We start from the raw sequence: 55,955 nt of genomic DNA, 5'->3' as shown, positions 1-55,955 counted from the left end.
TATGGTGTGGCCGGGGGCATTCAGCGCACCAACAAGGACGAGCAGAGCAGCAGTGGCGGTTCGTCCGGCGGCGGCGGTGCTGGCTATGGCGCCTCAGGCCGCACGGCGTCGCGCTCGGCCGTCTCTGCGTCCATCTCGCGGGGTGGCTTTGGCAGCCAGGCCACGGCCCGCAGTGGCTGGGGCGGCAAGTCTGGCAGCTTCTTCGGGGGGTAGGCATGCGCAAGGTCGAGCTCGCAGAGCGCCCAGGCTGGCGCGCCACTGCCCAACAAGAGGGCTTTGCCTTCCACACCCTCGATGGCGAGCGCTACTGGGACGAGCGGGGCTACTACCAATTCAGCCAGGCCCAGGTCGAGCGCGACTTGCAGGCCCCGACCGAAGCACTGCACGCGATGTGCCTGGACGCCGTTGATCGTATCGTCGACAGCGAGGCGCTGATGACGCGCCTGGCCATTCCTGCGGCATTCTTCGACCTGGTGCGGCACTCGTGGCTAGCGCGGCAGCCGCATCTGTATGGGCGCTTTGACTTCAGCTATGACGGCCATGGCCCGGCGAAACTGATCGAGGCCAACTACGACACGCCTACCTCGCTGTACGAGGCGGCGGCGTTCCAGTTGATCTGGCTTGAAGAGCAGATCCAGCGGGGCGTTCTGCCCGCGCATGCCAGCCAGTTCAATACCCTGGCCGAAGACCTCATTCAGGCGTTTGCCGCCCAGCAGGGGCAGGGCACGTTCTACTTCTCGACCATCTCGGGCTCGGTAGAGGACCGTGGCACAACGGACTTTTTGCGCAAGATGGCCGCGCACGCCGGTATTCCCACACGGCATATCGACCTGGAGGACATCGGCCTGAATGGCGAGGGGCGTTTCGTTGACCTGGAGGGGCAGCCGATTCAGCGCTTGTTCAAGCTGCACGCCTGGGAGCACATCTTCCACGAAGCCTTCGGCAAGGCCATCCCAGGTTGTGACACGCAGTTCATCGAGCCGCCGTGGAAGGCGCTGATCTCCAACAAGGGCATCTTGCCGTTGCTGTGGGAATGGCACCCAGGGCACCCCAACCTGTTGCCGGCCTTCATCGACGATAACCCTTCGCGGCCTGTGCCCAAGGGCTGGGTACGCAAGCCGTATTTCTCGCGGGAAGGGGCCAATGTGGACATCCGCACCGGCGAGGGGCAGCGGGTGTTCGAAGACGGGCCCTACAACGATGCGCCGTACATCCTGCAAGGGTTTGCGCCGTTGCCCAGGTTTGCTGACAGCTACACGCTGATCGGTTCGTGGGTAGTCGGTGACACAGCGGCGGGTATCGGCATCCGTGAGGATGACTCACTGATTACCAAGGACAGCTCGCGGTTTTTGCCGCATGTCGTGCTGGACTGACGGGCCGCGAAGCGGGGCAGCTGAAACCCCTGAACCTCACGTCGGTTTCAGGATGCGCCTGGTCGTTCGCATGCAACCCTGCGCCGCCACAAGTGCCATGCTTGCAGGATGCCCTCGGGCCAGTGCGCGCAGACGCACGGCCATGGGCAAGGAGGCTGCCGACACCACGCAACCGTGACGTGGCCGGTACGCCGCAGCAGAACACGCCGGCCCCTGCCTCTACAACGCCAAGGCAGGGTCCGTGATGCCGAGGTCCGCTGTATGCCTGATGAACTGCTCCACCTGCCTTTGATCCACAGCATCCTGGCCCGTGAAAAGGAGACCCCCGGCGCCCTGTTGCCGATCCTTCACGCCATTCAGCAAGGCATCGGCTTCGTCCCCGATGCCGCTGTCGCCGAAATTGCCCATGCCCTGAACCTCAGCCTGGCCGAGGTGCGCGGGGTGATCAGCTTCTACCACGACTTCCGTACCACGCCGCCTGCACGCCATACCTTGCGCCTGTGCCGGGCCGAGTCATGCCAGAGCCGTGGCGCCGAGGCCTTGGCCGCGCAACTGCGCGACCAATTGGCGCTGGACGACCATGGCACCAGCGCCGACGGCGCCATCAGCCTGCGCCCGGTGTACTGCCTGGGCGCCTGCGCCTGCTCGCCAGCACTGGAGCTGGACGGCCAATTGCACGCACGCCTCACGCCTGAGCGCCTGCGTGCCCTGGTAAACGGTTGCCTGGAGGGAGAAACATGTTGAAGGTGTTCATCCCCTGTGATTCGGTAGCCCGCGCCGTGGGTGCCGATCAGGTTGCCGAGGCCGTGCAGCGCGAGGCCGAACGCCGGCAGTTGGCGGTCGATATCCAGCGCACCAGTTCGCGTGGCCTGTACTGGCTGGAGCCGCTGCTTGAATGCGAAACCGCACAAGGGCGCCAGGGTTTCGGCCCGGTCACGGTGCACGATGTGCCGGCGCTACTCGATGGCTTGGCAGGCGAGGCCCACGAGCATGCCCTGGCCTTGGGGCCGGTTGAGCAAATCCCTTATCTGAAAAGCCAGCAACGCCTGCTGTTCGCCCGGGCCGGGGTAACCCGGCCGCTGTCGCTGGACGACTACCGTGCCCACGGCGGCTTTGCCGGCCTGGAACACGCGGTGGCGCTGGACGGCGCCGAGGTGGTTGCCGCAGTGCTTGATTCCGGCCTGCGTGGCCGTGGCGGTGCGGCGTTCCCGGCTGGCATCAAATGGCGCACCGTGCGCGATGCCGGGGCTGGGCAGAAGTACGTGGTCTGCAACGCCGACGAAGGCGACTCCGGTACCTTCGCCGACCGTATGCTGATGGAAGGCGACCCGTTTCTGCTGATCGAAGGCATGATCATCGCCGGCCTGGCCGTGGGGGCCGACAAAGGCTACATCTACGTGCGCTCGGAATACCCCGACGCCATTCGCGTGCTCGACCAGGCCTTTGCCATCGCCCGTGACGCCGGCTACCTCGGTGTGAACGTGGCCGGCAGCGGCAAGGCCTTCGACCTGGAAGTCCGGGTTGGCGCTGGCGCTTATATCTGCGGCGAAGAAACCGCGCTGCTGGAGTCCCTTGAAGGCAAGCGCGGCATCGTCCGCGCCAAGCCGCCCTTGCCGGCCCTGCAGGGCCTGTTCGGCTTGCCGACCCTGGTGCACAACGTACTTACCCTGGCCTCGGTGCCGATCATCCTGGCCAAGGGCGCGGCGTTCTACCGCGACTTCGGCATGGGCCGTTCGCTGGGCACCATGCCGTTTCAGCTGGCCGGCAATATCCGCCACGGCGGCCTGGTGGAGCGGGCGTTCGGCCTGACCCTGCGCGAGCTGGTGGAAGGCTATGGCGGCGGTACCGCCAGCGGCCGGCCACTGAAGGCCGCGCAGGTCGGTGGGCCGCTCGGTGCCTGGGTGCCGCCCAGCCACTTCGACACGCCGCTGGACTATGAAGCCTTCGCCGCCATGGGCGCGATGCTGGGCCACGGCGGTGTGGTGGTGGCCGATGACACCCTCAACATGGCCAGCATGGCGCGCTTCGCCCTGCAGTTCTGCGCCGAGGAATCCTGCGGCAAGTGCACGCCCTGCCGCATCGGCTCGACCCGTGGCATGGAGGTGGTGGATCGGCTGATCGCCAGCACCGATTTCACCGAGCGCCACGACCACGCCCTGCTGCTGCGCGACCTCTGCGACACGATGCAGTACGGCTCGCTGTGCGCCATGGGCGGGATGACGGCCTACCCCGTGGCCAGCGCGCTCAAGTACTTCCCCGCCGATTTCGGTCTGACTCAGACGGAGGCCGCACAGTGATCAATTTTTTCGACCCCGAGACCGATCTTGGCACCCCGGCCCGCGACAGCCAGGTGCAGGTCAGCCTGAACATTGACGGCCGCGCGATCAGCGTGCCTGCCGGTACCTCGGTGATGCGCGCCGCCGCCATGCTCGGCACTAGCATCCCCAAACTGTGCGCCACCGACAGCCTTGAAGCGTTCGGCTCGTGCCGCATGTGCATGGTGGAAATCGACGGCATGCGCGGGTATCCCGCCTCCTGCACCACCCCTGTCAGCGAAGGCATGGTGGTGCGCACCGAAACCCCGCGCCTGGCCGGGCTACGGCGCAATGTGATGGAGCTGTACATCTCCGATCACCCGCTGGACTGCCTGACCTGCTCGGCCAACGGTAACTGCGAACTGCAGACCGTCGCCGGCCAGGTGGGGCTGCGTGAGGTCCGCTACGGCTACGACGGCGCCAATCACCTGGCTGAGAAGAAGGACGTCTCCAACCCGTACTTCGACTACGAACCCAGCAAATGCATCGTCTGCAGCCGCTGCGTGCGCGCCTGCGAAGACATCCAGGGCACCTTTGCCCTGACCATCACCGGGCGTGGTTTCGACTCGCGGGTGGCGGCGGCTGGGGGCGATAACTTCCTGGCCTCCGAGTGTGTGTCGTGCGGTGCTTGCGTGCAGGCGTGCCCGACCGCCACCTTGACCGAAAAGAGCCTGGTGCAGCTCGGCCAGCCCGAACGTGCGGTGATCACCACCTGCGCCTACTGCGGTGTCGGCTGCTCGTTCCGTGCCGAGATGAAGGGCGACCAGTTGGTGCGCATGGTCCCGGACAAGAACGGCGGCGCCAACCACGGCCACGCCTGCGTCAAGGGCCGCTTCGCCTGGGGCTATGCCACCCACCCGGACCGCATCACCAAGCCGATGATCCGCAAGCGCCTCGAAGACCCGTGGCAGGAAGTCAGCTGGGAAGAGGCGGTAAACTATGCGGCCAGCGAGTTCCGGCGCATTCAGCTCAAGTACGGGCGTGATTCGATTGGCGGCATCACCTCCAGCCGCTGCACCAACGAAGAGGCTTACCTGGTGCAGAAACTGGTGCGCGTGGCGTTTGGCAACAACAACGTCGACACCTGCGCCCGGGTGTGCCATTCGCCCACCGGCTACGGCCTCAAGCAGACCCTCGGTGAGTCGGCCGGTACCCAGAGCTTCGATTCGGTGATGCAGGCCGACGTGGTGCTGGTGATTGGCGCCAACCCCACCGACGCCCACCCGGTGTTCGGCTCGCAGCTCAAGCGCCGCCTGCGCCAGGGCGCGCGGCTGATCGTCATCGACCCACGGCGCATCGACCTGGTCGACTCGCCCCACGCCCGCGCCGAGCTGCACCTGCAACTGCGCCCTGGCACCAACGTGGCCATGCTCAACGCCCTTGCCCATGTGATCGTCAGTGAAGGCTTGCTGGCCCAGCGCTTTATCGACGCGCGCTGCGAGACCGAGGACTTCGCCCGCTGGCGCGACTTCGTCAGCCTGCCAGAGAACGCGCCGGAAGTACTCGGCCCGGTCTGCGGCGTGCCTGCCGAGCAGATCCGCGCCGCAGCCCGGCTGTACGCCACCGGCGGCAATGCGGCCATCTACTACGGCCTGGGTGTCACCGAGCACAGCCAGGGCAGCACTGCGGTGATGGGCATCGCCAACCTGGCCATGGCCACCGGCAACATTGGCCGCGAAGGGGTAGGGGTGAACCCACTGCGTGGGCAGAACAACGTGCAGGGTTCGTGCGACATGGGCTCGTTCCCGCATGAACTGCCCGGCTACCGGCATATCTCCAACGAAGGGGTACGTGCCGAATTCGAGCGGGCCTGGGGCGTGACCTTGCAACCCGACCCGGGCCTGCGCATTCCCAACATGTTCGAAGCGGCCCTGGATGGCAGCTTCAAGGCGCTGTACTGCCAGGGTGAGGACATCGCCCAGAGCGACCCCAACACCCAGCACGTCACTGCGGCCCTGCATGCCATGGAGTGTGTGGTAGTGCAGGACATCTTCCTCAACGAAACGGCCAAGTTCGCCCACGTGTTCCTGCCGGGCAGTTCGTTCCTTGAAAAGGACGGCACCTTCACCAACGCCGAGCGGCGAATCTCGCGGGTGCGCAAGGTTATGGAGCCGCTGGCCGGCAAGGCCGACTGGGAGGCCACGGTGGCCTTGGCCAACGCCTTGGGCTACCCGATGCAGTACCGCCACCCGTCCCAGATCATGGACGAGATCGCCCGCCTGACGCCGACCTTCCACCGCGTTAGCTACGCCGAGCTCGACCGCCATGGCAGCCTGCAGTGGCCGTGCAACGATGCCGCGCCCGATGGCACGCCGACCATGCACATCGACCAGTTCGTGCGCGGCAAGGGGCGCTTCATGCTCACGGGTTACGTGCCCACCGACGAGAAGGTCAACAGCCGCTACCCGCTGTTGCTGACCACCGGGCGTATCCTCAGCCAGTACAACGTTGGCGCCCAGACCCGGCGCACCGGCAACGTTGCCTGGCATGATGCCGACCGCCTGGAGCTGCACCCGACCGATGCCGAGAGCCGTGGCATTCGCGACGGTGACTGGGTGGGTATCGGCAGCCGTGCCGGGCAGACGGTGCTGCGCGCCAAGGTCAGTGCGCGGGTGGCGCCGGGGGTGGTGTACACCACGTTCCACTTCCCTGAGTCTGGCGCCAACGTGATCACCACCGACAACTCCGACTGGGCCACCAATTGCCCTGAATACAAGGTGACGGCGGTGGAGGTGGTGAAGGTGTTCCACCCGTCTGAATGGCAGAAGCGCTACCAGGACTTCAGCGACGAACAGCGCCGCCTGCTCAAGGAGCGCCGCACCGCCGAGCAACCGGAGAACGCCGAGGTGCGCCGATGAGCAGCGACAACCTGGTCAAGATGGCCAACCAGATTGCCCATTATTTTGACAGCGAACCGAACCGGGTGCTGGCGGTGCAGGGGGTGAGGCAGCACTTGCAGAGCTTCTGGACGCCGGCGATGCGCCGGCAGTTGCTGGCGTGGAGCGAGGCCAATGGCGGGGAAGGCCTGGACCCAAAAGTGCGCGAGGCGCTGACCTAGCCCTTCGCGCGAGGCAACGCCTTGCCTGTGTAGGAGCGGCCTTGCCGGGGCGCCGGACCGGTCGGAAAGGGCCGCATAGCGGCCCCAGGTTCTGTGGCGCAGCAAAAATCGCCGGGGCCGCTTCGCGCCCCTTTCCGACCGGTCCGGCGCCCCGGCAAGGCCGCTCCTACAAAAGCATGTTGATGCTGTGCTGGGCCTACTCGCGGGCCAGTTCCGTCAGGTGGGCAATCGCTTCTTCGCTCTTGAGCACCAGCACATCCCCTTCGAGCGAGTCGAGCACCACCTCCGACGTATTGCCGATCAAGGCACCGGAAATCCCCGTGCGGGCCACCGTGCCGATCACCGTGACCACGGCGCCGAACCTCTTCTCGGTATGGGGTATCAGCACATCGGCCGGGCCTTCGGCGACATGCAGGCGTTCATCGCTGATGTCGAACTCGGCTTGAAACGCGCGGCAGGCTTCGCGGTAGCGCTCTGCAATGGTCTCGCTGAGCTGGTAGACCGGGTCCGCAGCCGACAGCATGGGGGAGGGGTGCGCACTGATGACGTGCAACTGACCTTTAGCCAGGCCGGCAATGGCATAGCCATGGTCGATGATGCTTGCGTGCAACCGGCGGTGATCCTCATCCTGGTTGCCGACATCCACGGCCGCCAGAATTACCCCGCCCGTCCATGGGCGCTCGGTTTTCACCATCAGCACCGGGCTGGGGCACAGGCGCAGCAGCTTCCAGTCGCTGGGCGTCAGCAGTGCTTTTTTCAGGGGGTTGTCCGGCCGGTGCTCCTTGATGACCAGCTCGCAGCCTTCAGCTTGCTGCACCGCGATGATCGACTCGTGAAGGGTGTCGTGCCAGGCCTGCTCAAAGGTCACGTTGTCATACCCGTCATCGTGCAACTGGCTGCACAGCAGGCTGAGCAGCGCGCTGTGGTCCTGCTTCTTGTCACACATCAACAGGTGCAGGCGCGCGCCGGTAACCCCTGCGATTAGCTTGGCGCGGGTCAAGGCCCGGCTATGGGCATGCGCGGGGTCGAGGACGACGAGGATGCTGCGGACGGCTTGCATGGGCTTGAGCTCCGTTCAAAGATGGCGGCCAATGCCTGACTATAGTCGGCGCCCCACCCGCCGCCGCTTGATGTACATCAAGCATAGTCACTGGCGCTGCCGCTTGCCGCCGGTATAATCGCCGGCCCTGCCTGTTCTGTCTGGTTGCACGTTTATGTCCTTGATCCCCGAAATCGACGCCTTTCTTGGCTGCCCGACCCCAGATGCCTGGATCGAAGCGGCGCTTGCCGACCAGGAAACCCTGCTGATCGACCACAAGAACTGCGAGTTCAAGGCCGCCAGCACCGCCTTGAGCCTGATCGCCAAGTACAACACGCACCTGGACCTGATCAACATGATGTCGCGTCTGGCCCGTGAAGAACTGGTGCACCATGAGCAGGTGTTGCGCCTGATGAAGCGTCGGGGGGTGCCTTTGCGCCCGGTGTCGGCCGGGCGTTATGCCTCGGGCCTGCGCCGCCTGGTGCGTGCCCATGAACCGGTCAAACTGGTGGATACCCTGGTGGTGGGGGCTTTCATCGAAGCACGCAGTTGCGAGCGCTTTGCCGCACTGGTGCCGCACCTGGATGAAGAGCTGGGTACCTTCTACCACGGCTTGCTGAAAAGTGAAGCGCGCCATTACCAGGGCTACCTGAAGCTGGCCCATCAGTATGGTGAGGCAGCGGACATCGCCGGCCGGGTGGAGCTGGTACGTGAGGCCGAGGCCGAACTGATCCAGTCACCGGACCAGGAGCTGCGCTTCCATAGCGGTATCCCGCTGGCGCAGGCCGCCTGAAACCGGTCAGGCGGCGCTGCGGCCGTTAGCGCTGCTTAGTAACGGCGGCCCAGCAACAGGCCGACCACCAGGCCGAAGCCTGCGGACACGGCAACGGTCTGCCAGGGGTGGCCGCCGATGTAGTCCTGGGTGGCATCCACCACCGGCTGGGCCTTGTCACGCACATTGCTCGCCGCCTGGCGGGCCTGGCGCAGTTTCAGGCTGACTTGGGCGCGCAGGGTTTCTGCCTCCTCGCCAACCAGGGCTGCGCTGTCGTTGAGCAGCTTTTCGGATTCTTCGATCAATGCCTGCAGTTCGCTGAAGACCTGATCCTTGATCTGATCGCTGGCGGCTTGTGCGGCGTTTTTTCGGGCCATGAACTCATCCTCGTCAATGGGGGGGTGAACAATGGATGCCGGCGCGTCGGGAAAGTTGCGCCGGCTTTCCGGTGACGCATCGCTACGGTGTAAGATAGCGGCCATTTTCAACAGGCAGGTACCTTCATGAGTTTCAATCTGGCCAACAAGAGCTTCGAGGAACGGGCGCAGATCGAGGCAGAGAAGGCGCGGTTGTTCGAAATGTGGCAGAGCAACCTGGGCAAGGCCAAGGGCGAAGCGGCCCGGCTGATTTCCGAAAAGCCACGGCGCAAGGGCAAATGGGCCGAGTGGGTGCGTGCCGAGCTTGAAAGCATGTCGCCGCCTGAATACGCCAGCATGGTGCGCAGTGAGGTCAACAAGATGATGGCCGCCGCCAACAACAGCCGCTGAGGCTGGTTACCCGCCAGCGCCTGCAGCCTTCGGCAAATCCAGCGTGCCTTCGTCGGTGAAGCGGACGGTGCGCAGCCACCCGCCTGCCAGTTTGCCGCGCAGTACATAGGGTAGCCCTTGCAGCGAATTGCGCTGGCCCAGGCCATACGCCTGGCGCAGGAAGGAAAACGCGGTGACGCTGACCGGCACCACGATCACCGCTTCGTCGAACCGGCCTATATGCCCCTGCTGGTCACTCACCCCGGCGGCCAGCGGCTGGCCGTTGACCTGCAGGTCGAGCGCGATGCCGTTGTAGTCGATCGGGGTTTCGTTAGGGTTCTGTACGCGTATTTTCACCGCCATGCGCAGTTCCAGCTCCTGGCCGGGCAGCGGCTCGATGCCGATCACGCTGATGTTGAGCGGGTCGCGCGCTTGGAACAACGCACAGGCGCTGAGGCCGAACGCCAACAGCAGTACCAGGCAGCCGCGGGCACAGCGGTGCAAATGGGCAGTCATGGGTTGCAACCTTGCCAGAAGAATTCAAGCGTCAGTGTGGCAAATGCTCTCTGACGTTGAAAGTGGCGTGCACAATGAAAGATACTGTTTCTCATTAACGCCCGACAATTCCTCTTACTGGCCTTTCTCCTACCTCATGCTGACGTCTCCCGTGTCTGGTCTGCTGGCGAGTTTCCAGGAGCACTACGACGACCTCCTGCAGTTCCTGACCCGGCGCATGAGCGATCGACAGCGCGCCGCCGACGTCGCGCAGGAGACGTACCTGAAGCTGGTGAAGATCGACCAGCAAGCGGTCACGGTGCTGCATGCGCGCAGCTTCATCTTTCGGGTCGCGGGCAACCTGGCGATCGATGCCTTGCGCCGTGAGCAACGCAACGCTGCCCGTCACGATGACAGCGATGGCACAGGGGAGGTGGCCTGCCCGGCGCCGGCGCCCGAGGCGGCGTTACTTGCCCGCGAGCGCCTGCAGATACTCGACGAGGCGCTGTTGCAGCTGCCCAGCAATGCCCGCCAGGCGCTGTTGCTCAACCGCATCGAAGGCCTGACCCAGGCACAGATTGCACAACGGCTGGGCGTTTCCGAAAGCATGGTGGCAAAATACATCGGCCAGGCGCTGCGCCATTGCCGTGACTGGCTCAAACACAACCATGACTGAGCCTTACGCCATGCCTGCAGCCCAACCGCTCAGCGACCTCAGCGACGATGCCATCGATTGGCAGGTGCTGTTGCACGCGGGCAATGCCACGGCGGCGGACCACGCCCGCTACCAGCGCTGGTGCGCATTGAGCCCGGCGCATGCCGAGGCGGCGCGCGAGGCGCAAGCGCTGTGGCAAGACATTGGCCACACCCCGACCGCCCAGGTTGTCGCGCCACCACCCGTGCGGCGCCGACGGCACTGGGCGGCCGGCTTGGCGGCCTCGGTGGTGGTGCTGGCCGCAGGCTTTACCGGCTGGCAGCAGGCCCCAATCTGGCTGGCGGACTACCACACCGGGCTGGGGCAGCGGCAGGCTATTACCCTGGCCGATGGCTCGCGGGTACTGCTGAACAGCGGCAGTGCCTTGACGGTGGCATTTACCGACCGCGAGCGCCGAGTGGTGCTCAATGCTGGCGAGGCCTTGTTCGAAACGGCCAACGACGCACGGCCCTTTGTGGTCGATACCGAAGGCGAGGCGGTGCGGGGCACGGCGGCGACGTTCAGCGTGCGCCGCGATGGCCGCGTGGTGCTGGCCCAGGGCGAGGCCACGGTGGGTGAGCGCAGGGTGCCGGTGTCGCCCGATGCCAGTGCACAGACCGCCTGGCAGCGCGGCAAGCTGATTTTCAACGGCAAGCCGCTGGGGCAGGTGCTGGCGGAGCTTGAGCGTTACCAGCAGGGGCGCATTTTGCTGTCCGATACCACGCTGGCCGCCCTGGAAGTGAGCGGGGTGTTCGACCTCGATGAGCCCCAGGCACTGCTGCGTACCTTGGAGCAGCGTTATGGCCTGAAGGTCACCTACCTGCCCTGGTTGGCCGTGGTGCACTGACCCTGCAAAAAATAATCGAAATATTTTTCATCTGCCGCTGCAAGTTCATGCAGGCCAGATCGTCGTAGTGGGACTGATCAGCAACTCATTCTCATTTACGACTTGTCTGGAAGCTCATTCGTGGCCCTTACGCTCAAGCCCTTGCACCGCACCAGCGGTTCTCTCCATCACGCCTTGCTGTCTTGCAGTGCCCTGGCCATGTTGGCCGGCCCACTGCAGGCGTTGGCCTCGACCGCTGCGCAAGCGGCCCAGGTTGAAGCCCGCCAGGTGCAGTTGGACGTGCCGGCCCAGCCACTGGACCAGGCCCTGACGGCGTTCGCCGACCAGGCCGGTTTGCACTTGCTGTACACCACCGGTGATGTGTCGGGCCTGAATAGCCAGGCCTTGCAGGGCAGCTACAGCATCGAGCAGGCGTTGCAGCAGTTGCTGGCCGGCAGTGGCATGGGCTGGCAGTTCAGCGATGCCCGCACCGTCACCCTGCGCAAGGCGGACACTGCGCCGCAGGCTGTCAACTTGAAGCCCATCGAAGTCAGCGTCGCCTCGCGCACGAGCACCGCCATCAGTGAAATCCCCGGCACCGTCTGGGTGGTCGACCAGCAGCAACTGCGCGAGCAGATCGACAGCGGTGTGAGCCTGAAGGAAGCCATCGGCAAGCTGGTGCCGGGCCTGGACCTGGCCCCAGAGGGGCGCACCAACTACGGCCAGAACATGCGTGGGCGCAATGTGCTGGTGATGATCGACGGGGTCAGCCAGAACAGCTCGCGCGGCCTGTCGCGCCAGTTTGACAGTATTTCGCCGTTCAACGTCGAGCGTGTCGAAGTGCTGTCGGGTGCCAGTGCCCTCTACGGGGGTGGCGCCACCGGCGGCATCATCAACATCGTGACCAAGAAGGGCGAGCCCGGCCCGGCACGCTTCGAGACCCAATTAGGAGCCAGCAGCGGTTTCAACAACAGTGACGACCTGGCCACCCGCATCGCCCAGTCGATCAGCGGCGGCAACGAGCGGGTCAGCGCCCGCCTGGGCATCTCCGGCGAGCAGAATGAAGCCTTTTACGACGGCGCTGGCGACCAGATCTTCATCGACAATACCCAGACCGACCTGCAGTACAACCGCACAATCGACGTGCTCGGCACCTTGGGCCTGACCCTGACCGACGAGCAGAGCCTGGACCTGCTGGCCCAGTACTACGACTCGGGCAACCACGGCAGCACGGGTATCTACTTCCCCAACCTCAACCACAACGCCCCCTCGGACCTGGAAGACGCCGAACTGCGCAGCGGCTATTCCTCCGACCTCGAGCCACGCACCCGGCGCCTGTTGCTCAACGCCAACTACCATCACACCGATGTGCTGGGCCAGGACTTCTACCTGCAGGCCTCGTACCGCAAGGAAGACGACAACTTCTACCCGTTTCCGTACTACAACCGCGCCACCCCCACCGGGTCGCGCGGGGTGTACTTCGCCGCATCACAACAGAACTTCGAAGTCACCAGCCTCAAAGGCCTGTTCGCCAAACAATGGGATGCGCTCAAGCTGACCTACGGCGTCGACCTGGACCGCGAGCGCTTCAACGCCGAACAGACCACCTTCGATGCCCTGACGTCATCCGAAAGCGGTGGCCTGGAAATGGACAAGGCCAGCAAGGCCGCGCGCTACCCCAGTTACCGGGTTGACGGTGTGTCGGTGTACGCCCAACTCGACTGGCATGCCACCGACAACCTGACCTTGTCCGGTGGCGCGCGGCGCCAGCAGATGGACGTGGATGTCAGCGATTTCAAAGGCGTACCCGGCGGCAGCAACGATTATCAGGTCAGCCTGTACAACGTCGGCGCCATTTACGATTTCAAGAATGGCCATCAGCTGTGGACCAACTACGGTGAAGGTTTCGACCTGCCAGACCCGGCCAAGTACTACGGCAAGCCAGGCCTGAGCGTCGCCGACAACCCGCTGGCCGGTATCAAGAGCCGCCAGGTCGAACTCGGCTGGCGCTTTGCCGACTTGGACTGGGACGCCCAGGCGGCGCTGTACTACATCTGGTCGGACAAGATCATCAACGTCGACTCGCAAACGCTGACCATCAACGTCGAAGAGCAGAAGAGCCGCGACTTTGGTTTCGAAGGTGCGTTGACCCGTCACTTCCAGAGCGGTTGGGAGGCCGGTGGTACCTTGCACCTGACCCGTTCCGAAGAAGAGGCCGCTAACGGTGGCTGGAACAAGCGCGATGCCCGCTATGCGTCGCTGTCCAAGTCCACCGCGTTCGTCGGCTGGAAGGGCGATGGCCGCAGTGCGCGGCTGCAGGCCAACCACGCATTCAGCCTCAAGGACGATGCCGATCACGAAATCGACGGCTACACCACTTTCGACCTGCTGGGCAGCCAGGACACTGGCTTCGGCACCTTCAGTGCAGGCATCCAGAACTTGCTGGACAAGCAGTACAGCACGGTCTGGGGGCAGCGTGCGACGTTGTTCTATGCACCGACCTATGGGCCAGCGTACCTGTATGACTACCAAGGGCGTGGGCGCACCTACACCCTGACCTGGAGCATGGCCTACTGATTGGCGCAGCCTGAAAACCCTTGGGCTACAGTGACGGGCAGCCCCCTTTGCCGAGGTGTCCGTCATGCGTCGATCGCTGTGCCTGTTGTCCGTGTGCCTGGCCCTGCCGCTGCAGGCCCAGGAAAAGGTCGTCAACCTCTACAGCTGGGCCGACTATGTCGCCCCGCAAACCCTTCAGCGCTTTGAGCGCGAAACCGGCTACAAGGTGCGCTACGACACCTTCGACACCACCGAGGTGCTGGAGACCAAGCTGCTGACCGGGGGCAGCGGCTACGATGTGGTGGTGCCGTCATCCACCGTGCTGGCCCGTGCCCTCAGGGCCAATGCCCTGCAGCCGCTCGAAGCCCAGGCCATGCCGGGTTATGCCAACCTCGACCAGGACCTGCTGGCCAAGCTGGCCGAGGCCGACCCCGGCAACCGCTATGCGGTGCCCTATACCTGGGGCACTTTGGGCCTGGGGGTGAATGTCGAGGCCGTACGCCAGCGCCTGGGCGATGTGCCGCTGGACAGCCTCGACCTGTTGTTCAAGCCCGAGTACGCCAGCCGCCTGAAGGACTGCGGTATCGCCATGCCCGACTCGCCGCAGGAAGTGATCGGCCTGACCTTGAACTACCTGGGCAAGGACCCCTACAGCCAGGACAAAACCGACCTTGCAGCGGCGCAGAAACTGCTGAACCAGCTGCAGCCTTCGATCCGCTATGTCGCCAACGGCCGGCAGATCAGCGACCTGGCCAACGGCAGTGTGTGCCTGGCACTGACCTACAACGGCGATGCGGCGATGGCCGCCGACCAGGCCCGCCGTGCGGGCAAGCCGTTCGAGCTGATCTATCGCATCCCCCAGGAAGGCACCGTGGTCTGGCAAGACAACCTGGTCATCCCCAAGGATGCGCCGCACCCTGAAGCGGCCCGGGCGTTCATCGCCTTCATGCTCAAGCCGGAGTCGGTTGCGGCACTGACCAACACGCTGTTCTTCGCCAATGCCAATCGCGCAGCCACGCCCTTGGTGGACGAAGCCGTGCGCAACGACCCGGACATCTACCCGCCTACCCAGGTACGTAAGCGGCTGTATGCCGACCGCAGCATGGCGCTTTCCGACCTGCGCCAACGCAACCGCCTGTGGATGGCCTTTCGCACCGGCCAGTAAACCCGCCCGTGCGGGTCCATACTGAAACATCAGGAATTATCTCCAGCTGCATTCACACTTTTGCCGCGAACCCCTCGCGCCTTAGGCTATCAAACGCACAAGGCGCGGCATTTTCGTACAGGAGGTGAAGCATGAACCTGACCCTGCCAATCCTGGCCATCGGCCTGGCGTTGTGTATGCCCGCGCGCGCCGCGCCGGTTGCGCCCTTGCAGCTCGCTGCCAGCAACAACAACCCGTACAACAGCCCGATCCAGCGTGCCAACCCTAACAGTCGGCAAGGCAGCATGCCTGCCACACCGCCGGTGCGCGGCCCTTCGACCGACCCCTACCAGCGCACGCCGTCACTGGACAACCGCGGCATTGGCAACGGCGACAACCTGCGTCGCCAACAGCAGACCCCTAATCTGGAACCCACCCGGCCACCGCGCGATAACCCACGCGCGCCGTGAGCCCCGTTGCAAGGAACCCTGAATGACCAGAGCTACCTGGCTGACCACCGTGACCGCTGCCGCGCTGCTGCCTTTGCTGGCACAAGCGGCCTCCGAACAGCAGTTCCCCAGCGAGCAAGGGCAGTTGACTGTCAATACCGTGGCCGACGGCCTGCGCAACCCTTGGGCACTGGCCTTCCTGCCCGGTGGCAAAGACATGCTGGTCACCGAACGCCCCGGCAACCTGCGGCTGGTGAACGCCGAAGGCAAGGTCGGCCCGCCCATCAGCGGTGTGCCCAAGGTCTGGGCCGAGGGCCAGGGCGGCTTGCTGGATGTGGTGTTGTCGCCGGCATTCGGCAAGGACCGTACCGTTTACCTGTCCTATGCCGAAGCGGGCGATGACGGCAAGGCCGGTACGGCGGTTGGCCGGGGCCAGTTGTCTGAAGACCGCGCGCGGTTGGAGAACTTCACCGTGATCTTCCGCCAGCAGCCCAAACTGTCGGTGGGCAACCACTTCGGCTCGCGGCTGGTGTTCGACCGTGAGGGTTATCTGTTCATCGCCTTGGGCGAGAACAACCAACGGCCAACCGCCCAGGACCTCGACAAGCTGCAAGGCAAGATCGTGCGCATTCTGCCCGACGGCGAAGTGCCCAAGGACAACCCCTTCGTCGGCCAGGCCAACGTGCGGCCCGAGATCTGGTCGTTCGGCCACCGTAACCAGCAGGGTGCGGCGCTCAACCCCTGGACAGACACGCTCTGGACCCACGAACACGGCCCGCGTGGCGGTGACGAAATCAATATTCCGCAGCCCGGCAAAAACTACGGCTGGCCGATTGCTACCCACGGCATCAACTACTCGCTGCTGCCGATTCCGGAGGCCAAGGGCAAGCATGTGCAGGGCATGGTCGACCCGCACCATGTCTGGGAGAAGTCCCCTGGCATCAGCGGCATGGCGTTCTACGACAGCCCGACATTCAAGGGCTGGGACCATAATCTGTTCATTGGTGCACTGGCCAGCCAGGAGCTGATTCGTCTGCAGCTCAAGGGCGACAAGGTCGTGCACGAGGAGCGCTTGCTGGGGGACCTCAAGGCACGAATCCGTGATGTGCGGGTAGGGCCGGATGGCTACTTGTATGTACTGACCGACGACAAGGACGGCCAGTTGTTGAAAGTGGGGCTCAACGAAGGCTGAGGGGCAGGGCCGGCTTGCCGGCGAGGGGGCCGGTACTGATAATGCCGCATGACCCCAGACCCGCAGACCCTCTACCAACAAGCCCTGGCCGACCACGGCTATGTCCACGACCCTGCACAGGCCGATGCGATCAACGCGCTGCAGGCCTGTTTCGAGGCAGTGGCACATGGCCGCCCGACCCAGGGCATCTACCTCTGGGGCCCGGTCGGCCGTGGCAAGACCTGGCTGATGGACCAGTTCCACCGCTGCCTGCAACTGCCCAGCCGACGCCAGCACTTTCACCATTTCATGGCCTGGGTGCACCAGCGCCTGTTCCAGCTCAACGGCACCGCTGACCCGCTGCTGGCCCTGGCCCGTGAACTGGCCAGGCAGATTCGTGTGCTGTGTTTCGACGAGTTGTTCGTCAACGACATCGGCGACGCGATCATCCTCGGGCGGCTGTTCCAGGTACTGTTCGATCAGGGCGTGGTGATCGTCGCTACCTCCAACCAGCCACCAGACCAGCTCTACCGCGACGGCTTCAACCGTGAGCGTTTCGTGCCGGCAATTGCGGCCATCGAGCGGCACATGCGGGTGCTGTCGGTGGCCGGTGATCAGGACCATCGCCTGCACCCGGGCGCGCAGCACCAGCGTTACTGGGTGGTCGAACCCGGTGAGCGAGGGGTGCTCGCCGAGGTGTTTCGCCAACTCAGCCCGGCAGACCCGGGGAGCGACCAGCCGTTGGCCATAGGCTCCAGGCAGATCACGGTCATCCGGCGCAGCGAGCAGGCCATCTGGTGCCGCTTTAGCGACCTCTGCGAGCAACCCTTGGCGGCCACCGAGTTCATGGCGTTGTGTGACCGCTTCCCCTCGATTCTGCTGGAAGGGGTACCGGCGTTGGGCGGCGAACAACGGGCCGGCCGCATCGCCCGGGGTACAGAAGATGGCGCGGCGCGGGTCGCGGCAGGGGACCGTGAACTGCCGGCGCTGTCGCCCAAGGACGATGCGGTGCGCCGGTTCATTGCGCTGGTCGACGAATGCTACGACCGCCGGGTGGCGTTGTATGTGGAGGCGCAGGTACCGCTCGATGCGCTGTACACGCAAGGGTACCTGGCGTTCCCGTACCAACGCACCCTGAGCCGCTTGCGCGAGATGCAACTGCAGCGCTTCGGCTCGTAGGCTTAGCGCTCCAGCCACTCGATCAGGGTCCGGTTGAACCGCACCGGCTCTTCGATCTGCGGCGCGTGGCCCATGCCTTCGAATGTCACCAGTTCACCCTGGGGGATCAGCTTGGCCACCTGCGGCCCCAGCACCTGGTACTTGCCCAGCTGTGCCTTGACTTCTGGCGGTGCGATATCGCTGCCAATGGCCGTGGTGTCCTGATCGCCGATCAGCAGCAGGGTCGGCATCTTCAGGTCCTTGAACTCGTGGTACACCGGCTGGGTGAAGATCATGTCGTAGATCAGCGCCGAGTTCCACGCCACTGCTTCGTGGCCCGGGCCTTGGTTCAGGCCTACCAGCATCTGCACCCAGCGCTCGTACTCCGGCTTCCAGCGCCCGGCGTAGTACGTCTTGCGCTCATACTCACGTACCCCTGCGGCATCGAGCTTGAGCTCCCGTGCATACCACTGGTCCACCGTACGATACGGCACGCCCAGGGCTTTCCAGTCCTCAAGGCCGATCGGGTTGACCATCGCCAGGCGCTCGACCTGCTGCGGGTACATCAGTGCATAGCGGGTGGCGAGCATGCCGCCTGTGGAGTGGCCCAGCACAATGGCCTGCTTCACGCCCAATTTGTCGAGCAGGGCATGGGTGTTGTCTGCCAGTTGCTGGAAGCTGTACTGGTAATACGCGGGTTTGCTGGAGGTGCAGAAGCCGACCTGGTCCGGGGCGATGACCCGGTAGCCGGCCTTGCTCAGGGCATTGATGGTGGTTTCCCAGGTGGCGGCGCAGAAGTTCTTGCCATGCATCAGCAGCACGCTGCGGCCGTTGGCCTGACCTTGGGCAGGCACGTCCATGTAGCCCATCTGCAGGGGTTGGCCCTGGGATTTGAAATCGAAATGCTTGAGCGGGTGAGGGTAGCTGAACCCTTCGAGCTGTTTACCGTAGGTGGGCGACTCGGCGGCGATGGCCGGGCCGCCGACAAGGCAGGCCAGAGCCAGGGCGGTTGCGCGCAGCATGGGGGCACTCCGTGTAGGGCCATGTAGGAATTGGCGACTGTAACAGTGAGTTGACCCCCGCAAGCGGCAAAGGTGTTACCAGGCGTGAAACCAGCCCAGAGTGATCATTGCCACCACCGCGTAACGGCCGGCCTTGGCCAGGGTTACCAGCAGCATGAAGCGCCAGAACGGCTCGCGCATGATCCCGGCGATCAGGGTGAGCGGGTCGCCGATCACTGGCATCCAGCTCAGCAGCAGCGACCACTGCCCCCACCGCTGGTAGCGCTGCTGGGCACGCTCCAGCTGGACGGCGCTGAACGGGAACCAACGCTTGTCACGCCAGTGTTCGATGGCCCGCCCCAGTAGCCAGTTGACCACCGAGCCGAGCACATTGCCCAGGGTAGCCACCAGCAGCAAGGTTACCCAGGCATCGGGCTGGCGCAGCAGCAAGCCGACCAGCACCGCCTCCGATTGCAGCGGCAGCAGGGTGGCGGCGCCGAAGGCGCTGAAAAACAGCGCCCATAAGCTGAGCATCAGTAGTTGGCGACCACGGTGTCCTTGCCATCCTGGGTCACGCCGATGACCTGGTAGGCGTCTTTGTGGTCACCCATTTCCATGCCCGGCGAGCCCATGGGCATGCCCGGCACGGCCAGGCCCTTGAGGTCGTCGCGCTTGGCCAGCAGGCGAACCTGTTCGGCCGGTACATGGCCTTCGACGAACTTGCCGTCGATCACCCCGGTATGGCACGAGGCCAGGCGCGGCGCCACGCCCAGGCGTTGCTTGACCGCGCTCATGTTGGGTTCGACGTGGTCATTGACGGTGAAGCCGTTGTCGCGCAGGTGGCTGATCCAGGCCTTGCAGCAGCCGCAGTTGGGGTCGCGGTACACATCGAGGGTTTCGGCGGCCTGGGCCAGGCCGGTGATGGCCAGCAGGCCGACGGTGAGCAGGTGTTTGCGCAGCATGGTGAAGCACTCCTTTAGAAACGCAGGCGGATACCGGCCACCAGGCGGGTCTGGCCTGTGTCTTCGCCGTCTTCGCGGGCCTGATCGGCGCGGTTGCCGTGCAGGCGATTGAAACTGACCCCGAGGTAGGGCGCAAAGCCACGGCTGATTTCGTAGCGCAGGCGCAGGCCGACCTCGCTGTCAGCCAGCCCTGTGCCTTGCTCGCGGCCGCCATCGTTGCGGCCGAAGAAGTTGGCTTCCAGGGTGGGTTCGAGTATCCAGCGGTTGGTCAGCAGCATAGCGTAAGCGGCTTCCAGGCGCAGCGCGGACTGTTGCCGCTCGCCGGCATAGGCGGTGGCCTCCAGCTCTACGCCATACAGCGGTGTGCCCTGGATGCCGAAGGCTGCCCAGGCCTGGCCGCTGGCGGGCTTGAAGTCTTGGCGCAGGCCGCCGACCAGTTCCCACCAGGGGCTGATGGCGTGGCCCCACAGCGCCTGCAGTTCGGCCTTGTGGGTCTGGCCTTGCTCGCGCTCGCCTTCGCTGCGCAGCCACAGCCGGTCGATATCGCCGCCGACCCAGGCGCTGGCGTTCCAGTTCAAGGCACTGCCGTTGTCCACATGCTGGTATTCGAGCTGGTCGACGATCACTGCCCAGTTGAGCGCGCGGTCATGCACCTGGTGCCCTGGCAGCGGCGCGAAGGCGGCGTGGCGGTCGGCGTCGCTGAGCATCGGCAATGGTGTGCGCGGTTGCTGCGCAGGCGGCGTTGCATGGTTCATCTGGCGGTGGTCCATGGGCATGGCGCCGTGGTCCATGTGCTGCATGCCGGCGGCCAGGACGCGCTCACTGGCGAGCAATGCCAGCAGGGCTACGCCGGTGATGATGCGGCGGTTGTTGGGCTCATTCATCGACCCGTACCTCGCGGAACATGCCGGTCTCCATGTGGTAGAGCAGGTGGCAGTGGTAGGCCCAGCGGCCCAGGGCGTCGGCAGTGACCCGGTACGAGCGGCGGCTGCCGGGCGGGATGTCGACGGTATGCTTGCGCACCTGAAAGCGCCCGTGCTCGTCCTCCAGGTCGCTCCACATGCCGTGCAGGTGGATGGGGTGGGTCATCATGGTGTCGTTGACCAGGGTGATGCGCACGCGCTCGCCGTAGGTCAGGCGCAACGGTGCGGCATCGCTGAACTTGACCCCGTCGAACGACCAGGCGAAGCGTTCCATGTGGCCGGTCAGGTGCAGCTCGATGTCGCGTGACGGTTCGCGGCCGTCGGGGTCGGGGTAGGGGCTGCGCAGGTCGGCGTAGGTCAGCACCCGCCTGCCATTGCCGCGCAGGCCGATGCCTGGGTCGGCGAGGTTGGGCTGTGGGGCCATGGTCTGCATGTCCACCAGTGGGTTGTCGGTTTCGCTGGCCGGGTGCTGCTGCATGGCGGGCATGGCCGAATGGTCCATGCCGGCCATATTGCTGTGGTCCATGCCGGCCATGGCGCCGTGGCCCATGTCGGCCATGCTCAGCACCGGCCGAGGGTCGGGCTGCGGCACCGGTGCCTGCAAGCCGCTGGCGCGGGCCAGGGTGCCGCGGGCGTAGCCGCTGCGGTCCATGCTCTGGGCGTACAGGGTGTAGGCGGGCAGGTTGCCGACGGTTACCAGCACGTCGTAGGTTTCGGCCACGGCGATGCGCAGTTCGTCCACGCTGACCGGCGTCACCGGCAGGCCGTCGGCGGCGATCACCGTCAGTTTCAGGCCGGGGATGCGAAAGTCGAAATAGGTCATGGCCGAGGCATTGATCAGCCGCAGGCGCACGGTTTCGCCCGGTTGGAACAGGCAGGTGAAGTTGCCGTCCGGCGGCTGGCCATTGAGCAGGTAGGTGTAGGTGGCTGCGCTGATATCGGCAAGGTCGGTGGGGCTCATGCGCATGCTTGCCCAGCCCATGCGTTCGGCGACCGTAGCGCGCCAGCCATTGTCAGCCACGTCATCGATGAAGTCACCGAGCGTGCGCTTGTGGTAGTTGAAGGCGTCGGACTGCTTCTTCAGTGTCGCCAGCAGCTGCTCGGGAGGTTGGTCCGACCAGTCGCTGAACAGCAGCACATGGTCACGCTGGTAGCGGTGCGCCTCGGCTTCGCGGGGTTCGATGACGATCGCCCCATACACCCCCGCCTGCTCCTGCAGCCCGGAATGGCTGTGGTACCAGTAGGTGCCGCTTTGGCGCAGGGTGAACTGGTAGAGGTAGCTGCCCCCAGGCTCGATACCGGCAAAGCTCAGGCCAGGGACGCCGTCCATGTTGGCCGGCAGAAGGATGCCATGCCAGTGGATCGAGGTGGCCTGATCGAGGTGGTTGCGCACGCGCAGGCTGACCGTATCACCTTCGCGCCAGCGCAGCACCGGGCCGGGCAGGCTGTTGTTGACGCTGAGGGCTGTGCGCGGGCGGCCGGTGATATTGACGGCGCTCTGGCCGACCGACAGCTCGAAGTGCTGCCCGGCCAGGTCGCGGCCATCGGCTGCCTGGGCCAACGGCCGCCACAGGCCCAGGCCTGCCAGTGTGGTGGCGGCGCCCAGGCCTTTGACGAAGGTACGACGGGAGGGGGTGCGCAACATGGCGAGGCCTCATGCGAGAGAGCCCCGATGTTCGCTTGTGCCGGCTGTCAGCCAGCTGAGCTGCACATTACAGCGTTGTCAGGCGGCGGCTTCTTCGTGGCGCAGGTCGCGCATCAGCAGGCCGTACTCCAGGGAGACCTGTTCAGGGATCGGCAGGTACACCACATGGCCGTCCCCTGGGGCCACTTCGAGGGCTTGCTGCTGGCGGCCGCACAGGCGGTGCAGGTCGAAATGGTAGTTGCCACGCGGTGTCATCAGCTCCAGGTGGTCGCCCACGGCGAAGCGGTTCTTGACCTTGACCTCGGCCAGGCCGTCCACGCGCGCGCCGGTCAGCTCGCCGACGAACTGCTGGCGTTCGGACAGTGAGTTGCCACGCTGGTAGTTCTGGTACTCGTCGTGCACATGCCGGCGCAGAAAACCTTCGGTGTAACCGCGCTGGGCCAGGGATTCAAGGTTGTCCATCAGGGCGCGATCGAAAGGCCGGCCGGCCACGGCGTCATCGATCGCCTGGCGGTACGACTGCACCGCGCGGGCGCAGTAAAAGTGCGACTTGGTCCGGCCCTCGATCTTCAGCGAGTGCACGCCCATGCCGGCCAGGCGCCCGACGTGCTGGATGGCGCGCAGGTCCTTGGCGTTCATGATGTAGGTGCCGTGCTCGTCCTCGAACGCCGGCATCGCGTCGTCTGGGCGGTTGCTTTCGTGCAGCAGGAAGACGTGCTCGGTGGGCGCACCGAGGCCCAGGGTCGGCTCGACCTGGCGCACGATGTCGCCCGTGGCGTCTTCGCCGGCGGGCGTGGCCTGGTACTTCCAGCGGCAGGCATTGGTGCAGCTGCCCTGGTTCGCGTCGCGCTTGTTGAGGTAGCCCGACAGCAGGCAGCGGCCGGAATAGGCCATGCACAGCGCGCCGTGGACGAAAACCTCCAGCTCCATGCCCGGCACCTGCTGGCGGATTTCTTCGATCTCCTCCAGCGACAGCTCCCGCGACAAAATCACTCGGCTTATCCCCTGCTGTTGCCAGAACTGCACGCTGGCCCAGTTGACCGTGTTGGCCTGCACCGACAGGTGTACTGGCATCTCTGGGTAGTGCTGGCGCACCAGCATGATCAGGCCGGGGTCGGACATGATCAGCGCATCCGGTGCCATCGCGATCACCGGTGCGAGGTCCTTGAGGAAAGTCTTGAGCTTGGCATTGTGCGGGGCGATGTTGACCACCACGTAGAAGTGCTTGCCCAGGGCATGCGCTTCCTGGATGCCCAGCGCCAGGTTGGCGTGGTCGAATTCGTTGTTGCGCACCCGCAAGCTGTAGCGCGGCTGGCCGGCATAGACCGCGTCGGCGCCATAGGCGAAGGCATAACGCATGCTCTTGAGGGAGCCGGCGGGGGCCAGCAGTTCGGGCTTGGCGGGAGGGTTCATGGACGCACCGGGGCAAAAGGTGCGGATGCTAAGCACCTGCCGGCCACAGCGTATTGACCTGAATCAACGGAGCAGCGGCACTTTTGCGGCAGCGGCGGGCACTAATGTCCAAGAACCCGCGAGGAAGTGCCATGAACCCAACCGCTCTACAGAACAAAGCCCTGGCAGTCCTCCTGACGCTGGTGACCATTGCCTTCGTCTGGATCCTGCTGCCGTACTACGGTGCGATCTTCTGGGCGGTGATACTGGGCATCCTGTTTGCCCCCTTGCAGCGGAACCTGCTGATCCGCTTTGGGCGGCGGCGCAACCTGGCAGCGTTCACCACCTTGATGGTGTGCCTGCTGGTGGCGGTACTGCCGGTCATCATCACCAGTGCCCTGCTAGTACAGGAGGGCGCCACGCTGTACCAGCGCATCGAGAGCGGGCAACTGGATATCGCCGGCTACGTCGAGCGCGGCAAGGTCATGCTGCCGGCCTTCGCGCAGCACAGCCTGGACAGCATGGGCATGGGTAACCTGGATGGGCTGCGCGACAAGATCACCAAGTGGGCCACGCAGGGTAGCCAGGTGCTGGCCAGCCAGGCATTCAACTTTGGCCAGGGCACGTTCGAGTTCCTGATTAGCTTCGGCATCATGATGTACCTGCTGTTCTTCTTTCTGCGTGAGGGGCCGGAAGTCGCCAGGCGAGTGCGGTTGGCGGTGCCACTGCCCGAGCACCAGAAGCGCCGGTTGCAGTTGAAGTTCAACCGTGTGGTGCGGGCGACGGTCAAAGGCAACGTGCTGGTTGCCATTACCCAGGGCGCGCTGGGCGGTCTGATCTTCTGGGTGCTGGATATTCCGAGTGCGCTGGTGTGGGCGGTGCTGATGGCGTTTCTGTCGCTGTTGCCAGCGGTGGGGGCCGGCATCGTGTGGGCGCCGGTGGCGGCGTACTTCCTGCTGACCGGGGCGATTTTGCCGGGGGTGATCCTGAGCGCTTTCGGCGTGCTGGTGATCGGCCTGGTGGACAACGTGCTGCGGCCGATTCTGGTGGGCAAGGATACGCGCATGCCAGACTACCTGATCCTGGTTTCCACCTTGGGCGGGCTGGCGGTGTTCGGGCTCAACGGGTTCGTGATCGGGCCGTTGATCGCGGCGTTGTTCGTGTCGAGCTGGGCGATTTTTGCCGCGACCAAGCCGCAGGTGCAGTTGCCGGAATAAAGGTTGCGCCGCTGATGCTGGACGCTGGGCAGGGGCTTTCGTTTACCCTGTAGCCGTTATCTGCCTACGATGCCCGAGTATGGATACCCGCCACAGCGACAAACCCGGCTTCACCTACCAGGCGGTCTACCGCTACCTGCTCGACTGGATCGAGGCGGCGCCTTGCGACGTGGAGCAGCGCATGCCGTCGTTGCGTGATCTGGCCCAGCGGCTGAGTGTTTCGGTCTCCAGCACCAAGTACGCCTATGCGCTGCTCGAGGACCAGGGGCGGGTGATTGCGCGGCCCAAGCGGGGCTACTTCACCGTCACCCGCAGCGCGCCGTTGCGCAGGGAGCCCTCCGCGAGCTTGCTCGACACCGTGTTTGCCAGCGCTCGCCAGCCTGGCATGCTGGCCCTTGGCAGTGATGCGCCGGCCATGCTGCTGTCGCTGGATAAACCGCTGCTGATGATCGAACGGGAGCTGGCGCGCCAATACCCGCGTGCCCAAGTGCCGCTGTATCAACCGTTCGGTGAACCTGAATTGCGCAGCGTGCTGGCGGGCATTTATACCCGCTCGGCGCAGCTTTGCTGGCAAGCCGAGCACGTGTTCATCGGTGCCGACCTGCGCAGCATGCTGGAGCTGGCGGTGCGTGCCCTGAACCTCGAAGGCGAGGTGGCGCTGGTCGAGTCGCCCTGCAGCTGGGCGGTACTGAGGCAGTTGCAGGCCGCGCGCATGACCATCATCGAAGTGCCCTTGGGCGACGACGGTCGGTTCGACCTGCAGCACTTGCAGCAACTGCTGAGCAACGCGCCGGTACGCCTGGCAGTGCTGTCCTCAACCACCAATGCGCCTCAGGGTGGCCTGATGCCGGCCGAGGACAAACAGCAGATCTGCCGCTGGCTGGCCGAGCGCGAGGTGTGGCTGTTCGAGAACGACGGTTATGGCGAACTGTGTTTCCACGAGGCGGCGCCGCGCTATCGTGATTTCGCCGACCCCGACCGGCTGTTGGTGTTCGCTGCCTTCGACAAGGTGATCGGTGCCGAGGCGCCTTATGGCTATCTGCTTTGCAAGCGCCATGCCGAGCGCTTGCAGCACGTGTTTCTGGAGCGCGGTTTTCGGTTGTCACCGATTCGCCAGAAGGCGATCGCCAAGTTGTTCACCTCGCGTCGGGTAGAGCAGCATCTGCAACGCCTGCGGCCTTTGCTGCGCGCTCGCATGCTGTACATGAAGGCGTTGCTGGAGGCCCACGGCCAAGGCTGCCTGCGTATCGTCGAGCCGCAGGGCGGGGCGAGCCTGTGGCTGGCGGCGACCCGGCCAGTGGACATGCGCCGGGTCTTCGAGCGGCTGTTGGCCCAGCGCATCGTCATCGCGCCGGGGGAAATCTTCAGCCAACGTGGCCTTTGGCAGGGCCACCTGCGGCTGTGCTACACGCTGGACTGGGACAAGGACATTGGCCAGGCGCTGCAACGCCTGGTCAAGGCGATTCAGGACGAGGCTCAGACCCCGTAGCAGTGATGCATTTCGGGGAAGGCGCCGTTGCGCACTTCGTCAGCGTAGCGGGCGCAGGCCTCGCGGATCACCTGGCCTACGTCGGCATACTGCTTGACGAAGCGTGGCACGTGCTCGCCGCCCAGCCCCAGCAGGTCTTCGGTGACCAGCACCTGGCCATCGCAAGCGGGTGAGGCGCCAATGCCGATGGTCGGTTTGTCGGTGGCCTCGGTGATGGCGCGGGCAATGGGTTCGGCCACGCCTTCGAGCACCAGGCTGAAGGCTCCGGCCTCAAGGTTGGCCTGCGCATCGGCACGCAGTGCAGCGCCACTGTCGGGGCTCAGGCCTTGGGCCTTGTAGCCGCCCATCACATTGATGAACTGCGGCATCAGGCCGATGTGCGCCATGACCGGTATGCCGCGCGCGACCAGAAACGCCACGGTGCTTGCCAAGGCCTGGTTGGCCTCCAGCTTTACCGCGTCGCAACCGGTGCTGGCGAGTACCTGGGCGCAGTTGCGAAACGCCTGCTCATGGGATTCCTGGTAGCTGCCGAATGGCATGTCGGCGATCACGCAGGCCAGGCGCGTGCTGTCTACGACCGCCCGGGTATGGCCAATGATTTCGTCCAGGCGCATGCCCAGCGTGGACGGGCGGCCGTAGCCGACCATCGCGGTGGAGTCACCCACCAGAATGAAATCGACCAGGGGGTCGATGACCTTGGCAATAGCGCTGGAGTAGGCCGTCAGCGAAACGATTTTCTGCCGGCCTTTCATGGCCACCAGCTGCGGTACCGTCAGCCGTCTGTTGCGGGTATGCGTGCTCATCGGTGTTCCCTTTGCGGTGTAATCGTCAGGAAAGAGGTGGCCCGATTATTGAGTTTCGCAGTCACGGCGCAATGTACAGAATGGCCCTGGAAAACAACCCAGATGCGCGCCTGGGGCTGCAAGGCAACCCCAGGCGCCAAGCGCGACGGTCAGCAGGCCTGCGGCATCTCGCCCTTGGCCAGGCGCTGGTTGATATCGGCAATCACCTCGGGCAGCTCGTTGATGGTGTCGATCAGGTAGTGCGGGCGGGAACTGGCGAACAGCGCATGAATGCGCTTGCGCTCGCTCTCCAGCGCCTCGGCACTCAGCGCCTGGTAGCCTTCCCAGGTCAGCCCCAAGGCATTGCCGGAGCACACCAGGGCCACGGTCCACATGCCCGCACGACGGCCTTCGAGGATGCCCGGTACGGTGTCATCGACCTTCACACAGGCCGCCACGTCATCGATGCCCAGGGCAATCACGTTGGCCAGGGCCTGGGCCGGCCATGGGCGGCCATTCGGGGTTTCGTCGGTGGCCACTACATGGTCGGCCACGTAGCCGTTCTGCGCGGCCAGCGCCACCACCTTGTCCATGACCACCTTCGGGTAACCCGAGCACGAGCCGATCTTCAGGCCGCCCTGGCGCAGGCCGGTGAGGGTGTCCAGCGCGCCTGGGATCAGCGCCGAGTGCACGGCGATTTTTTCGATCTGCAGCGGCATGAAGCGGTTGTAGAGGGCGGTGACGTCATCGTCGGTCGGGGTGCGGCCGAACACCTTGCGGTAGCGCTCGGCGATGTCTGGCACGTTGCACAGGGTGCGGATGTGGTCCCACTTGCCCATGCCCATCGGGCCACGGGCTTCTTCGATGGAGACCTGGACATCGAACTCGGCGAAGGCTTCGACGAAGATCTGCGTCGGGGCGAACGAGCCGAAATCGACCACGGTGCCGGCCCAGTCGAGGATGGCGGCTTGCAGCTGTGTTGGGTTGCTGTAGTTCATGTGCGCTAATTCCTGAAGTCGGGTGGGCAAAGGGTCAGATGGTCAGTACTTCCATTTCCCGCAGTACGTCGGCCACGGCATTTACGGCGGCCTGCATGCCGTCTGGCCCGACCACGCCGATGCAGCCGACGCGGAAGGTTTCGACCTGGGTCAGCTTGCCGGGGTAGAGGATGAAGCCCTTGGCCTTGACCCGCTCGTAGAAGTCCTTGAACTGGTAGCGGGCGTCGTTCGGGGCATGGAAGGTGACGATGATCGGCGCCTGGATGTCGGCGGGCAGGAAACTGCGCAGGCCGATGGCGGCCATGCCGTCCAGCAGCGTCTTGCAGTTGTCGGCGTAGCGCTGGTGGCGGGCGGGCAGGCCGCCTTCCTCGTTGTACTGTTGCAGTGCTTCGTGCAGCGCCGCGACCACGTGGGTGGGTGGGGTGAAGCGCCACTGGCCGGTCTTGGCCATGTAGGTGTGCTGGTCGTACAGGTCCATGGCCAGGGAGTGGGCGTTGCCTTCGGCTGCGGCCAGTGCGGTTTTTTCGGCGAAGACGAAGCCCATGCCAGGTACGCCTTCCAGGCATTTGCCGGAGGCGGCGATCAATGCCTCGAAGGGGACTGCACGGGCATCGATCGGCAGGGCGCCGAACGAGCTCATGGCATCGATGATCAGGCGCTTGCCGTGGCGTTTGATCACCTGGGCGATCTCTGGCAGCGGGTTGAGGATGCCGGTGCTGGTTTCGCAGTGGATCAGCGCCACGTGGGTGACACCCGGGTCGGCAGCCAGCAGGCGTTCGACGTCGGCGGCGGTGGTCGGCTGGTCTTCGGCGGTTTCGAAGGTGCTGCAGGTGCGCCCCAGCACCTTGCAGATCTTCGCCAGGCGTTGGCCGTAGGCCCCGTTGATCAACACCAGCACCTTGCCGTCACGCGGAACCAGAGTGCCGATGGCAGCTTCCACGGCGAAGGTGCCGCTGCCTTGCAGGGGCACGCAGTGGTGGCTGGCGCTGCCGTCGATGATCGCCAGCAATTGCTCGCAGACGCTGGCCGTGAGTTGGTTGAAGTCGCGGTCCCAGGAGCCCCAGTCCACCAGCATGGCTTGGCGGGTACGGGCTGAAGTGGTCAGGGGGCCGGGGGTCAGCAGGATCGGGGCGTTGCTCATTCCGTGGTTCCTCACAAGCGGCGGGTGGTGAGCCGAAAAATCTGGCGCTGAAACTACGGAGCCAAGGTTGCAATTCACTGTGCTATCAATCAAATTGTTTGTTGTTATGCCAGCCATAAGTCGGGCCGATAGATATGAACCTGTTCCAGCTGCGTGCCTTCGATGCGGTGGCGCGTGAAGGTAGCTTCACCCGCGCTGCGGCGCGGTTGTTCATCAGCCAGCCGGCCGTCACCGGCCACGTCAAGGCGCTGGAAGAGCACTACCAGATCACCTTGTTGCGGCGTACCGCCCGGCGCGTGGAGCTGACCGAGGAGGGCACGCGGTTGGCAGCCATCACCCGCGCCATGTTCGGCCTGGCGGAGGAGGCCCAGGCCATGCTCGAGGCCAACCGGCAATTGCTGACCGGGCGCCTGGAAGTGGCCGCCGACGGCCCGCACCGGGTCATGCCGATGCTTGCGCTGCTGCGCGAGCGCTACCCGGGCATTACTGTCAACCTGCGCCTGGGCAATGCCCAGGAAACCCTGGCTGCGTTGCTCAGCGAGCATGCCGACGTGGCCGTGCTGACCGAGATCGAACCGCGCAAGGGCCTGCATTTGCAGAGCCTGTGTGAATCGCGCCTGTGCGCCTTGCTGCCGGCGGGGCATGCCTGGGCCAGTGGCGAGGGGGACTTGCCGCTGGCCGAGCTGCACCAGCAGATCATGGTGCTGCGTGAGCCGAGCTCCACCACCCGGCGTACCTTTGACAAGGCCTGCGCCAAGGCGGGCGTGCAGCCGCGGGTGCTGTTGGAGCTGGACAGCCGCGAGGCAGTGACCGAAGCGGTGGCCTCGGAGCTGGGCATTGGCGTTGTGTCGTCCACTGAAGTGGCCCATGACCCCAGGGTGGTGGCTCGGCCGCTGGCCGGCGACGGCCTGCTCAACCAGCACATGATTGGCTGCCTGGAGCGCCGCCGCGAACTGCGCCTGATCCAGGCCTTCCTGAGCCTGGCGGCGGGGCTGTGATGGCTGTTTTCAACTGGGCGCCCTAACATGGCCGGCACGGAACCGACAGGACTGTCGATGAGCGATAAAGACACTATCTCCATGCAACTGGTGCGCGAAGCGCTGTTGCAGACTTGCCCGAAGGGTGAACCCGACAGCGTCTTGCTGGCGCGGGCTGGCATTGCCGTCGAGCACTTGCACCTGCCCGCTGCACGGGTCAGTGCCGACGCCTATGCCCGCCTCTGGCGTTTGCTGGCGCGGCGCTGCAATGACGAGTTCTTCGCCATGGACCCGCGTGGCCTGCGCAGCGGCAGCCTGGCGTTCATGTGCCGGGCGAGCATGGGTCAGCCGAGCTTGGGCGCGGCGCTGGAAACCGCGTTGGCGTTCCTGTCGCTGATGCTCGAAGACCTGCAGCCAAGTTTGGTTCGCCAGGAAGGCCTGGCCGAGATCGTCATCAACGAGCCGCGTGACGAACCCCGTCGCGCCTTCACGTATTTCACCTTCTGGATGATCGTGCATGGCGTGGCCTGCTGGCTGGCCGGGCGGCGCATCCCGATTCTGGCTATCGACCTGCGCTGCGCCGAGCCACCGTTCTGTGACGACTATCGGGTGATGTTTTCGGAGAACCTGCAGTTCGAACGCCCGCGCACGCGCATGATCATCGCCGCCGAATGCCTCGAACTGCCACTGCGGCGCAGCGAGGAGGAATTGCAGCGCTTTCTTGCCGAAGCGCCGGGCAACATTCTGGTCAAATACCGTGACCCTGCAAGCCTTGGGCGGCGTATCCGCACCGACCTGCTGCGCCTGGCCCCGGAGCATTGGCCCGACGGTGACAGCCTGGCGCGCCAGTTGTGCCTGTCGCCCTCGACCCTGCGCCGGCGCCTGGCCGAGGAGGGGCAGAACTACCAGGGCTTGAAAGACAGCGTGCGCCGTGAGCTGGCGATCGCCTGGTTGAGCCAGGAAGAGGCGGCCATGGGCGAGATCGCCGAGCGTCTTGGGTTTGCCGACAGCAGTTCGTTCTACAAGGCGTTTCGCAAGTGGTTTGGCTGTAACCCGGGGCACTACCGGGCATTGATTCAGGCACGCGATTCGGGGCGCTGAGGGCGCTGCCGTGGCAAGGCCTCGCGGGCCGCTTCCCTCTGCGTAAAGCGGCCTGCGGGAACAGCAGAGCATGGATACCGAGCGCCTGATCAGCGGGCTCACCCAGTCCTACCTGCGTGCAGCCAAGCGCGCAGCGGGGTGAACGAGGGCGGCCAAACCGGTCATCCAGATTGACAGCTTTGGCCATTGCCGCCGCGATTGAGCGGCGCGAACATCGTCGGACTGATGGTTAAACTCCAAAAACAAGAACCAGGAGTCAGACGATGCGTGATTACGCCGAGGCCGTTCGAGCGTTCGACCTTGCCCAGGCCGCCAGCACGGCGCTGCATGGCAACCTCGCTGCCCTCAATGCCTGTGTCGAATGCTGTGATCGGCATGCCGGTGACGGCAAGCTGGCGCTGATCCACGAGGACCGCGAGGGCAACAGCACGCGCCACAGCTTCGATCAGCTGAAGGCGCAAGCTGCCCGTTTTGCCAATGTGCTCAAGGCGCAGGGCGTGGGTGCCGGCGACCGGGTTGCCGGCCTGATGCCGCGTACCCCCGAGCTGCTGGTCACCATTCTCGCCACCTGGCGCCTGGGGGCGGTGTACCAGCCGCTGTTCACCGCGTTCGGGCCTAAGGCCATCGAACACCGCCTGGAGCAGTCCCACGCCCGGGTCGTCGTCACCGACAGCCACAATCGCGCCAAGCTGGACGATGTGCAGGCCTGCCCGACGATCATCACGGTCAACGCCCGCAGTGGCGAGCTGGATTTCCAACAATGCCTGGCGACGGCCTCAGCCGTCTGTGAGCCCGTCATGCGCTCGGGCGATGACCCGTTCCTGCTGATGTTCACCTCCGGCACCACCGGCCCTGCCAAACCCTTGGAGGTGCCGCTGCGCGCGATTGTGGCCTTCCAGGGCTACATGCGCGATGCCATCGGCCTGCGCCCCGAGGACAACTTCTGGAACCTGGCCGACCCAGGCTGGGCGTATGGCCTGTATTACGCGGTGACCGGCCCGCTGTCGCTGGGCCACGCCACCACCTTCTACGATGGCCCGTTCAGCGTCGAGAGCTGCGCGCGGGTCATCAACAAGCTGGGCATCACCAACCTGGCGGGCTCACCCACGGCCTATCGGCTGCTGATTGCCGCGGGTAGCGAGTTCTCCGCGCCGATCAAGGGGCGCCTGCGGGTCGTCAGCAGCGCGGGCGAACCGCTCAACCCGGAGGTGATTCGCTGGTTCGCCGACGAGCTGGGTGTGACCATCCACGATCATTACGGCCAGACCGAACTGGGCATGGTGCTGTGCAACCACCATGCTCTCAAACACCCGGTACACCTGGGGTCAGCCGGGTTCGCCATTCCCGGTCACCGCATCGTCGTGCTGGATGAACAGGGCGCAGAATTACCGGTCGGCCAGCCAGGCATCCTGGCGGTTGACCGCGAGCAATCGCCGCTTTGCTGGTTCGGTGGTTACCACGGTGTGCCTACCCGATCTTTCGTGGGCAAGTACTACCTCAGCGGCGACACTGTCGAGCTCAACGCTGACGGCAGCATCAGTTTTGTCGGCCGCAGCGACGACGTGATCACCACCTCCGGCTACCGGGTTGGCCCGTTCGATGTGGAAAGCGCGCTGATCGAACACCCGGCAGTCATCGAGGCGGCGGTGATCGGCAAGCCCGACCCCGAGCGCACCGAACTGATCAAGGCCTTCGTGGTATTGGCCAACGGTGTGTCAGGCACCGCTGAGCTGGAAGAGACCTTGCGCCAACACGTGCGCCAGCGCCTGTATGCCCACGCCTACCCGCGTGAAATCGAATTCGTCAGCGAGCTGCCCAAGACCCCGAGCGGCAAGCTGCAACGCTTCATCCTGCGCAACCAGGAAATCGCCAAACAACACGCGCTGCTGGCCGCCAGCGCCAGCGCCTGAGGGAACCTACCATGCAGATCATCAACAAACATTTCATCGTCAGCGGCGCGGCTTCCGGGCTAGGTGCCGCCACCGCGCAAATGCTGATCGAGGCGGGTGCCAAGGTCATGCTGGTCGACCTCAATGCCCAGGCCGTCGAAGCCAAGGCGCGTGAACTGGGCGACAACGCCCGTTTCGCAGTCGCTGACATCAGCGACGAGCAGGCCGCCAAGGCTGCGGTCGACGCCGCCGTCAGCGCGTTTGGCAGCATTCATGGCCTGGTCAACTGCGCCGGTATCGTCGGCGCCGAGAAGGTCCTGGGCAAGCAAGGGCCGCATGGGCTGGCGAGCTTCGCCAAGGTCATCAACGTCAACCTGATTGGCAGCTTCAACCTGCTGCGCCTGACGGCGGCGGCGATGGCCGAGGGCCCGGCTGACGAAGGCGCTGAACGGGGTGTGATCATCAACACCGCGTCCATCGCCGCCTATGACGGGCAGATCGGCCAGGCCGCCTACGCCGCGTCCAAGGGCGCCATCGCCAGCCTCACGCTGCCAGCGGCCCGTGAGCTGGCGCGTTTCGGTATCCGCGTGATGACCATCGCCCCAGGCATTTTCGAGACGCCCATGATGGCCGGCATGACCCAGGAAGTGCGCGACTCGCTTGCCGCTGGCGTACCGTTCCCGCCACGCCTGGGCCGCCCGCAGGAATACGCCGCACTGGCCCGCCACATCATCGAGAACAGCATGCTCAACGGCGAGGTGATCCGCCTCGACGGCGCACTGCGCATGGCTGCCAAGTAAGGAGAAATGAACATGACCCTCGCCAACGACCCGATTGTCATCGTCAACGCCGTGCGCACGCCCATGGGCGGCCTGCAGGGCGACCTCAAGAGCCTGACCGCGCCGCAACTGGGCGCCGCCGCAATCCGCGCCGCCGTCGAGCGCGCCGGCATCCAGGCCACCAGCGTCGAGCAGGTGCTGTTCGGTTGCGTGCTGCCGGCAGGCCTGGGGCAGGCGCCTGCACGTCAGGCGGCGCTGGGCGCCGGCCTGGATAAACACACCACCTGCACCACCCTGAACAAGATGTGCGGTTCGGGCATGCAGGCGGCGATCATGGCCCATGACCTGCTGCTGGCCGGCAGCGCCGATGTGGTGGTGGCCGGTGGCATGGAGAGCATGACCAACGCGCCCTACCTGCTGGACAAGGCCCGCAGTGGCTACCGCATGGGGCATGGCAAGATCATTGACCATATGTTCATGGACGGCCTGGAAGACGCTTACGACAAAGGGCGCCTGATGGGCACCTTCGCCGAGGATTGCGCGCAGGCTGGCGGCTTTAGCCGCGAAGCCCAGGATGCCTTCGCCATCAGCTCGCTGACCCGCGCCCAGGACGCCATCAAAAACGGCCGCTTCAGCGCCGAGATCGTCCCGGTAGAGGTCACCGAAGGCAAGGAAAAGCGCGTGATCAAGGATGACGAACAACCGCCCAAGGCGCGTCTGGACAAGATCCCGCAGCTCAAGCCGGCCTTCCGTGAGGGCGGGACGGTGACAGCGGCCAACGCCAGTTCGATTTCCGACGGCGCCGCGGCACTGGTGCTGATGCGCCGTAGCGAAGCTGAAAAGCGCGGTTTGAAACCCCTGGCCGTCATTCATGGCCATGCGGCGTTCGCCGATGCTCCGGCGCTGTTCCCCACCGCGCCGATCGGCGCCATCGACAAACTGATGAAGCGCACCGGCTGGAACCTGGCCGAGGTGGACCTGTTCGAGATCAACGAAGCCTTTGCCGTCGTCACCCTCGCGGCCATGAAGCACCTCGACCTGCCGCATGACAAGGTCAACATCCACGGCGGTGCCTGCGCGCTGGGCCACCCGATCGGTGCCTCGGGTGCGCGGATTTTGGTGACCTTGCTGTCGGCCCTGCGCCAGAACAACCTGCGCCGGGGCGTGGCCGCCATCTGCATCGGCGGTGGCGAGGCCACGGCCATGGCCGTCGAATGCCTGTATTGAGGTGAACCATGCTGGTAACTGACGAGCAACAACAAATCGCTGACGCTGTCCGTGACTTTGCCCAGGAACGGCTGCGGCCGTTCGCCGAACAGTGGGACAAGGCGCACCGCTTCCCCCGTGAAGCCATCGACGAGATGGCCGCGCTGGGCCTGTTCGGCATGCTGGTGCCGGAGCAGTACGGGGGCAGCGACACCGGCTATGTAGCCTACGCCATGGCCCTTGAAGAAATCGCCGCAGGCGACGGTGCCTGCTCGACCATCATGAGCGTGCACAACTCGGTGGGTTGTGTGCCGATCCTGAAGTTTGGCACCGAGCAGCAAAAGCAGCAGTTTCTGACGCCGCTGGCCAGCGGTGCGATGATCGGCGCCTTCGCCCTGACCGAGCCCCAGGCGGGCTCCGATGCCAGCAGCCTGAAGACCCGCGCGCGTCTGGAGGGCGATCACTATGTGCTCAACGGCAGCAAACAGTTCATCACCTCCGGGCAGAACGCCGGTGTGGTCATCGTGTTTGCGGTGACCGACCCGCAAGCGGGCAAGCGCGGCATCACCGCTTTCATCGTGCCCACCGATGCGCCGGGCTACCAGGTGGCGAGGGTCGAGGACAAGCTAGGGCAGCATGCTTCGGACACCTGTCAGATCGTTTTCGACAATGTGCGCGTGCCCGTTGCCAATCGCCTGGGCGAAGAAGGGCAGGGCTACAAGATCGCCCTGGCCAACCTTGAGGGTGGGCGTATCGGCATTGCGTCCCAGTCGGTCGGCATGGCACGTGCCGCGTTCGAGGTGGCGCGCGACTATGCCAAGGAGCGCCAGAGCTTTGGCAAGCCGTTGATCGAGCACCAGGCCGTGGCGTTCCGCCTGGCTGACATGGCCACGCGCATTGCCGTGGCCCGGCAGATGGTGTTGCATGCCGCCGCGCTGCGTGACGCCGGGCGCCCTGCGCTGGTGGAGGCGTCGATGGCCAAGCTGTTCGCCTCGGAAATGGCCGAAAAGGTCTGTTCGGATGCCTTGCAGACCCTGGGCGGATATGGCTATCTGAGTGACTTCCCGCTGGAGCGGATCTACCGCGACGTTCGGGTTTGCCAGATCTACGAAGGCACCAGCGACATTCAGCGCATGGTCATTGCGCGCAATCTTTGAAGGAGCAGTCTGCATGGCATTCGAAACCATCCTGTTGGACATCCACGGCAAGGTCGGCCTGATTACCCTCAACCGGCCCCAGGCGCTCAATGCACTCAACGCGCAGATCGTCGGCGAGATCAACCAGGCCCTGGACCAGCTGGAAAAGGACCCGAACATCGGCTGCGTAGTGCTGACAGGCTCGGCCAAGGCGTTTGCCGCCGGTGCCGACATCAAGGAAATGGCCGACCTCAAATACCCGCAGATCTACGTCGATGACCTGTTCAGCGATGCTGATCGCATCGCCAACCGGCGCAAACCGATCATTGCTGCGGTGTCGGGTTTTGCCTTGGGTGGCGGCTGTGAACTGGCGATGATGTGCGACTTCATTCTGGCCGCTGACAATGCCAAATTCGGTCAGCCTGAGGTCAACCTGGGCGTATTGCCCGGCATGGGCGGCACCCAGCGGCTGACCCGCGCAGTCGGCAAGGCCAAGGCCATGGAACTGTGCCTGACCGGCCGCCTGATGGGCGCCGAAGAGGCAGAGCGCGCCGGCCTTGTGGCGCGCATCGTGCCCCAGGTCGAGCTGCTTGAGGAAGCGCTGAAAGTGGCTGCGACCATTGCCAGCAAGTCGATCCCGGTGAGCATGATGGTCAAGGAGAGTGTCAATCGGGCCTTTGAAGTTACCCTCAGTGAGGGCGTGCGGTTTGAGCGTCGAGTGTTCCATGCGGCCTTCGCCACTGAAGACCAGAAGGAAGGCATGAGTGCCTTCATTGGCAAGCGTGAGGCGCAGTTCAAGGATCGCTGAGTGCGTTGTACTTGCCTTGAGAGGTGGCGCGCTTCTTCTCGAATGCACCCGCCCTCTCAAGGCATGCCCGCCCAGGGCGCCGACCAGCGGATTCTGGTCAATGGGCGTAAATTCCCCCCCAATTGCAGTTGCTCCACGCGACGTGGCGCCTTAGACTGCCGCCCCCTGTAAAAGAGTGCCGGTTGGCGCTTGAAGAATTCCGCTGCCGACGCGCTGGCGTCGGCGGCACCCGAATCGCCCAATGCACATTTTTTCATAGAGAAATCGATGACCAAGGAACAGTTGCTGGCCATGTCGGCCGATGACTACATGAGCGCTGAACAGCTGGCCTTTTTCACTGGCCTGCTGCAAGCGATGAAAGTCGAAACCCATGAACGCATCGATAAGAACCGCATCATCATCGAAAGCCTGGAAACCCCGTCGGATCCAGCTGATGTGGCCTCGGTCGAAGAAGAGCGCCACTGGTTGGTCAACGCCATCGAGCGTGACCAACGCCTGCTGCCGCAGCTGGAGATGGCCCTGGGCCGAATCGCTGACGAAAGCTTTGGCTGGTGCGATGACAGTGGTGAGCCCATCGGCCTGCAGCGTCTGCTGATCAGCCCGACCACCAAGTACTGCATCGAAGCCCAGGAGCGCCACGAGCAGCTCGACCGCCACCAGCGGCAGATCTGATCGAGCGCGGTGCGTGAGCCCCACGGAGAAATCCCTGGGGCTTTTTGCGTTGTTGCGGCAAACGCTGCTGAATTTGTTGCTTGTGGCGTAACACTGCTGTACCGAGATGCGCTGTTTCCTGCCTGCAGGCAGGCGTATCATGGCTTTATCGTTAGGGTGCTAATTAAATTCCGGAGGGGATGATGAATAGCCGAGTCGATGTAGCCGTGATGATTGGCTCCGGTGTGCCTGCCACCTTGCAGGCGCTGGGCAAGCGCATTTGCTGGGTGGTGCTGGTCAATGGTGAGCGCCGCGGTACTGCGTTCGCCACGCGTGATGAGGCTGTGGAATGCCAGGCGGCCTGGTTGCAGCAACTCAGGAAGGGCCTTGCCGCTTGAAGGCGGTCGCAAGAAATGTTGTTTGCCTCTCGACGGATTTCGGTGTTTTCGTGCATATTCCTTCCCCAGTAATGCGCTGATGGATTTCAGAGCCCGTTCTGTCGGGTGCTCTGCAACGCCCTATCGCATCTTTTCTGGCGGCTTTATTGTCAGGCATTACACTTCCCGCGTTGGGAATTTGCCGAAAGCCTGTACTGAGGCCAGATCTGGCAAGCCAGAGTAAAGAATCCTGCATGCTGCATCGCCAGCAGGCACAGACATCAGCGCATCGCTTTATTACTCTTTTCGCCTATCGCTATGTAATGGCCGTGCCTCACCGAGCGTGTGTGGGGGCGGGATGTAACCGGTTGAGGATCACTTCATTGGCAGTCAGCACTCTTGATACCCACGCCTTGTTCGCCCTGGGCGATTTGCGCGGTAAATTGGCCCAGCTGTTCCAAGGCCGCTTTATCTATGTCACCGAACAAAGTCCTGAAGGCTTGTATATGGCCGAGATCGACACCGAGAGCGCATTGGTGGTCGATGACAAGCAGCGCCTGGAGCTGAAAGTAGGCGATCACTTCCGTGCCGCCGTACTGCCCAGCCGCGAGGGCGGCAAGTTGGAAATGCGCTTTCGTGACATCAAGCTCAACGTCTACGGCGTGGGCGACTATGCCTTTGTTTCGGTGCCTGAAGGCGAGGGCATCGTGCTGCGCGAGGGCCATGGCGTGATGTTGGTCTTTGCTGCGCAACAGCAAGTGCAGGAAGGCCTGGGCAAGCTGCTCAAGGCCGTGACCGGCAAAGTCGCGAAATGGCGCAAGGGTGAGCTGACCACCTTCAAGGCCAGTGAATGACTGACGGCAACGGCTCGCCCGTTTCGCGTGCCGAGTTCCATCAGCAGCACCAGGCGGATGCGCTGGCGCAAGCCGAGCGCCTGTTGGCTCGGCGTGAGGACTTGCAAGGGGCTTGGCTGAACTGGGTGGCCGGTGAACTGTATCGGCTCGGCCCGCCACCGTATGCCGCCATGGTCCGACGTGAGCTGCAGCGCCTCAGCCAGGGCTGAGGCTGCACGCTGTCAGTGGCCGCGGTCGCCGCCGCTGCTGACTTCCTCGGGCACCGCTTCTTTCGACATGCGCTTGCGAAACAGCGCAGCCCTGGCCAGCAAGAGCGTGGTGACCGGTACGGTGATCGACAGCAGTATCGGGATCAACCAGGCGTGCAGGATGGGCGCTTCCTTGAGCCACGAGAAGTAGATGATCGAGGCCAAGGCCACGCACCATGCGCCGAGGGTCGAGGCCAGCGCGGGTGGGTGCATGCGCTGGAAGTAATCCTTCAGGCGCAGCAGGCCCACGGCACCGATCAGGGCAAACAGGCTGCCGATCAGCAGCAGCGCGGCAGTGACCAACTCCAGCCAGAAGGGCAGTGCTAGCGTTTCGGTCATTCGATCACCTCACCACGAAGCAGGAACTTGGCCAGGGCGAACGAGCCGACAAAGCCGAACAACGCAATCAGCAGCGCACCTTCGAAGTAGGTGTCACTTGCATAGCGAATCCCCAGTACCAGCATGGTCAGCATGGCCAGGATATACAGGTAGTCCAGCGCCAGGACCCGGTCCTGGGCGGACGGGCCGCGGAACAACCGGATCAGCGCCAGGGCCATGGCCAGGGCGAAGATGAACAGGCTGGCGAGTACAGCGTTGGCGAGCAGGCCTGTCATTGGAAAATCTCCATCAGCGGGCGTTCATAGGTGGCCTTGAAGTGCTCGATGAAGGCGGCTTCATCCTCCAGGTCGAACACATGCAGCAGCAGCACGCTGCGGTCCAGTGCCAGCTCGGACCAGACCGTACCCGGTACCACCGTGGTGATCATCGAAAGCGCGGCCAGGCCATGGGCATCACGCAGGGCCAGCGGGATGTGCACGAATGCCGAGCGCGGCGGCTGTTTGCCGGCGCGCAGCACGCCACGGGCCACCAGCAGGTTGGACACAATCACATCAAGGCCTACCCGGCCAATCAGCTTGGCAATCACCAGTGGGCGCCGCACATGGGCATGCTGGGGGCGTAGGGGTGCCATCAACAGCGGTGCAAGGATGCCGAGCAGGGCAGCGAGCAGCAGGTTGCCGGCGCTGACCGACAGGTTCAGCAGCAACCACAGGCCAAACAGCGACACCGACAGCAGCGGGGCGGGGAACAGACGGTTCATGGCTGCAGCTCCACGTCGAGGGAGGTCGGGCCAGGGATCGGTTGGGCAGCCATCACCGCTTTTATGTAGGTGTCCGGCGCCTGCAGGCTGGCAGCCGTGTCCTGGGTGTAGCGCAGCAACGGCTCGGCTTTGAAGCTGAGGATGATGCACAGCCCAAGCAGGATGACGATCGGCAGGCACTCATAGCGACGCAGCACAGGCGAGGGGCGCTCCTCGGGCTTCCAGAAGCGCTGAATACCTACGCGGCCAAAGGCGATCAGCGATGCCATGCCGGAAAGTACAAGCAATGCCACCAGGCCCCAGCCAGCTGTTGTCAGCGGTTGCTCCGGCGCTATGCCCAGCCCCAGCGGGTTGAACAGCGCACTGATCAGGTTGAGTTTGCCGACGAAGCCCGAAAGCGGCGGCATGCCGATGATCAGCAACGCACAGGCGATGAAGCTCAGGCCGAGGAAGGCCATGGTCCATGGGATGATCTGGCCGATCACGACCTTTTGTTCATCATCGAGGTTGATGCCCTTGGGCGGGTGCAGCGACTCCAGGGGCGAAGGCATGGCGTCTTCTTCTTCATCCAGCGGCACTTCGTTGGCCGAGCGCGAGCGCTCGACCAGCTCGGCGAGCAGGAACAGGGCGCACAGCGCCAGGGTCGAGTTGACCAGGTAGAACAATGCCGCGCCGGTGAGCACCGGTTGGGCAAAACCGACGGCCGCGAGCAGCGTGCCGGCGGAGACCAGGATGCTCAGGGCAGCCATGCGTTCCAGGCGTTGTGCGGCCAATATCGATACGGCGGCCACCGCCAGGGTGACCAGGCCGCCGTAAACCAGCCACTCGCCACCGAAGTGCGCCGAGGCGCCGGCTTGCCCGGAGAACAGCAGCGTCCACAGGCGCAGCACGGCATACAGGCCGACCTTGGTCATGATGGCAAAAAGCGCGGCAACCGGTGCGCTGGCCGAGGCGTAGGCAGGCACCAGCCAGAAGTTGAGGGGCCATATGCCGGCCTTGGCCAGAAACGCCATGGCCAGTATCGCGGCGCCTGCGTGCAGCAAGCCGCGATCGGCCTCCGGCACCAGCGGGATCTTCAGCGCCAGGTCGGCCATGTTCAAGGTGCCTGTCACGCCATAGAGCATCGCCGCGCCCACCAGAAACAACGACGAAGCGAACAGGTTGATGGCGATATAGTGCAGGCCGGCCCTGACCCTTGCGCGGCCCGAACCGTGCAGCAGCAAGCCATAGGAGGCTGCGAGCAGCACCTCGAAGAACACGAACAAGTTGAACAGGTCGGCCGTCAGGAATGCACCGTACAGCCCCATCAGCTGGATCTGGAACAGTGCGTGGAAGCTGGCACCGGCGCTGTCCCAGCGGGCGCGGGCAAACAGCAGGGCGCTGAAGCCGATGATGCCGGTCAGGGTCAGCAGCAATGCCGAAAGATGGTCGACTACCAACACGATGCCGAACGGTGCCGGCCAGTTGCCTGGCAGGTACACACCGATCGATTCGGCCTGGCCCTGGGTGCGCACCCACAGCAGCAGGCTGACCGCGATGGCCAGGCCGGCGAAGGTGGACAGCAGGTTCAGTTGCGCCTTGATGCGCCGGTGTTTCTCGCCCAGCAACAGCATCACCGCAGCGGTGATGAGGGGCAGCAGGATGGGGGCGACGATCAGTTGACTCATGCCACTCATTCGTCACGCTCCCGGCCATCCACATGGTCGGTGCCGGTCAACCCGCGTGAGGCCAGCAGCACCACCAGGAACAGTGCGGTCATGGCGAAGCTGATGACGATGGCAGTCAGTACCAGGGCCTGGGGCAGGGGGTCGGTGTAGTGCAGCAAGTCCTGGGTCACGCCGTCCTTGATGATGGGCTCCTTGCCGATGAACAGGCTGCCCATGCTGAAGATGAACAGGTTGACGCCGTACGACAGCAGGCACAGGCCCATGATCACCTGGTAGGTCCGTGGGCGCAGGATCAACCAGACCCCCGAGGCGGCCAGTACGCCGATGGCGACTGCAATGACTTCTTCCATCAGGCGGCTCCTGCTTGGCTGGATTTCGACGGGTTGCCCGGGCGGTAGGCGCGCACCGACTGGTGCGCCAGGGCAGTGAGGATCAGCAGGGTCGAGCCGACCACCACGGTGTACACGCCGATATCGAAGAACAGCGCGCTGGCCACGTGCACATCCCCCAGCACGGGCAGGTGCAGGTGTGCCGTGTGCGTGGTCAGGAACGGGTAACCCAGCAGCATGGCGCCGACCCCGGTCAGGGTCGCGCACAGCAGGCCAGTGCCCATCCAGCGCAGCGGCCGCAAGCTCATTTGCGCCTCGACCCATTGGGTGCCGGCGACCATGTACTGCAGGATGAACGCCACCGACATCACCAGGCCGGCGACGAACCCGCCGCCAGGCTGGTTGTGGCCGCGCATGAACAGGTACATCGATACCAGCAGGGCGATTGGCAGCAGCAGCCGCACCAGCACCGCAGGCACCATCATGAAGCCCAGCGCGGTGTCTGTGGCGTGACGCGGGTTGATCAGGTCTGTGACCACGTCGGGCGCCAGCTGGCGCTGCTGGGCGGGCAACTGCATGCTCTCCTTGGGCGGGCGGAAGCGTCGCAGCAGGGCGAACACGGTCAGGGCCACGGCGACCAGCACGGTGATTTCACCGAGGGTGTCGAAGCCACGGAAGTCGACCAGCATCACATTGACCACATTGGTACCGCCCCCTTGCGGCAGGGCGCGGCTCAGGTAGAACGAGGAAATGTCGTTGGGCGTTGGCCGGGTGAGCATGGCGTACGACAGCACCGCCATGCCGCCACCCACCAGCACCGCCAGCAGCAGGTCGCGCAGGCGGCGCATGCGGGCGCGCTCCAGGCTGCCCGGCAGCGGTGATACGCCTTCGATACGGCGCGGCAGCCAGCGCAGGCCGAGCAGGATCAGTACAGTGGTGACCACTTCCACGACCAGCTGGGTCAAGGCCAGGTCGGGCGCCGAGAACCAGACGAAGGTGATGCAGGTCATCAGGCCGCAGACGCTGACCATGATCAAGGCGGCCAGACGGTGGTATTTGGCCTGGTAGGCGGCGCCGATGGCGCAGGCGATGGCGATCAGCCAGAGTGCGACGAACACGCCGGAACCAGGGATTTTCGGGCGCTCACCCCAGGTCAGCCCGCTGTACAGCATGGGCGTGAGGCCGGCCAGGAAGGCCGCCAGTACCAGCATGAACAACTGCGATTGCAGGCGGCGCGTGGTCAGCAAGCCTTCGATTCGGCGGGCCAGCAGCATCAGGCGCACTAGGCCGTGCTCGAACAAGCGCTTGCCGTTGAACCGCTCGATCAGTGGTGGGTAGGGGAAGCGGCCCATGCGCAGTTGCTTGCGCAGCAGCAGGTAGAGCACGATGCCGCCGCTCATGGCGACCAGGCTCATGATCAGTGGCGCATTCCAGCCGTGCCAGATGGCCAGGCTGTATTCCGGTAGCGTACCGCCCACCACCGGCAGGGCCGCCGCAGCCAGCAACGGGCCGACCGACTGGGCAGGGAAGATGCCTACCACCAGGCAGGTGAGCACCAGCAGTTCGACCGGCGCGCGCATCCAGCGGGGTGGTTCGTGAGGTGTGTGGGGCAGGTCCTGGGCGGTTAGCCCGAAGAAGACATCGACGGTAAAGCGCAGTGCGTAGGCCACGCTGAAGGTACCGGCCAGCGTGGCGATCACCGGGAGGGCGGCTTCGACCCAGGCCGTGGAGCTGATGAACACTGTTTCTGCGAAGAACATCTCCTTGGACAGGAAGCCGTTCATCAGCGGCACGCCGGCCATCGAGGCGCTGGCCACCATGGCCAGGGTGGCGGTGTAGGGCACCAGGCGGATCAGGCCGCTGAGGCGCCGGATATCGCGCGTACCGCTCTCGTGGTCGATGATGCCGGCGGCCATGAACAGCGAGGCCTTGAAGGTGGCATGGTTGAGGATGTGGAAGACGGCGGCGACCGCCGCCAGCGGGCTGTTCAGGCCCAGCAGCAGGGTGATCAGGCCCAGGTGGCTGATGGTGGAATACGCCAGCAGGCCCTTGAGGTCGTTCTGGAACATCGCGGCAAAGGCGCCGAGCAGCAGCGTGATGGCGCCAGCCCCGCCGACGATCCAGAACCACTCCTCGCTGCCTGACAGCACAGGCCAGAGCCGCGCCAGCAGAAACACCCCGGCCTTTACCATGGTTGCCGAGTGCAGGTAGGCGGACACAGGGGTCGGCGCCGCCATCGCGTGGGGCAACCAGAAGTGGAACGGAAACTGCGCACTCTTGCTCAGGGCGCCGATCAGGATCAGTGGCAGCAGCACCGGGTACAGTGCGTGCTGGCGGATAACGTCACCCGCGGCCAGCACCTTGTCCAGGTCGTAGCTGCCGACCACGTGGCCCAGCAGCAAGGCACCCACCAGCAGGCACAGGCCGCCGGCACCGGTCACCATCAGCGCCATGTAGGCGCCGCGGCGGGCGTCGGCGCGATGGTGCCAATAACCGATCAGCAGGAAGGAGAAAACGCTGGTCAGCTCCCAGAAGAACACCAGCTGGATCAGGTTGCCAGAGATCACCAGGCCCAGCATGGCGCCCATGAACGCGAGGAAGAAGGCGAAGAAACGCGGCACCGGGTCTTGCGGTGACATGTAGTAGCGGGCATACAGCGACACCAGTGTGCCGATGCCCAGTACCAGCAGCGAGAACAGCCAGGCGAAGCCGTCCATGCGCAGCACAAGGTTCAAACCCAGGCTGGGCAGCCAGAGGAATTCCTCGCGAATCACGCCACCGTGGGCGACCTGAGGGTACAGCAGTGCTACCTGGACCGTACCGACCAAGGCGACGAGCCCCGCCAATATGGACTCGGCGTTACGTGCGTTGTGCGGCAGCACGGCTGCCAGGCAACTGCCCACGAACGGCAGAAGCAATAGCACTATCAAGGACATAGCGTTCTATTCTGGAGAGGTTTGCAAGGATCATACGTGCCGATCAGTTGATCACCAACACGCAAGCTGTCGCAGAATCGTACAAATACGCTGTGACAAGGTGTTTTTTTATAACAGTTTTTTACAAAGCATAGCTGGAGTTGGCCGCTTTACAGGCCGGCTTGCTGCTCGCGTTCGGCCTGTGCTTCGCGTGCCTCGGCGTCTTCGCGGGGGCGGCGCACCTTCAGTTCGCTGACCACCACTGCGATCACGATCAGCAGCCCGCCGATCAATGCAACGCCAGGCAGGCGCTCGCCGGCGAGGCGCCCGACGATCCCGGCCCACACCGGCTCGCCGGCATAGATCAGGGTGGCGCGGGTGGGCGAAACCGACTTCTGTGCCCAGTTCATCGCTACCTGGATCACGGCGCTCATGGCGCCAAGCCCCAGGGCACTGGCCAGCAGCAGCCAGGAGAAGTCGGGGATGCGTTCCTGGGTCGGTACGATCATCAGGAACGACAGCAACGAGGCGGTCGCCAGCTGCACCACGGTTACACGGCGCACATCGACCTGGCCGGCATAGCGGCTGATCAGGATGATTTCGCCAGCAATGGCGATGGCGCTGACCAGGGTCACTATCTCGCCTTCGCTGAAGTGCAAGGTGCCGCCCTCTGGCCCGGCCAGCAGCATCAAGCCGCAGAATGCCAGGCAGATGCCAATGCTTGGCATCAGGCCGGGCCGGCGGCCGAGCACCAGCCATTGCAGCAGCGGCACGAAGGGCACATATAGCGCGGTAATGAAGGCTGACTGGCTGCTGCTGATGGTTTGCAGGCCCATGGTCTGCAAACCGTAGCCCAGCATGATCGACGCGCCGATCAGCACGCCGGCCTTGAGCTCGGTAAGCGTCAGCCCCGGCAGTGCACGCGCCGAGACCACCCCCACGAACAACGCCGCCGCAGCGAAACGCAGGCCGACGAAGAACATCGGGCCGCTTACCGTCATCACGTTATGCACCAGCAAGAAGGTGCCGCCCCACAGCATGGTGATGAAGACCAGCACCAGTTCAGCCTTGCTCAGGCGAAAAGAGACGGCAGTGTTCGGTTTGCGGCTGGGGTGGGTCATGGTCTTGCACACTCGGAGGGGCCGGCGCACAATCTGCGCAAAGTGGGCAGTATACTGCGCAGCCACGATCAGCGAGCAACAACGTGCACAAAAATCCCACACACCGCGCCTCGGTGCTGCAGCATGTCAGCCTCAACGTTCGGCGCCTGCGTAACGCAGCCGGTATGAGCCAGTCGGCCCTGGCCGAGCGCTCTGGCGTCAGCCGGCGGATGCTGGTGGCGATCGAGGCGGGTGAGAAGAATGTCAGCCTCACCACCCTCGATCTGATTGCCGAAGCCCTCGGCGTAGCATTCAGTACCTTGATCCAGGCGCCTGAGCAGCGCGACCCGAGCCGTATCGATGAACTGGCCTGGGCTGGCGAACATCCGCAAAGCAAGGCGGTGCTGCTGGGTAGCAGCACCGCCCGGCGTGAGGTCGAGCTTTGGGAATGGACGTTGGCGCCGGGCGAGTGCTACCTCAGCGAGGCGGATGCCGATGGCTGGAGCGAGCAGATCTATGTGGCCGAAGGGCAGCTCACACTGGTCATCGAAGACGCCGAGCACCGCTTGCAGGTCGGCCAGTTTCATGTGTTCCCCAGCAACTGCCGTTATGCCTATCGCAATGATGGCGCCGTGGCTGTGCGCTTTGTCCGCAACGTGGTGATCTGACCCTTGCAGGAGCGGCCTTGCGTCGCGAAAGGGGCGCAGTTCACAAGCGTCAAGCCTTGGGGGGCAACAGGTCGTCGGTCTTCACCACCTTGGCATAGGCAAATGCCAGTGCAGCCATCGCCGAGTCGTGCACATGGGCCGCCGGCACCTGTTTACCATTGAAATCCAGGGGCAGGGTGGCGCAGGCATCGTGGGCCACGGTCACTTCGTAGCCAAAATCGGCGGCGGCTCGGGTTGCTGCATCGATGCACATATGGCTCATGCTGCCGACGATGGTCAACGCCTGAACCCCATGCTGGTCCAGCGTATCCTTGAGGCCGGTGCCGAGAAACGCATTGACCTTGTGCTTGAGTACCACGGGTTCGCCGGTCACGGGCTCGACCTTGGCATGGATGGCCGCCCCTGGTGACTGCGGCGTGAAGAACGGCGCATCGGCGCTTTCGAATTCATGCCGCACATGCACCACCAGGTCGCCCCGGTCGCGTGCGGCGGCCAGCAGCCGGGCGGCGTTGTCGGCTGCCTGCTCGGCGCCGTCGAGGGTCCATTTGCCACCGGGGAAATAGTCGTTCTGGATGTCGATGATGATCAGCGCTTGCTTGCTCATGTTGCCTCCTGCGGCGGTAGTCGTTGAATGACCATAGCGTGTGTACATCGACCTGAGGGTTCAACTGCAGCGCTTTTGCGTTTTCTGACGAAAAAACCACTTGACCTTGACTTAGCTTGAGGTTTTACCCTGCTCACCATCACGCTGATAGCGTCCAGAGCAAGGAGACTGTTCATGAGGGCGACGCCTCACTCTCTGTGGTTTACCCAGATGATCGAATATGAAGTCCCGGCCATGCGCCAGGTGGCATTGGCCCAGGCGTTGGTGGCGCGCAGCGAGGAACTGGCAACGCGCTGTGAAGGCTTGCAGGGCGTGAGCATCCAGGCCAGTGACGATGGCAGCCGGGTCTTGCAGTATCTGCAATGGCAATCGCGGCAGGCTTGGGCGGCAGCTGCGGCTGACTTCGCCGAGGAGCCTTTCTTCGACCTGCTGTGCCAGCATCAGGCGCGCGGCGTCAACTTTGCTGCCTACCAGACATTGCGCAGCCTCGTACGTGGCGCCGATGGTGGCCTGCACTGCCAGGTCGGCGAGCCTCAGGCATACCAGGGCGCGTAGTGCGGGTAGCGATCCAGGCGCGCGCCTACGACCATTTCGCCGATCCAGGAGGCAAGGATCGAACTGTAGGCTTTCTGGCTCTCTTCGCTGGACAGCGCGTGGTCGGCACCGTCGACGATGCGGTGGGTCAGCGAATGGGCGCTGACGAACGCCGAGCGGTAGCTCATCAGTGTACTGTGGGGCACATAGTCGTCTTGTTCAGACTCCACAAGTAATACATCACCACCGAATTCCGCGCACGCGGCCAGGGCACGGTTGTCCGTCGGGCCAAGCGGGCGTTTGCGGTAGGCGTTAAGCCGCTGCCGATCAAGGGTTTGCTTGGGGTTATCCCACTCGTCGTCCCAGTACATGGCGGGTACCCGCAGTGCCAGCCATTTCACTGGCCGCAGCCGGGTCAGCAGAGTGGCCAGGTAGCCACCGTAGCTGCTGCCGATGATGGCGATGGCACTGCTGTCCACGGACGGGTGGCTGACCAGGCGGTCGTAGGCGGCCAGCAAGTCGTTGAGGTTCTGTTCGCGGGTGACGGTCAGGCGCTGGCTTTCGGTCTTCTCGTGCCCGCGCAGGTCGAAGGTCATGCACACGCAGCCCAGCCCGGTGATATGCCGGGCGCGGGCCAGGTCGCGTTGCTGGCTGCCGCCCCAGCCGTGGACGAAGAGTATGCCTGGCATCTTGCTGCCAGGGCTGACCAGGGTGCCGACGATGGTGTCGTTCTCGACCTGCAGTTCGATGGTTTCACTCTGAATGGTCATGTTCGCGAATCCGTGCATATTTGCTGAGTTGTCCGAGTTCACTGTCGATTCCTTGGTAAAAGAGGGTGGCGTCAGTGGGCAGGTCGGGCGTACCGAACACTTCATGGGTGGAAGCGCGAACCCGTTGCAGGGCGGGGTCATCGGCGAAGGCCTGCAGGGCCAGCAGTTCTGCACTGCTGGCACCCCCTAGGCGCCAGGACTGTTCAAGCACGCCGCTGCGCACATGGCCTTGGGCGGTGGTGCCGCGCGCGATGTCGTAGTTGCGCCTTGATGCGACGAAGCCCGGGAAGTGCTGCTCGGCCGCCCGTTCGTAGGCCATGGCCTGGTTGATCGCCAGGCGCAGGTGGTCTTCCAGTGGCAGTTGCAGCAGTGCCTGATAGTCACCGCGCACCACGATCAGGTCGGAGCCGCCATAAACCTCTGTGCCTTGATGGTCGTGGGTCAGCTGCTGGGTGCCGTGGTAGCTGCAGGTCAGGCCGGCGACCCGCACTTGGCCGACACTGAAGGTCTGTACCTCGCTCAGGTCTTCTTCAAGTACCAGGCCCCACACTGCCAGGGCCTGATCATCCATGTCGGCCAGCAAAGGCTCCAGCGCATCCGCTGTATCGATTACCTGTTGCCCGCGGCCGGCGCAAGCCAATACCGGCTTGATGCGCACTGGGCCGTCGAGCAGCAGCAAGCGTGCCGCAGTGCGGGCATCGGTTTTGCTGAACACGGTGTAGCCCCGCAGCAACGCATCGCTGGCCTGCAGGGCGAAGGCGTCGGTCCAGCCTGGCGGGAAGCTGGCGTCGGCCGGCAGCGGATGGGAGATCGCCTTGGTCGCCATGTAGGGATAGGCGACCAACCCGCCGAACAGGTCCTGCTCGGTACGGATACCCAGCGCGGCATGGCGCTGTGGGTCGACCAGCGTTTCGGTCGGTACATAGTAGTAGCGGTCTGCAGCAGTGGCAGGTGCGGCAGGGTCTAAGCGTGGGCAGCCCAGCAGTTGTGCCAGGCCATCGGCGAGCTTGAGGTGGGCGGCATGTTCGTGGTCGGGCGTGTGCTCGCGGGTGTCGAGCAGCACAACGCCGGTTTTCGAGTCGCAGGCAGCGGGCATAAGGGTTGGCCTGTCTGCAATGAATGTACTGTGTGTGAATCCGTCGTTTTGGGGAAGTTCATCGGGATGTGATCGGCGGTCCGTGCGACTCTGTAGGGTCAGTTGTAGGAAACGTCTTGATTGCAGAGGGCGTGCCGGGCATTGCATGCCGTTAGCCGGTCGCCGCGATTGCAGGGCTCGGGTGGCTGTTCCATTATCGACAGCCTGGATTAGCCAAGATGTTTCGCAGGAGTGCGCATGAACGTTCAGACCACGATTGAGCAGAGTGTGCCGGAGCGCCTGATGCAGGTGCGCCAGGCAATGGCCGCAGAGGGCATCGATGCGCTGCTGGTGCCATCGGCCGATCCCCATCTTTCCGAATACCTGCCCGGCTTCTGGCAGGGGCGCCAATGGTTGTCCGGTTTCCACGGCTCTGTCGGCACGCTGGTGGTCACGGCGGGCTTTGCCGGGCTCTGGGTCGACAGCCGCTACTGGGAGCAGGCTGAAAACGAGCTGGCCGGCAGTGGCATCGAACTGATGAAGCTGCTGCCAGGCAAGCCGGGCGCGTTGGAGTGGCTGGGTGAGCACATCGCGCCGAAGGGGGCCGTTGCCGTGGACGGTGCCGTCATGGCCCTGGCGTCGGCGCGGCTGTTGGGCGAGCGCCTGAAGGCCCGCGAGGTAAGGTTGGTGACTGACAAGGACCTGCTCGGCAAGGTTTGGCAGGGGCGCCCGCCGTTGCCAAGCAACCCGGTCTATCAGCACTTGCCGCCACATGCGACGCAGAACCGGGCGGACAAACTCGCCCAATTGCGCGACAGCCTGAAGGCCAAGGGCGCCGACTGGCACTTCATCGCTACCCTGGATGACATTGCCTGGCTGTTCAACTTGCGCGGCAGTGATGTGTCGTACAACCCAGTCTTTGTTTCGTTCGCTCTGATCAGCCAGCAGCAGGCGACTGTGTTCGTGGGGCGCGACAAAGTCGATGATCATCTGCGCCATGTGTTGGCGGTAGACGGCATTGAGGTGCGTGACTACGCCGATATAGGTCAGGTCCTGGGTGCGGTGCCCTCAGGGAGCCGGCTGTTGCTCGACCCGGCGCGAGTCACTTGCGGCCTGCTGGAAAACCTGAGCCCTGGGGTGGAACTGGTCGAGGGGATCAACCCCACTACCCTGAGCAAGTCGTGCAAGCGTGAGGAGGACCTTGTGCACGTTCGCCGGGTCATGGAGCAGGATGGCGCCGCCTTGTGCGAGTTCTTCGCCTGGCTGGACGCAAACCTGGGCCGGGAGGTCATTACCGAGTTGACGGTCGATGAGCAACTGAGCGCCGCGCGTGCCCGACGCCCCGACTTCGTGTCGTTGAGCTTCTCGACCATTGCGGCCTTCAACGGCAATGGTGCGATGCCTCATTACCGCGCCACCGAGCAGTCGCATGCCACGCTCGAAGGTGACGGCTTGCTGCTGATCGATTCGGGTGGGCAGTACCTGGGCGGCACCACCGACATTACCCGGATGGTGCCGGTGGGCAACCCGACGCTTGAGCAGAAGCAGGATTGCACGCGTGTGCTCAAGGGTATGATTGCATTGTCGCGGGCCACCTTCCCGCGCGGGATCCTCTCACCACTGCTCGATGCCATTGCCCGGGCACCGATCTGGGCTGATCAAGTGGACTATGGCCACGGCACCGGTCATGGGGTGGGCTACTTCATGAACGTGCACGAGGGGCCACAGGTAATCGCCTATCAGGCGGCAGCCACGCCGCAAACTGCGATGCAGGCGGGCATGATCAGCTCAATCGAGCCAGGCACCTACCGGCCGCGCGAGTGGGGCGTTCGTATCGAGAACCTGGTGGTCAGTCGTGAAGCGGGCAAGAGTGCTTTTGGTGACTTCCTGAATTTCGAGACCTTGACGCTTTGCCCGATCGATACGCGCTGCCTGTTGCCCGAGTTGCTTGCCAGGGAAGAGCTGGACTGGCTGAACGGTTACCACGCGATGGTGCGTGAGCGCCTTGCGCCTTTATTGAAAGGCGAGGCGCTGGCCTGGCTGCAGGCGCGCACCGCGTCGCTGTGATAACCGGCCAATGAAAAGGGCAGCGTTCGCGCTGCCCTTTTCAATTGCGTGTGGTCATCACTTGCAGATGACGATCATGCTGCGGCTGGTATAGCCGGCCGGGTTGATACCGAACAGGTAGTCGCCGGGTTCTTCGTCGGTGTCGCCCGAGCGCGCAATGACCTTGTAGCCACGTGAGCTGCAAGACGTCGCGGCCTTGCTGTAGCAGTTGTCCCAGGACGAGGAAAGGCCAGAACAATTGATATGCAGGCCTTTCTTACCCCTTTTGACCTCAGTCTTGGCCGTGGCGGCACATCCAGCAATAGCCAAGATGGCCAGGATGAGCAAAATACGTTTCATTCCTGTCCTTAAATGCAGGGCGGAGCAGCTGTCTGGCCCTGTCGTTATCGCTTTGGTTCTTCCTGAAGTTTCCCCAGCGTCCGTGTTCGCTCCAGTAGATAGCGTAAAGATGTTGAAGCTGTGACAGCTTAATCAGCGAGACGGGCCGCTACAATCACTATTCCCGTCACAAATGAAAATATTTCTCATATCAGTCGGCGGCGACGGGTGGGGTGGGCGTCTGTCGCATGGACAGCGTGGTGCCTACCGATGCGACGATGATCGCCAGAATTGCCAACCATTGGGTGGTACTGAGTACTTCGCCGAGAAACAGCAGGCCGGACAGCGCGCCAAAGGCCGGTTCGATACTCATCAGCGTGCCGAAGGTGCGTGCAGGCATGCGTGTCAGGGCGACCATTTCCAGGCTGTAGGGCAGGGCGGTGGACAGTACCGCGACAGCCAAGGCCATTGGGATCACGGCTGGGGTGAGCAAGGCGCTGCCGGCGTGGATTACGCCGATAGGGGCAACGAACAGGGCGGCGACGACTACCCCGAGTGCGGCACTCTGGATGCCGTGCTCGGCGCCGGCGCGTTGGCCAAACAGGATATACAGCGCCCAGCACACGCCTGCCCCCAATGCGTAGGCGGCGCCCACCGGGTCAAGTGCTTGCCCACCATCGCCTGCCGGCAGCAATAGCAACAGGCCAACAATCGCCAGGGCGATCCAGAGGAAGTCGATCGGGCGGCGCGAAGAGCAGATCGCCACGGCCAGGGGGCCGGTAAATTCCAGTGCCACGGCAATGCCGATAGGTACCGTCTGCAGAGACATATAGAAGAGGAAGTTCATGCCGCCGAGTGCCATGCCATAGATGATGACATTGCGCAGGGTGTTGGCGGTCATGCGGACACGCCATGGGCGCAGGATCAGCAGCATGATGATGCTGGCGAAGATCAGGCGCAGCGCGGTGGTGCCCTGAGCGCCGATGATAGGGAACATGCTTTTGGCCAGTGACGCACCGGATTGTATCGATGCCATGGCGATGAGCAGCAGGCCGATGGGAAAGAGCGTGGCGGCCAGGCTGCGGGCTTGGGTGTTCATTTATGTGCGGCGATCCTTGAGCAGGCGTGGGTGTGCACTATAGTGCGCACTTGTGGGGCTGCGGGGCAATGGGTTATTGGGTGTAAGGGTGGTGGCCGCGCGCCAATCCCTCACCAATAACTGGCCCGAAACAAATGTAGGAGCGGCCTTGCGTCGCGATGCGCCGCGCGGGCGGCGCTCGATCTCATAGGCGCCGAAAGGGTAATGGCGGGCACCTGTCAGCCTTGATGCGGTCTTTTCTGCGGTTATTTCACTTTAATGAACATTAAGGGTTGACGCGATTTCGAATCCCCTTATAATGCGCCCCACTTCCAGCGTAGTCGGAACGAAAAGCTCCTTGAGATTCAACGAGTTAAATAGTCAAGACGAAGTTTGAAGGGCTCCGATCGAAAGATCGTCAGCGGTTAAGATGGTGGTTGACAGCGCTTCTAAACGCTGTATGATTCGCCTCCCGCTACGAGAGATCGCAGCGAGTCAAGTGTTTGAAGCTAAACGAGTTTCTCGCAAAAAACTTCAAAATAAACGCTTGACAGCAAATGAGGAAAGCGTAGAATGCGCGCCTCGGTTGAGACGAAAAGCTCTTAACCAACCGCTCTTTAACAAATTGAATCAAGCAATTCGTGTGGGTGCTTGTGAGTATGGACTGATAGTCACAAAGATTATCAGCATCACAAGTGACCATGCGAGAAATCACATAGTCATTTGAGATTGCTGAGCCAAGTTTAGGGTTTCTTAAAAACCCAAGCAGTATTGAACTGAAGAGTTTGATCATGGCTCAGATTGAACGCTGGCGGCAGGCCTAACACATGCAAGTCGAGCGGATGAGAAGAGCTTGCTCTTCGATTCAGCGGCGGACGGGTGAGTAATGCCTAGGAATCTGCCTGATAGTGGGGGACAACGTTTCGAAAGGAACGCTAATACCGCATACGTCCTACGGGAGAAAGCAGGGGACCTTCGGGCCTTGCGCTATCAGATGAGCCTAGGTCGGATTAGCTAGTTGGTGGGGTAATGGCTCACCAAGGCGACGATCCGTAACTGGTCTGAGAGGATGATCAGTCACACTGGAACTGAGACACGGTCCAGACTCCTACGGGAGGCAGCAGTGGGGAATATTGGACAATGGGCGAAAGCCTGATCCAGCCATGCCGCGTGTGTGAAGAAGGTCTTCGGATTGTAAAGCACTTTAAGTTGGGAGGAAGGGCAGTAAGCGAATACCTTGCTGTTTTGACGTTACCGACAGAATAAGCACCGGCTAACTCTGTGCCAGCAGCCGCGGTAATACAGAGGGTGCAAGCGTTAATCGGAATTACTGGGCGTAAAGCGCGCGTAGGTGGTTTGTTAAGTTGAATGTGAAAGCCCCGGGCTCAACCTGGGAACTGCATCCAAAACTGGCAAGCTAGAGTACGGTAGAGGGTGGTGGAATTTCCTGTGTAGCGGTGAAATGCGTAGATATAGGAAGGAACACCAGTGGCGAAGGCGACCACCTGGACTGATACTGACACTGAGGTGCGAAAGCGTGGGGAGCAAACAGGATTAGATACCCTGGTAGTCCACGCCGTAAACGATGTCAACTAGCCGTTGGAATCCTTGAGATTTTAGTGGCGCAGCTAACGCATTAAGTTGACCGCCTGGGGAGTACGGCCGCAAGGTTAAAACTCAAATGAATTGACGGGGGCCCGCACAAGCGGTGGAGCATGTGGTTTAATTCGAAGCAACGCGAAGAACCTTACCAGGCCTTGACATGCAGAGAACTTTCCAGAGATGGATTGGTGCCTTCGGGAACTCTGACACAGGTGCTGCATGGCTGTCGTCAGCTCGTGTCGTGAGATGTTGGGTTAAGTCCCGTAACGAGCGCAACCCTTGTCCTTAGTTACCAGCACGTTATGGTGGGCACTCTAAGGAGACTGCCGGTGACAAACCGGAGGAAGGTGGGGATGACGTCAAGTCATCATGGCCCTTACGGCCTGGGCTACACACGTGCTACAATGGTCGGTACAGAGGGTTGCCAAGCCGCGAGGTGGAGCTAATCTCACAAAACCGATCGTAGTCCGGATCGCAGTCTGCAACTCGACTGCGTGAAGTCGGAATCGCTAGTAATCGCGAATCAGAATGTCGCGGTGAATACGTTCCCGGGCCTTGTACACACCGCCCGTCACACCATGGGAGTGGGTTGCACCAGAAGTAGCTAGTCTAACCTTCGGGAGGACGGTTACCACGGTGTGATTCATGACTGGGGTGAAGTCGTAACAAGGTAGCCGTAGGGGAACCTGCGGCTGGATCACCTCCTTAATCGACGACATCAGCCTGCTGATGAGCTCCCACACGAATTGCTTGATTC

At 63.8% G+C, this 55,955-nt stretch carries 54 protein-coding genes, 1 rRNA gene and 1 pseudogene (1 of these 56 running past the window's edge); 32 read left to right on the top strand and 24 right to left on the bottom strand.

All coding sequences use genetic code 11. The annotated features are described in order from the left end of the window. From PC358_RS12760 to PC358_RS12735, 6 genes are all read left to right on the top strand, one after another. Positions 1–213, top strand: the end of a protein-coding gene (locus PC358_RS12760) for a DUF1190 domain-containing protein (protein WP_033700364.1). It extends 507 nt beyond the left edge of the window; 213 of the gene's 720 nt are visible here — the last part of the coding sequence; its start codon lies beyond the left edge, outside the window; its stop codon occupies positions 211–213. Between the two features lie 2 nt (positions 214–215). Next, complete coding sequence (locus tag PC358_RS12755) at positions 216–1,373, top strand: glutathionylspermidine synthase family protein (protein ID WP_033700362.1); 1,158 nt, start codon at positions 216–218, stop codon at positions 1,371–1,373. A gap of 261 nt (positions 1,374–1,634) precedes the next feature. Next, the gene (locus PC358_RS12750; protein ID WP_033700360.1) at positions 1,635–2,117 is read left to right on the top strand and encodes a formate dehydrogenase subunit gamma; all 483 of its coding nucleotides are present in this window, start codon (positions 1,635–1,637) and stop codon (positions 2,115–2,117) included. After that, positions 2,111–3,670, top strand: a complete 1,560-nt coding sequence (locus PC358_RS12745) for a formate dehydrogenase beta subunit (RefSeq protein WP_033700359.1) — start codon at positions 2,111–2,113, stop codon at positions 3,668–3,670. The genes PC358_RS12750 and PC358_RS12745 overlap by 7 nt, the downstream gene beginning before the upstream one ends. Further along, positions 3,667–6,546 (top strand): formate dehydrogenase subunit alpha, encoded by a 2,880-nt coding sequence (gene fdhF / locus PC358_RS12740; RefSeq protein ID WP_033700357.1) that lies wholly within the window; start codon positions 3,667–3,669, stop codon positions 6,544–6,546. Before PC358_RS12745 ends, fdhF begins: the two co-directional genes overlap by 4 nt. Then, a complete protein-coding gene (locus PC358_RS12735; RefSeq protein WP_033700355.1) occupies positions 6,543–6,746 on the top strand; it encodes a formate dehydrogenase subunit delta in 204 nt (67 codons plus the stop codon). The genes fdhF and PC358_RS12735 overlap by 4 nt, the downstream gene beginning before the upstream one ends. Before the next feature lie 196 nt (positions 6,747–6,942). On the opposite strand, the gene PC358_RS12730 is transcribed toward PC358_RS12735, so the two are convergent. Continuing rightward, the gene (locus tag PC358_RS12730) at positions 6,943–7,806 is read right to left on the bottom strand and encodes a universal stress protein (protein WP_033700353.1); all 864 of its coding nucleotides are present in this window, start codon (positions 7,804–7,806) and stop codon (positions 6,943–6,945) included. Between the two features lie 154 nt (positions 7,807–7,960). On the opposite strand from PC358_RS12730, the gene PC358_RS12725 reads away from it, so the two are divergent. Further along, the gene (locus PC358_RS12725; protein WP_033700351.1) at positions 7,961–8,578 is read left to right on the top strand and encodes a MiaE family protein; all 618 of its coding nucleotides are present in this window, start codon (positions 7,961–7,963) and stop codon (positions 8,576–8,578) included. Positions 8,579–8,613: 35 nt separating this feature from the next. Here PC358_RS12725 and PC358_RS12720 read toward each other — a convergent pair whose 3' ends face one another. After that, positions 8,614–8,934 carry an ElaB/YgaM/YqjD family protein gene (locus PC358_RS12720; RefSeq protein ID WP_033700349.1) on the bottom strand — a complete coding sequence of 107 codons (321 nt, stop codon included), beginning with the start codon at positions 8,932–8,934 and terminating at the stop codon, positions 8,614–8,616. A 126-nt stretch (positions 8,935–9,060) separates the two neighbouring features. Here PC358_RS12720 and PC358_RS12715 point away from each other — a divergent pair, with 126 nt between their 5' ends. After that, entirely contained in the window at positions 9,061–9,324 is a 264-nt protein-coding gene (locus PC358_RS12715) for a hypothetical protein (protein WP_033700347.1), read from the top strand. 6 nt (positions 9,325–9,330) lie between these two features. Here PC358_RS12715 and PC358_RS12710 read toward each other — a convergent pair whose 3' ends face one another. Next, a complete protein-coding gene (locus tag PC358_RS12710; RefSeq protein ID WP_033700345.1) occupies positions 9,331–9,819 on the bottom strand; it encodes an LEA/WHy family protein in 489 nt (162 codons plus the stop codon). A gap of 136 nt (positions 9,820–9,955) precedes the next feature. Between PC358_RS12710 and PC358_RS12705 the strand changes: the two are divergent. The 7 genes and pseudogenes from PC358_RS12705 to zapE all read left to right on the top strand — a co-directional run. Further along, a pseudogene (locus PC358_RS12705) lies at positions 9,956–10,462 on the top strand (RNA polymerase sigma factor); the annotation flags it as partial. 4 nt (positions 10,463–10,466) lie between these two features. Continuing rightward, the gene (locus PC358_RS12700) at positions 10,467–11,339 is read left to right on the top strand and encodes a FecR family protein (RefSeq protein ID WP_315972656.1); all 873 of its coding nucleotides are present in this window, start codon (positions 10,467–10,469) and stop codon (positions 11,337–11,339) included. Positions 11,340–11,459: 120 nt separating this feature from the next. After that, entirely contained in the window at positions 11,460–13,895 is a 2,436-nt protein-coding gene (locus PC358_RS12695; protein WP_050506115.1) for a TonB-dependent receptor, read from the top strand. Between the two features lie 64 nt (positions 13,896–13,959). Then, a complete protein-coding gene (locus tag PC358_RS12690) occupies positions 13,960–15,039 on the top strand; it encodes an extracellular solute-binding protein (protein ID WP_033700343.1) in 1,080 nt (359 codons plus the stop codon). A gap of 131 nt (positions 15,040–15,170) precedes the next feature. Beyond that, the gene (locus PC358_RS12685; RefSeq protein WP_033700341.1) at positions 15,171–15,488 is read left to right on the top strand and encodes a hypothetical protein; all 318 of its coding nucleotides are present in this window, start codon (positions 15,171–15,173) and stop codon (positions 15,486–15,488) included. A 22-nt stretch (positions 15,489–15,510) separates the two neighbouring features. Continuing rightward, a complete protein-coding gene (locus PC358_RS12680) occupies positions 15,511–16,659 on the top strand; it encodes a PQQ-dependent sugar dehydrogenase (protein ID WP_033700340.1) in 1,149 nt (382 codons plus the stop codon). A 48-nt stretch (positions 16,660–16,707) separates the two neighbouring features. After that, positions 16,708–17,817: a cell division protein ZapE gene (gene zapE / locus PC358_RS12675; protein ID WP_033700339.1), complete on the top strand. Its 1,110-nt coding sequence runs from the start codon at positions 16,708–16,710 to the stop codon at positions 17,815–17,817. Between the two features lie 2 nt (positions 17,818–17,819). Here zapE and PC358_RS12670 read toward each other — a convergent pair whose 3' ends face one another. The 6 genes from PC358_RS12670 to trhP all read right to left on the bottom strand — a co-directional run bounded on the left by PC358_RS12670 (position 17,820) and on the right by trhP (position 23,740). Continuing rightward, positions 17,820–18,818: an alpha/beta fold hydrolase gene (locus PC358_RS12670; protein ID WP_033700337.1), complete on the bottom strand. Its 999-nt coding sequence runs from the start codon at positions 18,816–18,818 to the stop codon at positions 17,820–17,822. Positions 18,819–18,893: 75 nt separating this feature from the next. After that, positions 18,894–19,331: a YqaA family protein gene (locus PC358_RS12665; RefSeq protein ID WP_033700336.1), complete on the bottom strand. Its 438-nt coding sequence runs from the start codon at positions 19,329–19,331 to the stop codon at positions 18,894–18,896. Further along, entirely contained in the window at positions 19,331–19,759 is a 429-nt protein-coding gene (locus tag PC358_RS12660) for a DUF411 domain-containing protein (protein WP_033700334.1), read from the bottom strand. Before PC358_RS12660 ends, PC358_RS12665 begins: the two co-directional genes overlap by 1 nt. 14 nt (positions 19,760–19,773) lie before the next feature. After that, positions 19,774–20,643 carry a copper resistance protein B gene (locus PC358_RS12655; protein WP_033700333.1) on the bottom strand — a complete coding sequence of 290 codons (870 nt, stop codon included), beginning with the start codon at positions 20,641–20,643 and terminating at the stop codon, positions 19,774–19,776. After that, a complete protein-coding gene (locus PC358_RS12650) occupies positions 20,636–22,327 on the bottom strand; it encodes a copper resistance system multicopper oxidase (RefSeq protein ID WP_033700331.1) in 1,692 nt (563 codons plus the stop codon). Before PC358_RS12650 ends, PC358_RS12655 begins: the two co-directional genes overlap by 8 nt. 78 nt (positions 22,328–22,405) lie before the next feature. Continuing rightward, positions 22,406–23,740 (bottom strand): prephenate-dependent tRNA uridine(34) hydroxylase TrhP, encoded by a 1,335-nt coding sequence (gene trhP, locus PC358_RS12645; protein ID WP_033700329.1) that lies wholly within the window; start codon positions 23,738–23,740, stop codon positions 22,406–22,408. 131 nt (positions 23,741–23,871) lie between these two features. On the opposite strand from trhP, the gene PC358_RS12640 reads away from it, so the two are divergent. Together PC358_RS12640 and PC358_RS12635 are read left to right on the top strand one after the other, a co-directional pair. Beyond that, entirely contained in the window at positions 23,872–24,936 is a 1,065-nt protein-coding gene (locus tag PC358_RS12640; RefSeq protein WP_033700327.1) for an AI-2E family transporter, read from the top strand. Positions 24,937–25,015: 79 nt separating this feature from the next. After that, entirely contained in the window at positions 25,016–26,425 is a 1,410-nt protein-coding gene (locus PC358_RS12635) for an aminotransferase-like domain-containing protein (protein ID WP_033700325.1), read from the top strand. Here PC358_RS12635 and panB read toward each other — a convergent pair. The 3 genes from panB to PC358_RS12620 form a co-directional block, all read right to left on the bottom strand. Continuing rightward, positions 26,413–27,228: a 3-methyl-2-oxobutanoate hydroxymethyltransferase gene (panB, locus tag PC358_RS12630; protein ID WP_033700322.1), complete on the bottom strand. Its 816-nt coding sequence runs from the start codon at positions 27,226–27,228 to the stop codon at positions 26,413–26,415. The genes PC358_RS12635 and panB overlap by 13 nt on opposite strands. 149 nt (positions 27,229–27,377) lie before the next feature. Then, complete coding sequence (phnX, locus tag PC358_RS12625) at positions 27,378–28,205, bottom strand: phosphonoacetaldehyde hydrolase (protein WP_033700321.1); 828 nt, start codon at positions 28,203–28,205, stop codon at positions 27,378–27,380. Positions 28,206–28,239: 34 nt separating this feature from the next. Continuing rightward, positions 28,240–29,346: a 2-aminoethylphosphonate--pyruvate transaminase gene (locus PC358_RS12620; RefSeq protein WP_033700319.1), complete on the bottom strand. Its 1,107-nt coding sequence runs from the start codon at positions 29,344–29,346 to the stop codon at positions 28,240–28,242. A gap of 134 nt (positions 29,347–29,480) precedes the next feature. Here PC358_RS12620 and PC358_RS12615 point away from each other — a divergent pair, with 134 nt between their 5' ends. From PC358_RS12615 to PC358_RS12565, 11 genes are all read left to right on the top strand, one after another. Continuing rightward, positions 29,481–30,344, top strand: a complete 864-nt coding sequence (locus tag PC358_RS12615; protein ID WP_033700317.1) for a LysR substrate-binding domain-containing protein — start codon at positions 29,481–29,483, stop codon at positions 30,342–30,344. Between the two features lie 57 nt (positions 30,345–30,401). Beyond that, positions 30,402–31,424 (top strand): AraC family transcriptional regulator, encoded by a 1,023-nt coding sequence (locus PC358_RS12610; RefSeq protein WP_033700315.1) that lies wholly within the window; start codon positions 30,402–30,404, stop codon positions 31,422–31,424. A 263-nt stretch (positions 31,425–31,687) separates the two neighbouring features. Then, on the top strand, positions 31,688–33,334 hold the full coding sequence (locus tag PC358_RS12605) for an acyl-CoA synthetase (RefSeq protein WP_033700313.1): 1,647 nt from the start codon (positions 31,688–31,690) through the stop codon (positions 33,332–33,334). A gap of 11 nt (positions 33,335–33,345) precedes the next feature. Beyond that, positions 33,346–34,113 (top strand): SDR family NAD(P)-dependent oxidoreductase, encoded by a 768-nt coding sequence (locus tag PC358_RS12600; protein WP_033700311.1) that lies wholly within the window; start codon positions 33,346–33,348, stop codon positions 34,111–34,113. Positions 34,114–34,125: 12 nt separating this feature from the next. After that, on the top strand, positions 34,126–35,319 hold the full coding sequence (locus PC358_RS12595; RefSeq protein ID WP_033700309.1) for an acetyl-CoA C-acyltransferase: 1,194 nt from the start codon (positions 34,126–34,128) through the stop codon (positions 35,317–35,319). Positions 35,320–35,327: 8 nt separating this feature from the next. Beyond that, positions 35,328–36,455 (top strand): acyl-CoA dehydrogenase, encoded by a 1,128-nt coding sequence (locus PC358_RS12590; RefSeq protein ID WP_033700307.1) that lies wholly within the window; start codon positions 35,328–35,330, stop codon positions 36,453–36,455. A 13-nt stretch (positions 36,456–36,468) separates the two neighbouring features. Next, positions 36,469–37,242 carry an enoyl-CoA hydratase gene (locus PC358_RS12585; protein WP_033700305.1) on the top strand — a complete coding sequence of 258 codons (774 nt, stop codon included), beginning with the start codon at positions 36,469–36,471 and terminating at the stop codon, positions 37,240–37,242. Positions 37,243–37,509: 267 nt separating this feature from the next. Then, positions 37,510–37,914, top strand: a complete 405-nt coding sequence (locus PC358_RS12580; RefSeq protein WP_033700302.1) for a TraR/DksA family transcriptional regulator — start codon at positions 37,510–37,512, stop codon at positions 37,912–37,914. A 182-nt stretch (positions 37,915–38,096) separates the two neighbouring features. Beyond that, complete coding sequence (locus tag PC358_RS12575; RefSeq protein WP_033700301.1) at positions 38,097–38,291, top strand: hypothetical protein; 195 nt, start codon at positions 38,097–38,099, stop codon at positions 38,289–38,291. A 362-nt stretch (positions 38,292–38,653) separates the two neighbouring features. Beyond that, positions 38,654–39,124, top strand: a complete 471-nt coding sequence (locus PC358_RS12570) for a hypothetical protein (RefSeq protein ID WP_033700299.1) — start codon at positions 38,654–38,656, stop codon at positions 39,122–39,124. Then, on the top strand, positions 39,121–39,333 hold the full coding sequence (locus PC358_RS12565) for a hypothetical protein (protein WP_033700297.1): 213 nt from the start codon (positions 39,121–39,123) through the stop codon (positions 39,331–39,333). The genes PC358_RS12570 and PC358_RS12565 overlap by 4 nt, the downstream gene beginning before the upstream one ends. 12 nt (positions 39,334–39,345) lie before the next feature. On the opposite strand, the gene PC358_RS12560 is transcribed toward PC358_RS12565, so the two are convergent. The 7 genes from PC358_RS12560 to PC358_RS12530 all read right to left on the bottom strand — a co-directional run bounded on the left by PC358_RS12560 (position 39,346) and on the right by PC358_RS12530 (position 46,503). Then, the gene (locus PC358_RS12560) at positions 39,346–39,711 is read right to left on the bottom strand and encodes a Na+/H+ antiporter subunit G (RefSeq protein WP_033700295.1); all 366 of its coding nucleotides are present in this window, start codon (positions 39,709–39,711) and stop codon (positions 39,346–39,348) included. Next, entirely contained in the window at positions 39,708–39,986 is a 279-nt protein-coding gene (locus PC358_RS12555) for a K+/H+ antiporter subunit F (protein ID WP_003259015.1), read from the bottom strand. Before PC358_RS12555 ends, PC358_RS12560 begins: the two co-directional genes overlap by 4 nt. After that, positions 39,983–40,471, bottom strand: coding sequence for a Na+/H+ antiporter subunit E (locus tag PC358_RS12550; RefSeq protein WP_033700293.1), 489 nt, complete (start codon positions 40,469–40,471; stop codon positions 39,983–39,985). Before PC358_RS12550 ends, PC358_RS12555 begins: the two co-directional genes overlap by 4 nt. Continuing rightward, positions 40,468–42,147: a monovalent cation/H+ antiporter subunit D gene (locus PC358_RS12545; protein ID WP_033700290.1), complete on the bottom strand. Its 1,680-nt coding sequence runs from the start codon at positions 42,145–42,147 to the stop codon at positions 40,468–40,470. The genes PC358_RS12550 and PC358_RS12545 overlap by 4 nt, the downstream gene beginning before the upstream one ends. Next, positions 42,144–42,488 carry a Na+/H+ antiporter subunit C gene (locus PC358_RS12540; protein WP_003250128.1) on the bottom strand — a complete coding sequence of 115 codons (345 nt, stop codon included), beginning with the start codon at positions 42,486–42,488 and terminating at the stop codon, positions 42,144–42,146. Before PC358_RS12540 ends, PC358_RS12545 begins: the two co-directional genes overlap by 4 nt. Continuing rightward, the gene (locus tag PC358_RS12535) at positions 42,488–45,403 is read right to left on the bottom strand and encodes a monovalent cation/H+ antiporter subunit A (protein ID WP_033700288.1); all 2,916 of its coding nucleotides are present in this window, start codon (positions 45,401–45,403) and stop codon (positions 42,488–42,490) included. The genes PC358_RS12540 and PC358_RS12535 overlap by 1 nt, the downstream gene beginning before the upstream one ends. 149 nt (positions 45,404–45,552) lie before the next feature. Further along, entirely contained in the window at positions 45,553–46,503 is a 951-nt protein-coding gene (locus tag PC358_RS12530) for a DMT family transporter (RefSeq protein WP_033700287.1), read from the bottom strand. An 83-nt stretch (positions 46,504–46,586) separates the two neighbouring features. Here PC358_RS12530 and PC358_RS12525 point away from each other — a divergent pair, with 83 nt between their 5' ends. Then, positions 46,587–47,150, top strand: coding sequence for a helix-turn-helix domain-containing protein (locus PC358_RS12525; RefSeq protein ID WP_033700285.1), 564 nt, complete (start codon positions 46,587–46,589; stop codon positions 47,148–47,150). A gap of 49 nt (positions 47,151–47,199) precedes the next feature. Here PC358_RS12525 and PC358_RS12520 read toward each other — a convergent pair whose 3' ends face one another. Further along, entirely contained in the window at positions 47,200–47,754 is a 555-nt protein-coding gene (locus tag PC358_RS12520) for a cysteine hydrolase family protein (RefSeq protein WP_033700282.1), read from the bottom strand. Positions 47,755–47,928: 174 nt separating this feature from the next. Between PC358_RS12520 and PC358_RS12515 the strand changes: the two genes are divergently transcribed. Beyond that, positions 47,929–48,309: an antibiotic biosynthesis monooxygenase gene (locus PC358_RS12515; protein ID WP_033700280.1), complete on the top strand. Its 381-nt coding sequence runs from the start codon at positions 47,929–47,931 to the stop codon at positions 48,307–48,309. Here PC358_RS12515 and PC358_RS12510 read toward each other — a convergent pair. Then, on the bottom strand, positions 48,288–49,058 hold the full coding sequence (locus PC358_RS12510; RefSeq protein WP_033700278.1) for an alpha/beta hydrolase family protein: 771 nt from the start codon (positions 49,056–49,058) through the stop codon (positions 48,288–48,290). The genes PC358_RS12515 and PC358_RS12510 overlap by 22 nt on opposite strands. Beyond that, positions 49,042–50,154 (bottom strand): DUF3182 family protein, encoded by a 1,113-nt coding sequence (locus tag PC358_RS12505; RefSeq protein WP_033700276.1) that lies wholly within the window; start codon positions 50,152–50,154, stop codon positions 49,042–49,044. The genes PC358_RS12510 and PC358_RS12505 overlap by 17 nt, the downstream gene beginning before the upstream one ends. A 237-nt stretch (positions 50,155–50,391) precedes the next feature. On the opposite strand from PC358_RS12505, the gene PC358_RS12500 reads away from it, so the two are divergent. After that, the gene (locus PC358_RS12500) at positions 50,392–52,200 is read left to right on the top strand and encodes an aminopeptidase P family protein (RefSeq protein WP_033700274.1); all 1,809 of its coding nucleotides are present in this window, start codon (positions 50,392–50,394) and stop codon (positions 52,198–52,200) included. 57 nt (positions 52,201–52,257) lie between these two features. Here the strand turns inward: PC358_RS12500 and PC358_RS12495 are convergent, their stop codons facing one another. Then, positions 52,258–52,539, bottom strand: coding sequence for a hypothetical protein (locus PC358_RS12495; protein ID WP_033700272.1), 282 nt, complete (start codon positions 52,537–52,539; stop codon positions 52,258–52,260). 190 nt (positions 52,540–52,729) lie between these two features. After that, on the bottom strand, positions 52,730–53,617 hold the full coding sequence (gene rhtA, locus PC358_RS12490) for a threonine/homoserine exporter RhtA (RefSeq protein WP_033700271.1): 888 nt from the start codon (positions 53,615–53,617) through the stop codon (positions 52,730–52,732). A gap of 752 nt (positions 53,618–54,369) precedes the next feature. Here rhtA and PC358_RS12485 point away from each other — a divergent pair. Then, positions 54,370–55,906, top strand: a 16S ribosomal RNA gene (locus PC358_RS12485). The last annotated feature ends 49 nt before the right edge of the window (positions 55,907–55,955 follow it).

The sequence above is a fragment of the Pseudomonas capeferrum genome (assembly GCF_000731675.1).
GTDB classification, from domain to species: domain Bacteria; phylum Pseudomonadota; class Gammaproteobacteria; order Pseudomonadales; family Pseudomonadaceae; genus Aquipseudomonas; species Aquipseudomonas capeferrum.
Note: the sequence above shows the minus strand (reverse complement) of the source record. Positions and strands in the feature narration are given on the sequence as shown.

Coding starts and splice junctions, on each gene's coding strand:
- PC358_RS12730 (WP_033700353.1), bottom strand. CDS start 7,806: ATGCAAGCCGTCCGCAGCATCCTCGTCGTCCTCGACCCCGCGCATGCC.
- PC358_RS12535 (WP_033700288.1), bottom strand. CDS start 45,403: ATGTCCTTGATAGTGCTATTGCTTCTGCCGTTCGTGGGCAGTTGCCTG.
- PC358_RS12755 (WP_033700362.1), top strand. CDS start 216: ATGCGCAAGGTCGAGCTCGCAGAGCGCCCAGGCTGGCGCGCCACTGCC.
- PC358_RS12685 (WP_033700341.1), top strand. CDS start 15,171: ATGAACCTGACCCTGCCAATCCTGGCCATCGGCCTGGCGTTGTGTATG.
- PC358_RS12545 (WP_033700290.1), bottom strand. CDS start 42,147: ATGAGTGGCATGAGTCAACTGATCGTCGCCCCCATCCTGCTGCCCCTC.
- trhP (WP_033700329.1), bottom strand. CDS start 23,740: ATGAACCCTCCCGCCAAGCCCGAACTGCTGGCCCCCGCCGGCTCCCTC.
- PC358_RS12745 (WP_033700359.1), top strand. CDS start 2,111: ATGTTGAAGGTGTTCATCCCCTGTGATTCGGTAGCCCGCGCCGTGGGT.
- PC358_RS12550 (WP_033700293.1), bottom strand. CDS start 40,471: ATGAACCGTCTGTTCCCCGCCCCGCTGCTGTCGGTGTCGCTGTTTGGC.
- PC358_RS12600 (WP_033700311.1), top strand. CDS start 33,346: ATGCAGATCATCAACAAACATTTCATCGTCAGCGGCGCGGCTTCCGGG.
- PC358_RS12530 (WP_033700287.1), bottom strand. CDS start 46,503: ATGACCCACCCCAGCCGCAAACCGAACACTGCCGTCTCTTTTCGCCTG.
- PC358_RS12605 (WP_033700313.1), top strand. CDS start 31,688: ATGCGTGATTACGCCGAGGCCGTTCGAGCGTTCGACCTTGCCCAGGCC.
- PC358_RS12615 (WP_033700317.1), top strand. CDS start 29,481: ATGAACCTGTTCCAGCTGCGTGCCTTCGATGCGGTGGCGCGTGAAGGT.
- PC358_RS12495 (WP_033700272.1), bottom strand. CDS start 52,539: ATGAAACGTATTTTGCTCATCCTGGCCATCTTGGCTATTGCTGGATGT.
- PC358_RS12610 (WP_033700315.1), top strand. CDS start 30,402: ATGAGCGATAAAGACACTATCTCCATGCAACTGGTGCGCGAAGCGCTG.
- PC358_RS12660 (WP_033700334.1), bottom strand. CDS start 19,759: ATGCTGCGCAAACACCTGCTCACCGTCGGCCTGCTGGCCATCACCGGC.
- PC358_RS12680 (WP_033700340.1), top strand. CDS start 15,511: ATGACCAGAGCTACCTGGCTGACCACCGTGACCGCTGCCGCGCTGCTG.
- PC358_RS12725 (WP_033700351.1), top strand. CDS start 7,961: ATGTCCTTGATCCCCGAAATCGACGCCTTTCTTGGCTGCCCGACCCCA.
- PC358_RS12735 (WP_033700355.1), top strand. CDS start 6,543: ATGAGCAGCGACAACCTGGTCAAGATGGCCAACCAGATTGCCCATTAT.
- PC358_RS12555 (WP_003259015.1), bottom strand. CDS start 39,986: ATGACAGGCCTGCTCGCCAACGCTGTACTCGCCAGCCTGTTCATCTTC.
- PC358_RS12715 (WP_033700347.1), top strand. CDS start 9,061: ATGAGTTTCAATCTGGCCAACAAGAGCTTCGAGGAACGGGCGCAGATC.
- PC358_RS12575 (WP_033700301.1), top strand. CDS start 38,097: ATGAATAGCCGAGTCGATGTAGCCGTGATGATTGGCTCCGGTGTGCCT.
- PC358_RS12620 (WP_033700319.1), bottom strand. CDS start 29,346: ATGAGCAACGCCCCGATCCTGCTGACCCCCGGCCCCCTGACCACTTCA.
- PC358_RS12665 (WP_033700336.1), bottom strand. CDS start 19,331: ATGCTCAGCTTATGGGCGCTGTTTTTCAGCGCCTTCGGCGCCGCCACC.
- PC358_RS12640 (WP_033700327.1), top strand. CDS start 23,872: ATGAACCCAACCGCTCTACAGAACAAAGCCCTGGCAGTCCTCCTGACG.
- PC358_RS12595 (WP_033700309.1), top strand. CDS start 34,126: ATGACCCTCGCCAACGACCCGATTGTCATCGTCAACGCCGTGCGCACG.
- PC358_RS12720 (WP_033700349.1), bottom strand. CDS start 8,934: ATGGCCCGAAAAAACGCCGCACAAGCCGCCAGCGATCAGATCAAGGAT.
- PC358_RS12540 (WP_003250128.1), bottom strand. CDS start 42,488: ATGGAAGAAGTCATTGCAGTCGCCATCGGCGTACTGGCCGCCTCGGGG.
- phnX (WP_033700321.1), bottom strand. CDS start 28,205: ATGAACTACAGCAACCCAACACAGCTGCAAGCCGCCATCCTCGACTGG.
- PC358_RS12635 (WP_033700325.1), top strand. CDS start 25,016: ATGGATACCCGCCACAGCGACAAACCCGGCTTCACCTACCAGGCGGTC.
- PC358_RS12510 (WP_033700278.1), bottom strand. CDS start 49,058: ATGACCATTCAGAGTGAAACCATCGAACTGCAGGTCGAGAACGACACC.
- PC358_RS12650 (WP_033700331.1), bottom strand. CDS start 22,327: ATGTTGCGCACCCCCTCCCGTCGTACCTTCGTCAAAGGCCTGGGCGCC.
- PC358_RS12515 (WP_033700280.1), top strand. CDS start 47,929: ATGAGGGCGACGCCTCACTCTCTGTGGTTTACCCAGATGATCGAATAT.
- PC358_RS12560 (WP_033700295.1), bottom strand. CDS start 39,711: ATGACCGAAACGCTAGCACTGCCCTTCTGGCTGGAGTTGGTCACTGCC.
- PC358_RS12690 (WP_033700343.1), top strand. CDS start 13,960: ATGCGTCGATCGCTGTGCCTGTTGTCCGTGTGCCTGGCCCTGCCGCTG.
- PC358_RS12520 (WP_033700282.1), bottom strand. CDS start 47,754: ATGAGCAAGCAAGCGCTGATCATCATCGACATCCAGAACGACTATTTC.
- PC358_RS12655 (WP_033700333.1), bottom strand. CDS start 20,643: ATGAATGAGCCCAACAACCGCCGCATCATCACCGGCGTAGCCCTGCTG.
- PC358_RS12590 (WP_033700307.1), top strand. CDS start 35,328: ATGCTGGTAACTGACGAGCAACAACAAATCGCTGACGCTGTCCGTGAC.
- PC358_RS12565 (WP_033700297.1), top strand. CDS start 39,121: ATGACTGACGGCAACGGCTCGCCCGTTTCGCGTGCCGAGTTCCATCAG.
- zapE (WP_033700339.1), top strand. CDS start 16,708: ATGACCCCAGACCCGCAGACCCTCTACCAACAAGCCCTGGCCGACCAC.
- PC358_RS12500 (WP_033700274.1), top strand. CDS start 50,392: ATGAACGTTCAGACCACGATTGAGCAGAGTGTGCCGGAGCGCCTGATG.
- PC358_RS12505 (WP_033700276.1), bottom strand. CDS start 50,154: ATGCCCGCTGCCTGCGACTCGAAAACCGGCGTTGTGCTGCTCGACACC.
- PC358_RS12710 (WP_033700345.1), bottom strand. CDS start 9,819: ATGACTGCCCATTTGCACCGCTGTGCCCGCGGCTGCCTGGTACTGCTG.
- panB (WP_033700322.1), bottom strand. CDS start 27,228: ATGAGCACGCATACCCGCAACAGACGGCTGACGGTACCGCAGCTGGTG.
- PC358_RS12580 (WP_033700302.1), top strand. CDS start 37,510: ATGACCAAGGAACAGTTGCTGGCCATGTCGGCCGATGACTACATGAGC.
- PC358_RS12750 (WP_033700360.1), top strand. CDS start 1,635: ATGCCTGATGAACTGCTCCACCTGCCTTTGATCCACAGCATCCTGGCC.
- PC358_RS12700 (WP_315972656.1), top strand. CDS start 10,467: ATGACTGAGCCTTACGCCATGCCTGCAGCCCAACCGCTCAGCGACCTC.
- PC358_RS12585 (WP_033700305.1), top strand. CDS start 36,469: ATGGCATTCGAAACCATCCTGTTGGACATCCACGGCAAGGTCGGCCTG.
- PC358_RS12670 (WP_033700337.1), bottom strand. CDS start 18,818: ATGCTGCGCGCAACCGCCCTGGCTCTGGCCTGCCTTGTCGGCGGCCCG.
- rhtA (WP_033700271.1), bottom strand. CDS start 53,617: ATGAACACCCAAGCCCGCAGCCTGGCCGCCACGCTCTTTCCCATCGGC.